Source organism: Planctomyces sp. SH-PL14 (assembly GCF_001610835.1).
Lineage (GTDB): Bacteria > Planctomycetota > Planctomycetia > Planctomycetales > Planctomycetaceae > Planctomyces_A.
Window position 1 is genome coordinate 8383741 of the sequence record NZ_CP011270.1, and the last position, 57671, is coordinate 8441411.

38 protein-coding genes and 1 tRNA gene (2 of these 39 only partly in view) are annotated in these 57671 nt (G+C 66.2%); 22 read left to right on the top strand and 17 right to left on the bottom strand.

Features of this window, described 5'->3' with window-relative positions; all coding sequences use genetic code 11:
- The 3 genes from VT03_RS32320 to VT03_RS32330 form a co-directional block, all read left to right on the top strand.
- Positions 1 to 224, top strand: the 3' portion of a protein-coding gene (locus tag VT03_RS32320) for a class I SAM-dependent methyltransferase (RefSeq protein WP_197489145.1). Its footprint begins 580 nt before the window's first position; only the last 224 of its 804 coding nucleotides appear in the window; its start codon lies off the left edge, out of view; the stop codon is at positions 222 to 224.
- 81 nt (positions 225 to 305) lie between these two features.
- On the top strand, positions 306 to 521 hold the full coding sequence (locus VT03_RS32325; protein WP_075097407.1) for a hypothetical protein: 216 nt from the start codon (positions 306 to 308) through the stop codon (positions 519 to 521).
- Between the two features lie 74 nt (positions 522 to 595).
- Entirely contained in the window at positions 596 to 1453 is an 858-nt protein-coding gene (locus tag VT03_RS32330; RefSeq protein WP_075096824.1) for a phytoene/squalene synthase family protein, read from the top strand.
- A 433-nt stretch (positions 1454 to 1886) separates the two neighbouring features.
- On the opposite strand, the gene VT03_RS32335 is transcribed toward VT03_RS32330, so the two are convergent.
- Both VT03_RS32335 and VT03_RS32340 read right to left on the bottom strand, forming a co-directional pair.
- Positions 1887 to 3077: a M24 family metallopeptidase gene (locus tag VT03_RS32335; protein WP_231870563.1), complete on the bottom strand. Its 1191-nt coding sequence runs from the start codon at positions 3075 to 3077 to the stop codon at positions 1887 to 1889.
- A gap of 148 nt (positions 3078 to 3225) precedes the next feature.
- Entirely contained in the window at positions 3226 to 4803 is a 1578-nt protein-coding gene (locus VT03_RS32340) for an Hsp70 family protein (protein WP_075096826.1), read from the bottom strand.
- Between the two features lie 364 nt (positions 4804 to 5167).
- On the opposite strand from VT03_RS32340, the gene VT03_RS32345 reads away from it, so the two are divergent.
- Positions 5168 to 6520 carry a replication-associated recombination protein A gene (locus tag VT03_RS32345; protein WP_082846695.1) on the top strand — a complete coding sequence of 451 codons (1353 nt, stop codon included), beginning with the start codon at positions 5168 to 5170 and terminating at the stop codon, positions 6518 to 6520.
- Positions 6521 to 6740: 220 nt separating this feature from the next.
- On the opposite strand, the gene VT03_RS32350 is transcribed toward VT03_RS32345, so the two are convergent.
- Together VT03_RS32350 and VT03_RS32355 are read right to left on the bottom strand one after the other, a co-directional pair.
- Positions 6741 to 8696 (bottom strand): vWA domain-containing protein, encoded by a 1956-nt coding sequence (locus tag VT03_RS32350; RefSeq protein WP_075096827.1) that lies wholly within the window; start codon positions 8694 to 8696, stop codon positions 6741 to 6743.
- Positions 8697 to 8915: 219 nt separating this feature from the next.
- Positions 8916 to 10814 carry an ATP-binding cassette domain-containing protein gene (locus VT03_RS32355; protein WP_075097409.1) on the bottom strand — a complete coding sequence of 633 codons (1899 nt, stop codon included), beginning with the start codon at positions 10812 to 10814 and terminating at the stop codon, positions 8916 to 8918.
- Positions 10815 to 11694: 880 nt separating this feature from the next.
- On the opposite strand from VT03_RS32355, the gene VT03_RS32360 reads away from it, so the two are divergent.
- The 3 genes from VT03_RS32360 to rho all read left to right on the top strand — a co-directional run bounded on the left by VT03_RS32360 (position 11695) and on the right by rho (position 19264).
- Complete coding sequence (locus VT03_RS32360; RefSeq protein WP_075096828.1) at positions 11695 to 12894, top strand: hypothetical protein; 1200 nt, start codon at positions 11695 to 11697, stop codon at positions 12892 to 12894.
- Positions 12895 to 13361: 467 nt separating this feature from the next.
- A complete protein-coding gene (locus VT03_RS32365; RefSeq protein ID WP_075096829.1) occupies positions 13362 to 17246 on the top strand; it encodes a serine/threonine-protein kinase in 3885 nt (1294 codons plus the stop codon).
- A 545-nt stretch (positions 17247 to 17791) separates the two neighbouring features.
- Complete coding sequence (gene rho / locus VT03_RS32370; protein ID WP_082846696.1) at positions 17792 to 19264, top strand: transcription termination factor Rho; 1473 nt, start codon at positions 17792 to 17794, stop codon at positions 19262 to 19264.
- A 396-nt stretch (positions 19265 to 19660) separates the two neighbouring features.
- On the opposite strand, the gene VT03_RS32375 is transcribed toward rho, so the two are convergent.
- Positions 19661 to 20893, bottom strand: coding sequence for a hypothetical protein (locus tag VT03_RS32375; protein WP_075096830.1), 1233 nt, complete (start codon positions 20891 to 20893; stop codon positions 19661 to 19663).
- A 311-nt stretch (positions 20894 to 21204) separates the two neighbouring features.
- Here VT03_RS32375 and VT03_RS32380 point away from each other — a divergent pair, with 311 nt between their 5' ends.
- The gene (locus tag VT03_RS32380) at positions 21205 to 21696 is read left to right on the top strand and encodes a hypothetical protein (RefSeq protein ID WP_075096831.1); all 492 of its coding nucleotides are present in this window, start codon (positions 21205 to 21207) and stop codon (positions 21694 to 21696) included.
- Between the two features lie 122 nt (positions 21697 to 21818).
- Here VT03_RS32380 and VT03_RS32385 read toward each other — a convergent pair whose 3' ends face one another.
- On the bottom strand, positions 21819 to 23264 hold the full coding sequence (locus VT03_RS32385; RefSeq protein ID WP_075096832.1) for a hemolysin family protein: 1446 nt from the start codon (positions 23262 to 23264) through the stop codon (positions 21819 to 21821).
- Positions 23265 to 23646: 382 nt separating this feature from the next.
- Positions 23647 to 24393: a glycosyltransferase family 2 protein gene (locus VT03_RS32390; protein WP_075096833.1), complete on the bottom strand. Its 747-nt coding sequence runs from the start codon at positions 24391 to 24393 to the stop codon at positions 23647 to 23649.
- A gap of 236 nt (positions 24394 to 24629) precedes the next feature.
- Here VT03_RS32390 and VT03_RS32395 point away from each other — a divergent pair, with 236 nt between their 5' ends.
- Complete coding sequence (locus VT03_RS32395; RefSeq protein WP_075096834.1) at positions 24630 to 25238, top strand: superoxide dismutase; 609 nt, start codon at positions 24630 to 24632, stop codon at positions 25236 to 25238.
- Between the two features lie 448 nt (positions 25239 to 25686).
- Here VT03_RS32395 and VT03_RS32400 read toward each other — a convergent pair whose 3' ends face one another.
- Both VT03_RS32400 and VT03_RS32405 read right to left on the bottom strand, forming a co-directional pair.
- Positions 25687 to 26940, bottom strand: coding sequence for a L,D-transpeptidase family protein (locus VT03_RS32400; RefSeq protein WP_075096835.1), 1254 nt, complete (start codon positions 26938 to 26940; stop codon positions 25687 to 25689).
- A gap of 22 nt (positions 26941 to 26962) precedes the next feature.
- Positions 26963 to 27181, bottom strand: coding sequence for a hypothetical protein (locus VT03_RS32405; protein ID WP_075096836.1), 219 nt, complete (start codon positions 27179 to 27181; stop codon positions 26963 to 26965).
- A 334-nt stretch (positions 27182 to 27515) separates the two neighbouring features.
- On the opposite strand from VT03_RS32405, the gene VT03_RS32410 reads away from it, so the two are divergent.
- Complete coding sequence (locus VT03_RS32410; RefSeq protein ID WP_156514937.1) at positions 27516 to 29666, top strand: hypothetical protein; 2151 nt, start codon at positions 27516 to 27518, stop codon at positions 29664 to 29666.
- 142 nt (positions 29667 to 29808) lie between these two features.
- Here the strand turns inward: VT03_RS32410 and VT03_RS32415 are convergent, their stop codons facing one another.
- The 3 genes from VT03_RS32415 to VT03_RS32425 all read right to left on the bottom strand — a co-directional run bounded on the left by VT03_RS32415 (position 29809) and on the right by VT03_RS32425 (position 36432).
- Positions 29809 to 33228 carry a PSD1 and planctomycete cytochrome C domain-containing protein gene (locus VT03_RS32415; RefSeq protein ID WP_075096838.1) on the bottom strand — a complete coding sequence of 1140 codons (3420 nt, stop codon included), beginning with the start codon at positions 33226 to 33228 and terminating at the stop codon, positions 29809 to 29811.
- 198 nt (positions 33229 to 33426) lie between these two features.
- A complete protein-coding gene (locus VT03_RS32420) occupies positions 33427 to 34209 on the bottom strand; it encodes an SDR family oxidoreductase (protein WP_075096839.1) in 783 nt (260 codons plus the stop codon).
- A gap of 477 nt (positions 34210 to 34686) precedes the next feature.
- Complete coding sequence (locus VT03_RS32425) at positions 34687 to 36432, bottom strand: DUF1598 domain-containing protein (RefSeq protein ID WP_075096840.1); 1746 nt, start codon at positions 36430 to 36432, stop codon at positions 34687 to 34689.
- 612 nt (positions 36433 to 37044) lie between these two features.
- On the opposite strand from VT03_RS32425, the gene VT03_RS32430 reads away from it, so the two are divergent.
- The 5 genes from VT03_RS32430 to VT03_RS32450 all read left to right on the top strand — a co-directional run bounded on the left by VT03_RS32430 (position 37045) and on the right by VT03_RS32450 (position 43805).
- On the top strand, positions 37045 to 39537 hold the full coding sequence (locus VT03_RS32430) for a DUF11 domain-containing protein (RefSeq protein ID WP_156514938.1): 2493 nt from the start codon (positions 37045 to 37047) through the stop codon (positions 39535 to 39537).
- A 153-nt stretch (positions 39538 to 39690) separates the two neighbouring features.
- Entirely contained in the window at positions 39691 to 40386 is a 696-nt protein-coding gene (locus VT03_RS32435) for a redoxin domain-containing protein (protein WP_075096842.1), read from the top strand.
- A gap of 541 nt (positions 40387 to 40927) precedes the next feature.
- Positions 40928 to 41614, top strand: coding sequence for a queuosine precursor transporter (locus tag VT03_RS32440; protein ID WP_075096843.1), 687 nt, complete (start codon positions 40928 to 40930; stop codon positions 41612 to 41614).
- Positions 41615 to 41762: 148 nt separating this feature from the next.
- Positions 41763 to 42989 carry a DUF1573 domain-containing protein gene (locus tag VT03_RS32445; RefSeq protein ID WP_075096844.1) on the top strand — a complete coding sequence of 409 codons (1227 nt, stop codon included), beginning with the start codon at positions 41763 to 41765 and terminating at the stop codon, positions 42987 to 42989.
- A 153-nt stretch (positions 42990 to 43142) separates the two neighbouring features.
- On the top strand, positions 43143 to 43805 hold the full coding sequence (locus tag VT03_RS32450; RefSeq protein WP_075096845.1) for a DUF1080 domain-containing protein: 663 nt from the start codon (positions 43143 to 43145) through the stop codon (positions 43803 to 43805).
- A 220-nt stretch (positions 43806 to 44025) separates the two neighbouring features.
- Here VT03_RS32450 and VT03_RS32455 read toward each other — a convergent pair whose 3' ends face one another.
- Together VT03_RS32455 and VT03_RS32460 are read right to left on the bottom strand one after the other, a co-directional pair.
- Complete coding sequence (locus tag VT03_RS32455) at positions 44026 to 44250, bottom strand: DNA gyrase inhibitor YacG (protein ID WP_082846700.1); 225 nt, start codon at positions 44248 to 44250, stop codon at positions 44026 to 44028.
- 124 nt (positions 44251 to 44374) lie between these two features.
- A tRNA-Gly gene (locus VT03_RS32460) sits at positions 44375 to 44447 on the bottom strand.
- Positions 44448 to 44685: 238 nt separating this feature from the next.
- On the opposite strand from VT03_RS32460, the gene VT03_RS32465 reads away from it, so the two are divergent.
- Entirely contained in the window at positions 44686 to 45768 is a 1083-nt protein-coding gene (locus tag VT03_RS32465) for a sugar kinase (protein WP_075096847.1), read from the top strand.
- Positions 45769 to 46174: 406 nt separating this feature from the next.
- Here VT03_RS32465 and VT03_RS32470 read toward each other — a convergent pair whose 3' ends face one another.
- The 3 genes from VT03_RS32470 to VT03_RS32480 all read right to left on the bottom strand — a co-directional run bounded on the left by VT03_RS32470 (position 46175) and on the right by VT03_RS32480 (position 50452).
- Complete coding sequence (locus VT03_RS32470; RefSeq protein WP_075096848.1) at positions 46175 to 46594, bottom strand: flagellar protein FliS; 420 nt, start codon at positions 46592 to 46594, stop codon at positions 46175 to 46177.
- Between the two features lie 231 nt (positions 46595 to 46825).
- The gene (fliD, locus tag VT03_RS32475; protein ID WP_075096849.1) at positions 46826 to 48808 is read right to left on the bottom strand and encodes a flagellar filament capping protein FliD; all 1983 of its coding nucleotides are present in this window, start codon (positions 48806 to 48808) and stop codon (positions 46826 to 46828) included.
- Positions 48809 to 49036: 228 nt separating this feature from the next.
- The gene (locus VT03_RS32480; protein WP_075096850.1) at positions 49037 to 50452 is read right to left on the bottom strand and encodes a flagellin; all 1416 of its coding nucleotides are present in this window, start codon (positions 50450 to 50452) and stop codon (positions 49037 to 49039) included.
- A 570-nt stretch (positions 50453 to 51022) separates the two neighbouring features.
- Between VT03_RS32480 and VT03_RS32485 the strand changes: the two genes are divergently transcribed.
- From VT03_RS32485 to VT03_RS32510, 6 genes are all read left to right on the top strand, one after another.
- Positions 51023 to 53245, top strand: coding sequence for a tetratricopeptide repeat protein (locus VT03_RS32485; RefSeq protein ID WP_075096851.1), 2223 nt, complete (start codon positions 51023 to 51025; stop codon positions 53243 to 53245).
- Positions 53242 to 54456 carry a tetratricopeptide repeat protein gene (locus VT03_RS32490; protein ID WP_075096852.1) on the top strand — a complete coding sequence of 405 codons (1215 nt, stop codon included), beginning with the start codon at positions 53242 to 53244 and terminating at the stop codon, positions 54454 to 54456. Before VT03_RS32485 ends, VT03_RS32490 begins: the two co-directional genes overlap by 4 nt.
- Positions 54437 to 54865 carry a hypothetical protein gene (locus VT03_RS32495; RefSeq protein WP_075096853.1) on the top strand — a complete coding sequence of 143 codons (429 nt, stop codon included), beginning with the start codon at positions 54437 to 54439 and terminating at the stop codon, positions 54863 to 54865. Before VT03_RS32490 ends, VT03_RS32495 begins: the two co-directional genes overlap by 20 nt.
- Before the next feature lie 261 nt (positions 54866 to 55126).
- The gene (locus VT03_RS32500; protein ID WP_075096854.1) at positions 55127 to 56770 is read left to right on the top strand and encodes a flagellar hook-length control protein FliK; all 1644 of its coding nucleotides are present in this window, start codon (positions 55127 to 55129) and stop codon (positions 56768 to 56770) included.
- Between the two features lie 12 nt (positions 56771 to 56782).
- A complete protein-coding gene (locus tag VT03_RS32505; RefSeq protein ID WP_075096855.1) occupies positions 56783 to 57160 on the top strand; it encodes a flagellar hook assembly protein FlgD in 378 nt (125 codons plus the stop codon).
- An 85-nt stretch (positions 57161 to 57245) separates the two neighbouring features.
- Positions 57246 to 57671: the 5' end (the start) of a flagellar hook protein FlgE gene (locus VT03_RS32510; protein ID WP_156514939.1), read on the top strand. It continues 1239 nt past the right edge of the window; only the first 426 of its 1665 coding nucleotides appear in the window; the start codon lies at positions 57246 to 57248; the stop codon falls past the right edge of the window.

A 57671-nucleotide genomic window follows, 5' to 3' on the forward strand; every position in this document is an offset into this window, starting at 1 on the left:
TCGCCTTCATCGAGTTCCGCAAGGAGGACCCGCGAGTCCTGATCAAGGAAGTCCACAAGATGTCCGAAGAGCAGGTCAGGAAGGAGGCCCTGCTGCCGGAGATGAATCTGAAATTCCTTAAGAACGATGATCGTCTTCCCCAGCAGCATCTCCTGTTCTTCGAGAAGGTCCGGCCGGGAGAGAAGGCCGCCGCGCCGGCCCCGTCGACCGATCCCAAACCTTGATTGCACGACGCCGGTGCGGGGGATATGCTCGCGCCCATCTTTTCCCCTGATTTTCAGTCGATTCTCTTGCCGGAGGGCCTGATGGCCGATCCCGCTCCGTCCGCGCAGCAGGCCGATATCCAGCGCCGCTACCGCGAGTTCCTCGACCTGCTCCCGCTCACGCTGAGCCTCGCCGGCCTTCCGCCCAGCGAGAAGGGGGCGTACTTCACCGAGGAGCAGATCGAGACGCGGCTCTTCGCCGTGCGGCACGCCTGGAAAGCCTCCCGCGCCTTCGTCCGCGAGATCGTCACCAAGTAGCTTTTCTTGGGCGCGGGGCAGGACCGTCCCGCGTATTGTCCTCCGCGCCGGAGGACGGATCGGAAAGGTGCCTCATGGCGGTGACCCTTGCCGAATCGTACGGGCATTGTCGTCGCGTCGCGCGCAAGACGGGCAAGAACTTCTATTACTCCTTTCTGACCCTCCCCCGGCCGCTCGCCGATGACATGTGCGTCCTGTATGCCTTCCTGCGGCATACGGACGATCTGGGGGATGATCCCGCCGTTCCGCTCCCGGAGCGGCGGCGGAGCCTGGATGCGTGGCGGGCAGAGGTGGCCGACGCTCTCGCGGGCCGGCCGACGCAGCATCCCGTCTTTCCCGCGCTGCGGGAGATTGTCGCCCGGCATGGCCTGACGCCGCGGCATCTGGAAGACGTGATCGACGGCGTCGAGTCGGACCTCGTTGCTCATACGTTTCAGACCTTTGTTGACCTGGAGAAGTACACCTATCAGGTCGCCGGCGCCGTGGGACTCTGCTGTATCCAGATCTGGGGATACACGTCGCCGGACGCTCTCTTGCGGGCTGTCGACTGCGGGACCGCGTTTCAGCTCACGAACATTCTTCGCGACCTGCAGGAGGATGCTCTGGCTGGCCGGATCTATCTGCCGACGGACGACCTGGCCCGATTCGGCTATTCCGCCGATGATCTGAGAGCTGGTGTTCGGGATGAGCGGTTCCGGCGGCTGATGCGGTTTGAGACGGAGCGGGCGCGGCACTTCTACGCGAAGGCGGACGAGCTGATCCCGATGCTCAGCCGCGAGGGGCGGCGGATCCTGGGGGCGATGATCCGTATCTATCGCGGTCTGCTTGACGAGATTGAGCGTCGCGACTTCGATGTCTTCAGCCGCCGCGTGTCGCTTTCGCGGTTCCACAAGCTTCGTATCGCGATTTCGAGTTGCCTCTCCCGCGACTGAGTTTCGAAGGTCTTGCTCCCACATCGGCGGCCCAAGAACCGGGGTCCAGGGGTTGGCCCCTGGTGGGGAGTGCAGAGGGGCAACGCCCCTTTGCCCGCCGGAGGCCTGGCCCGTCGAGGACTATGGCAAGAAGTACGCGCCCAATCGCGGACAACGTGTCGCATGCCCCCTCACCAACCCGCAGGGATTGCAAAGCCAGCGTTATTGGGTGAGGGAGTCCTCAACGCTGGTACCACAAAGCGGTCGCCCGTTGTGTGCCATGGTTCCTCACCGAAGCGCCTCCGGCGGCAAGGGGTGACGCCCTTGACCCCAGGCTGCCGTGGCACGTTGGGTTTGAGCAAGCAAAGCTGTGCCGGCAAAAACGCGGTTCGAGCCAACGGGGCAGCCATGCCACCCCCCGCGCACAACACACTCTGTGGCTCCACAGTCTGAATCAGGACCTCAGCAGCGGACAGATCTCCGTCTGCGGCGTCCCGCCCGTCACATGAACCTTCCGGCTGCCGTCAATGTACACGTTGACCTCGCTCCGGAAGCCGCAGTCGTCGTAGTACAGGCCAGGCTCGATCGAGAAACAGGTCCGCGGAAGCAGCAGGCGGTCCTCGCGGGTCTCCAGGTTGTCGATGTTCGCACTGTTCCCGTGAACCTCCTGCCCGATCCCGTGCCCCGTCCGGTGGACAAAGTGCTCCGCCACACCGTGCTTCTCCATCACGCCGCGGCACGCGTCGTCCACCTCCCAGCCCCGCACGTCCCGCTCCTCCGCAAAGGCGCTCTGGACATAGCCGATCGCGGCGTCACGGGCCTGCGTCACGATTGAGAAGAGCTTGGCGTAACGCTCCGGGACCTCCGCGCCGGCGTACGCCATGCGGGTCAGGTCACTGTAGACCGAGCGGGGCTGGTCCAGCTTGGCCCACAGGTCGATCAGGACCAGGTCCCCTTCGCGGATCGTCGTGTCGTCCCCGGTCCCCGTCTCGTAGTGCGGCATCCCGGCATGGGCGTTTCGGGCCACGATCGGCGGGGAGTAGGTCGTCATCGTGTGGTGGCGGAAGTGGTCCAGGATCACCTGCTGGACCTGCCGCTCCGTCACGCTCGCTTTGTTCCGCAGCCGGTCCGCGATGAAGCCCCACGCCTTGCCATAGGCGGAGTCGGTCACCTTCGCCGCCTCGAAGTGCATCCGCTCCTGCTCGGCGTCCCACACCGCTTCGAAGAGCTGGACGAGGTCCCCGGACGAGACGATCTCCGGCCCCAGAGAGCGGACAAGCTCCACCGTACCGGCGTCGACGCGGGAGACGTAGGGGCTCGAGGCGAGGGGCGAATACTCCATCGCCACCCGCTTGGCCCCCTTCACGCAGGCGTCGATGGCGCGGTGCAGTTCCCCCCAGCGGAGGTAGACCGTCTTGTCGCCGGGCAGGAAGTCGAGGACCGAATCCTCGATCCGGTGGACGATCTTCCGCGGCTTCCCGTCGGCCGGGATCCAGTAGAGGAAACGGCGCGACGTATGGACGTTGTCCGAGAGGCGGAGGACCCGCCGCGCCAGGACGTTGCTCGCACGGAAGTCATACAGGAGCCATCCGTCGAAGCCGAACTGCCGAATGGCGGCCTGCACGGCCCGGAGATCCAGCATCATGCCCTCCCGACTGGAGAACGAATCGTGGCGACCGCCATCGTGGACGACATTCCCGATTCCCTCAAGCCTCAATCGGCCGGGCGGGAAACAAAAAGGCCCCCGGAGGATGTCCGGAGGCCTTTTGCGGGCTCCTGGCAATCGTTGACCGTTATTCCACGACGTACTCGTGAGCGAGGAGTTCGAAGGAGTCGACGTTCTCGGAGGAGAGGCCCGAGTCGCGGACGATCTCGATCTGCGCCTCGGTGTTCCCCTTCAGCTCGCGGGCGTGAGCGCTGATCCGGCCGTTCTTGTCGTACTCGTAGGAGATCTCGACCGGCGAGCCGGCCGGAAGGTTCGGCGGGAGGCCGACGATCCGGAAGTCGCCGATCGTGGTGCAGGCGTCCGGATCGCTCGCGTCCCCTTCCAGCACGCAGACGTGGACCCGCTGCTGGTTGGGAGCGTTCGTCACGAACCGGCTCGTCACCTTGTGCGGGACGGCGGTGTTCCGGGGGATCATGATGTGGTTGATCTTCCGGCTCCGGTCGGACGGGTCGGTGATCTTCACACCCAGCGAGTGGGAGTTGACGTCCACGGCGTTGACGGAGCGGAGCCGGTCGAGGACCGCCTTCCCCATCTTGGATTCCGCGCCGCTGATGCGGGCCTCGAGGATCGCGGCGTGGATGCACGCCCCCTGGGCAACCGCCTCTTCGGGAGTCACTTCGCGGGAGGGCTTGCGGCCCGTGAGCTCGACGAGCATCTTCTCGACGGCGGGCATGTAGGTCGAACCGCCGACGAGGACGATCTCATCGAGCTGGCCGAATCCGACGCCCGCCTGCTGCATGACGAGCTCGGTCGTGTCCCGGGTCCGCTGCAGGAGGTCCGCGGTGAGCTTCTCGAACTCGTTCCGCGTCAGGTTGAGCGTGAGGCTCTTCCCCTGGTAGTAGTGGTTGATCTGGACCGTGGTCTTTTCGCTCAGGACACGCTTGGCGCTCTCGCACTCCTGCGTCATGGCCATCATCGACTCGGGATCTTCCCGCGGGTCGAGGGCATGCTTGCGGTGGAACTGCTCGGCGATGTGGTCGACGACGCGGCGGCTCCAGTCGAGGCCGCCGAGCATCACGTCCCCGTCGGTCGCCAGGACGCGGAACTGCGTCGGCGTGTAGCGGACGACGGTCACGTCGAACGTCCCTCCCCCCAGGTCATAGACCATGATGGTCTTTTCCTTGGAGGCGAGGTCGCGGCGGCCAAGCTCACCCTTCTGCCAGGCGTAGGCCAGGGTGGCGGCGGTCGGCTCGTTGATGATGTCGATGACGTTGAATCCGGCGATCTTGCCGGCGTCCTGCGTCGCCTTGCGGCGGACGTCGTTGAAGTAGTAGGGGACGGTGACGACGGCGTTCACCACCGGTCCCATCTTGGTCTCGGCGTCCTGCTTCAGCTTCTTGATGATCAGGGCCGAGATGAATTCCGGCGTGAGCTTCTTCCCCTGATAGACGACGAAGAAGTCCTTGTTCCCCATCTGCCGCTTGATGGCTTCGACGATGTTCTTGGGGTTCTCGATCGACATCCGCTCCGGCGAGGGGCCGACGATGACCTTTCCGTCTTCCCCCAGGAGCACGACCGACGGCGTGATGGTCCGGCCGTCCGAGTTGGGGATGGCGACCGGGTTTCCCGCATTATCGAGCTGAGCGATCGTGGAGTAGGTCGTTCCGAGGTCGATGCCGACCGTCTGTCCCGGCAAAATTTTCATGCGGAGGGATCTCGAATGCGGAAATATGAACGAGTGATGAAGGCGGGCGCAGAGACGCAGCGCCGACCGCTTGGCTGATGTGGCTGGGCGATTCTGACACGGCGTTCTACGGGAATCAAGGACTGGAAACCGGTGGAAGTTCCGTCAAATCCCGGCACTTTGTGAGCGTGCGGGCCCGAGCGGTGCCACAGGTTCCAGGGGAGAGGGGGCCGCCGATCCGTCTCTCCGCGCGGCGGACGCGCGCGGTCGTTAAGATCGCCGCCGGTCCGGAACGGATCGGCCGACCGGAGATCCGCGTCCCCTGCCCTCCTTTGCCGTTCTCCCCACCCGACGCCGCCCCGCCGCGCGTTCCCAGGTCGCTCCCATGCCTCGACGAGAACTTCCCGGCCTCTTCGGTTCCCCCGAGGAGGAGCCGATCTCTCCCCGGTCCGAAGCGTCCGGTCTGACTGGCCCCGCCGCGTCCCCCGCTCCACTCGCGTCGGCCCCCCTGGCGGAACGGATGCGGCCGCGGACGCTCGATGAAGTCGTCGGACAGCAACACCTTGTCGGACCCGGCCGGATGATCCGCCGGCTCCTGGAGTCCTCCGGCGTCGTCCCGTCGCTCCTTTTCTGGGGGCCGCCCGGGACCGGGAAGACGACGCTGGCGCGGCTTTTCGCCAGCCATGCCAGGGCCCGGTTCGTCGCTCACTCCGCCGTCCTGTCGGGGGTCAAGGAGCTTCGGGAGGCGATCGCCGAGGCCCGAACCGCCCGCCGGTCGGGGCTGCGGACCGTCCTCTTCGTCGACGAGATCCACCGGTTCAACAAGTCGCAGCAGGACGCCCTCCTGCCGGCGGTCGAGGACGGGACGGTCTCCCTCATCGGGGCGACCACCGAAAACCCCTCGTTTGAAGTCAACGCGGCGCTCCTCTCCCGCTGCCGGGTCGTCACTCTTCAGCCGCTCGAGGAACAGGACCTCGTGGCCCTTATCGGCCGGGCGCTGGACGACGAGGAGCGCGGACTGGCGGCCCTCCGTCCCGTCATCAGCGACGAGAACCGGCAGCGGCTGGCGCGGGTCGCGGCGGGGGATGCCCGGGCCGCGCTCACGGCCCTCGACTCGGCCGTCCAGTCGGTCGAACCGGATTCGTCGGGAGAGCGGGCCGTTGCCTGGGAGGCTCTGTCCGAGGCGCTCGGGCGGGCGAGATTCAGCTACGACAAGGGGGGCGAGGACCACTACAACCTCGTCTCGGCCCTCATCAAGTCGCTCCGGAACAGCGACGCCGACGCGGGGCTCTACTGGCTGGCCCGGCTGATCGGAGGGGGAGCGGATCCGATGTTCATTGCCCGCCGCCTCTGCATCCTCGCCTCGGAGGACGTCGGCCTCGCCGATCCGCAGGCGATCGTGCAGGCGTCGGCCGCCGCCCAGATCGTGCACCTCATCGGCTTTCCCGAAGGGCTCTATCCGCTGGCCCAGGCCACGGTCTATCTGGCCCGGGCTCCCAAGTCGAACCTGCTCAAGAACGGCTACTTCGCCGCCGCGGCCGATGCGGAGTCGACCGCCCGCGAGCCGGTGCCGCTTCACCTCCGGAACGCGGTGACGCCGCTGATGAAGTCGGTCGGCTACGGCGAGGGATACCGCTATGTCCACGATGACCCGGCCGCCCGCGAGGAGATGGAGTGCCTCCCCGAGTCCTTGCGAGGCCGTCGCTACCTGCCACCAAACAACTCCGAGCTGGCGTAGCGACAAGGCGGGCCAGCTGCCCCTCACCGGTCATATCTGTGTTCATCTGCGTTCATCCGTGGCTCAATTCAATGCGTTTCAGCCACAGATAAACACGGATGGACACAGATGAGGAGGAGTGCGGCGAGAGGCCCTCGCGGTTGGTCCCCGGGAAAGAAAAAAGACCTCTGCCGCGAAGGGCAGAGGTCTCGTGAGCTTCATCGGCGGACAGAACGAACGACTAAAGTTTCGGCTTCTCGCGGGGCTTTGGCGCCGGGCCGCGGGGCTGGTTCCGCATCTGCCGAGCTTCTTCTTCGGCCAGGAGCAGACGCGGGACGTCCTCGTCGCGGACAGGACCGTTCATCCCGCCCGGCAGGTCGACGTGGTATTCCTCCCACGACCAGCCGAAGTCGTCCGCCAGCTCGCGGGTCGCGATGGCGGCCCACGGCGTTCCGGCGTGCATATCGACGACCCGCTTGAGATACGTCCGGGCCTTCTCGGCCATTTTCTTTACGTCCGGACCGGTCTCGATGTTGGCGGAGGGGACGATCCGCCACATGTTGCTGTCCTTCTTCTCATACGTCTTCGGCGTCGTCTTCATGTTCGCCAGCATGAGCTGATACCCCTTGCTGCGGGCATACATGGCGAAGACCCGTCCGGCGGCGAGATCGAACGAAGCCTGCCACCGCGGCTCCTTGAGCGTCGCGCGGTGCTTCTCGATGTCTTCCATCTTCTTCTTGAGAGGCTCGAGCTCGGCGTTCACGATCGCCATCGGCTTCTGGGCTTCCGTGCACTCGTTCCGGATCAGGTTGTCCGTGTATCCCCGGAAGGTCATCTGCGGCTCGGGGATGTAGAACGGACGGCCCCCGCGGCCGAGCGTCGCTTCCGCGAGCGCCACGAGCCCCGCCTTGGCCGGGCTGGCCTGAACATCGGCGGTGATCTTGTCGATCGGCCGGTAGTCCGGGGTGTAGTTCCGCATGATGAGACGATCGAACGGCTGTCCCTTGGCATCATCCATGATCAGGTAAATGCCCGAGGTCTCCGCACAGAGCCGGGTGAGGGCGTACGGTCCGAAGCTCGAAGAGACCCGGTCAAACAGGCGGTTGCCGCTCCACATCGGGAGCTGGACCAGTTCCGGATAGTAGGTCTCGGGACCCTGGTCGACGGGGAGCGATTCCCGTTCTCCGTCCTCGTAGGTGTACTCGACGTAGCCCTTCTCCTGGCCGAAGACCGCGGCGGTCCCGACGCAGTTGACTCGGAACTGGGACTTCTTGGCTTCCGAGATGGCGAGCTCGAGGCGGCCCATCCCGGCGTTGGGATTGTCTTTCACCCCGGCGTCATCACCCCGCTCGTCGGTGATGATGATGACCATCTTGTTGTACTTGCCCTTCCCCTTGCCGAAGTTCTTGTACTTGCGGACCCCTTCGAGGACGGCGGTGAAAACGTTTTCGTTCCCAGAGACATCGTTGGGGATCTTCTTCACGGAGGTGACGAGTTCGCTGACGTCCGTCACCGGCTCATCGGTCAGGAAGGCGAACTTGTCGCCGTAGGTCATGACGGCGGTGTAAAGGATCCCTTCCTTGGACTGCTTGGCGAGCTGCTCGTAGACGATCTCGAAACGGTCCGCGACCGCCGCCCGCTTCTTCTCGAGCGAGAGCGAAGCGTCGAACATCCACAGGACGAGGGTCGGCCGCTCCTTGCAGGACTGGGCGATCTCGAAGCTCAGGCGGTCCATGACCCCCGGCGTTCCCCCCTTGGCGTCGTCGACCGTTCCCTTGGAAGCGACGGCGACAAGGCTCGTGGCGACTTCGCCCGTGGGAGCGACCAGGATGTCCGAGACGTTGAGCTGCAGGTTGACCGGCTGGGCATCGAAGCCGCCGGACATCTCGCTGGCGACCTTCGACTTCATGGCGGCATTGCCGGAGACCATCGCGGCCATCCCTTCGGTGCCGCCTCCGCCGCCGGCCCCCATCTGAGAGGCGTCGCCACCGCGCTGCCCCTGGATGTCAGCGATGTTGATGAGGGAATAGTCCTCGTCGACCGCCCCCTCTTCCGTATCGACGTTGCTGTCGATGATCGTCTCACTCACCGTGGCCGGCTTGTAGAGAACGATGAAGTGCAGCGCGCCGAGAGCCGTCAGGTTGATGACGAGACTCATCAGCCACGCCGGTGCATCACGCAGGAGGGTGCGATTCATGGTCGACCTAGCCCCGATCCGGAACTTCCACCGCCCGAATGCCCAAAGAGCCCAAGCGGTGAACGCGGTGTCATGGAAACTGGAAACCTACAGCTCACCATACTTTAAGTCGGCTTCGGCAGAAGAGCAATTGAAATCGGATTCGACCGATGGATCGATTCCTCCCGGAACGCTCTTTCCGAACGGGCTCGGGCGACTCGCGAGCCGCCACCGGCCCGCTCACCGCCCCTCCAGTTCCTCCCAGCGGGTGTAGGCGGTCTGGAGTTCCGCCTCCATTTTGGCCAGCCGCGACGAGGCCGCCGCAAGCTCCGGCCCAGCCTTGAGATAGAACTCGGGGCTCGACATCTCTGCATGGAGCGCCGCCTGGTCCGATTCCAGCCGCTCGATGCGGCCGGGGAGCCCGTCGAGCTCCTTCTGCTCCTTATAGGAGAGCTTCGCCTTGCGGGGGGCCGCCGCCGGGGTGGCCGGTGCGGCGGGAGCCGACGCCGTTTTCGATTCCGTGGTGGCGGGCGCCACCGCGGCGGCGGCCACAGGGGCGGCAGACCGCTGGCGGATCCAGTCGTCGTAGCCGCCGGCGTACTCCTTGACGCTCCCGCCCCCTTCGAAGACGAGGGTGCTCGTCACGACGTTGTTGAGGAACTCCCGGTCGTGGCTGACGAGGAGGATCGTCCCGGAAAAATCGACCAGGAGCTGTTCGAGGAGTTCCAACGTCTCGGCATCGAGGTCGTTTGTCGGTTCGTCGAGGACGAACACGTTCGCCGGCCGCGTGAACAGTTTCGCCAGGAGCAGCCGGTTCCGCTCTCCACCGGAGAGGTAACGGACGAGGGTCCGTCCCCGCTCGGGAGAGAACAGGAAGTCCTGGAGGTAACCGACGACGTGCTTTCCCTGGCCGTTGACGATGACGGTGTCCCGTCCCTCGCCGACGTTCTCGACCGCGGTCTTCTCCTCGTCGAGCTGGGCCCGAAGCTGGTCGAAGTAGGCGATCTGGAGATTCGAGCCGAGCCGGACCGTCCCCGACTGCGGCTTGAGGTCTCCCAGCAGGGTCCGGAGCAGCGTTGTCTTCCCCGCCCCGTTCGGGCCGACGATCCCCACCTTGTCTCCGCGGGTGATCGTCGTCGAGACGTTCCGCAGGACCGTCTTGTCGCCGAAGGCGTGCATGACGTTGTCGAGCGACGCCACGAGGGTTCCCGACCGCTCCGCGTCCTGAACCTGCACACGGACGTTGCCGACCTGAGTCCGGCGTTTCTGCCGTTCCTCCCGCATCCGCTCCAGGGCCCGCACCCGTCCTTCGTTCCGCGTCCGGCGGGCCTTGATTCCGGTGCGGACCCAGACCTCTTCGGCGGCGAGCTTCTTGTCGAAGAGCGCCTGCTGCTGGGCTTCCGCTTCAAGGAGCGCCTCGCGGCGGACAAGGAAGGTCTTGTAGTCGCAGGTCCAGTCGAACAGCCGGCCCCGCTCGACTTCGATGATCCGGTTGGCGATCCGCTGCAGGAAGGCCCGGTCGTGGGTGACGAACACGAGAGTCAGGCCGGACCGGACGAGGAACTCTTCGAGCCATTCGACCGCCGCGATATCGAGGTGGTTCGTCGGCTCGTCCAGCAGCAGGACGGTCGGATCCGCGGCGAGGGCCTTACCCAGGAGGACGCGGCGTTTCATTCCCGACGAGAGCGATTCGAATCGCGCGGTCTCGTCGAGCCCCATCTGGTCGATGATCTCTTCAACGCGGTGTTCGAGCTGCCAGCCCGTTTCGGAATCGAGTTCCGAGTGAAGCCGGTCCAGTTCCCCGGGATCGGCATTCCCCGTGCGGTGCAGCTCGCGGAGCCGCGCAACGACCGTTCCGACGGCGCCGAGGCCGCCGCAGATCTCCTCAAAGACCGTGTGGTCGCCGCCGTCGGGGACATCCTGCGTGAGCCGGGCCACGCGGACGCCGCGGGCGAGCTGGATCGTCCCGGCGTCGGGGCGCAGGTCCCCGGAGAGGAGCTTCATGAACGTGCTCTTCCCCGCCCCGTTGCGGCCGACGAGGCCGATCCGCTCGCCGGGCTCGATCGAGCAGGAAATCCCGTCCAGAAGGGGGATTCCGCCGTAGGTAAAACTGAGATCCCTGACTTCGATGCTCGCCATGGCCTGCGTGGTCGCTCCTTCGGCCTTTCCCCGCGACCTCCGCGACATTCGGCCAAGACCGTCGATGTATCCGCTCGGCGCGGGGGTGACAAGCCACTCCGAACGGCTCTGACAAGAGAGCCGTCGCCTTTGATACCACCCCAGTGAACTCGCTGACGTCGCGGATGGCGACTTGAGGCACGGAGTGTCACCAAGCCCGAGACGTGGAACCACAGAGGCAGAGAACGGGGATCTTCTCCTTCCGGAAGAGATTTGAAACACAGAGGCACAGAGGACACAGAGAGGGACGGCAGCAGAAGAGACGTTTGTGAAGCGGCTCCGGGAGAGGAAGAGGAGCCACAGATGAACACGGATGGACACAGATCAAGGCCGGGAACGCGGTCCCACAGCCCCCGTCGTGCCTCTGGATTCGTCACTCTCCGTGGTCTCTGTGCCTCTGTGTTTCAAAATCCGAAGGCTTATGACATGCGGCGATGCCGGCGGAGACCGAGCTGCGGATGGGCCCCCTGGGAAACGCTGGACGCCATTTCCGGACCGCGTACGGCTCAATCCTCGACTCGGTCGTGTCCAGGCGAATCGCAAATCTGTGTTCATCCGTGTTCATCGGTGGCTCATTTTTTCTTGCCCCCGATTCGAAGGGCGCCGCCGCGAGGGGGACCGATTCGGCAGTTCCCGCCGCACCGGTCCGTCAAACTGTGCAGGCTGGCGACTTTTCTCTGGACACTCTGACCGAATTCCGCCTCCCACCCCGAGTCGCCATTGAGCAGGCCGGCCAGGGGTGCCGAAACCGAATAGGCGTGGTTTTCTGCTTGGGGCATGGAACGTCGTGAACGCAACCTCGACCACTGCTGCTCTGACGTCTGCGTTCGTTCGCGGGCGAATGGTCCTTGGCGTCCTCGGCCTCCTGGTCGTGACCGCTGCGGTCCCCGCGTCGGCCCAGGACGTTCCTGTCCTGCTTGAAGACGTGCTGAGCGCGCCGGCAGACGAAGATCCGCCGATGCCGCTCCTCTCCGGCAGCCTCTTCGAGGAAGAGATTCCGCAGTTCGACCTCTTTGAAACCGAGCCGGTCTCGGCCGAGTTCGCGGAGGAGATCCCGGCGATCGGTCCCGAAGCCGGACCGGTGATGTCCGGCCCGCTCGTTCCGATGGCTCCGTCGGTCTGTCCGCCGACCGGTGGCGGCCCCGCATGCTGCCTCCGCGGGCGGGACCATGTCGGCGACCTGCTGTTCCACTCGGCGATGGGCCAGTGGCTCGCCAGCCGGGAACCGATTCTCGAGTGGCACAATCCGTTCTTCACCTGGAGCGACTGCTGGGTCATTCCGGCCTGCCGCTACCGGGACTACTGCCGCTGCCAGAGGAGTCTGCAGTTCGATGCGCCCGTCGGAGGGACGGGATACGGCGACCGCTCGTTCGGCGATCATCTGCGGGCGATGCACTGTGCCATGCAGTGCAAGTGGGTGAACTTCCGTCCGGGGAGCCAGTACCTCCGCGGCTGCATGCCGGAGGGGTATTACCTGCTGCCGTTCATCCGGTCCGCGCCGAACATCGACTTCCATTCGGCTCCGCTGAATCCGGACATGGCTTCCGAATCGGCCGAGACGAATACGCTGGAGGCCCGGGCCGCGGACGGCGACGCCTACAAGCCGATCACGATGGTTTCGGTCGACATTTCGCTCCCTGAAGGTTCGCTTCCGACGGACACGGCGAAGGAGAGCTTCAGCAAGGTGACGCCGCGGATGCATGTTCCGGGGACAGGGCGGAACTGGTGTGCCGTAACCTTCCAGTGGAACGCGTCGCTGCTGAATCACCAGCCGCTCTACTTTGAGGACGTGAACCTGGAACGGCACGGATACTCGTGGGGCCTCGCGCAGCCGGCGGTGTCGGGGGCGAAGTTCATGGGGACGGTGCTGGCGTTGCCGTACCTGATGACGGCGTATCCGCCGCACCTCAACCGGTATGATCTGGGGAATGCCCGGCCGGGAAGTCCGACGCCGTACGTTCATCAGCGGGTGCCGCTGCACCTGGATGCGGTGCTGGTGGAGGCGGGTGTGATCGCCGGCTTGTATCTGCTGATTCCGTGATGGGCTGGACCGACAGGGACCGGGCATCGGAAGTGCCCCCCATCGTCAGGTTGCCCGTCCACCAATGTCTTGCGGCGCGGTCATCCCGCCCCCGTCGATCAGCGCGCGGGATCGCCTTCCCTGTCTCTGTGATCTCTGTCCCTCTGTGTTTTCTTCTTCCGGAAGGTTTTGAAACACGGAGACGCGGAGGACACGGAGAAGAAGAGCAGAGAGAAGGGGCCGGCGCAGCCGTTCCCGGCACTGGGTTAAGTGTTGATCGGCCGCGGGGGCCGACGCCGCGGCTCGGCCGGAGCCTCGCTCTCCGCGGGGCTGCTCGCCACCGGCGGTCGCCCTGTTTTCTCCCTCCCGCGACGGCAAACTTTGACGCCGCGCAGAGACGAGAGGTATAGTCCAATGGTGTCTCGTGGGGTTCGGTCGCGCCGCTCGGTCCTCTGTCGCCCCGTCCCCGATCCTGTCCGGGGGTCTGCATGTCCGATATCGACGTCGACGATCTGCCGAGCTTGAACGAACATGACTCGCTCAAGCGCGTCGGAAAGTACGTCATCCAGAAGAAGCTGGGTGCCGGTGGGATGGGGACCGTGTTCCTCGCCCTCGACGAAGACTTGAACCGCCCCGTGGCCCTCAAAGTGCTTCCCCGCGAGAAGGCGGAGAACCCGGTCCTCGTCAAACGCTTCAAGGCCGAGGCGCAGTCCGCGGCCCAGCTCCACCACCGGAACATCGTCGGCGTCTACGAGGCGGGACAGGCGGACGGGCTGCTCTACATCGCCCTCGAATACATCAACGGGACCGACGCGCTCGAACTCCTCCGCAGCCGCGGCGTCATTCCGGTGAAGCGGTCGATCGAGATCGTCCGCGGCGTGGCCCAGGCGCTGCAACATGCGGCGGAACGGAACATCGTCCACCGCGACATCAAGCCGTCCAACGTGATGATCTCCAAGGACGGGGACATCAAGCTGGCCGACATGGGGCTGGCCCGCTCCATCGACGCCGAGGCGGACACCGGCATCACCCGCGCCGGCACGACGGTCGGGACGGTCGACTACATGGCCCCCGAGCAGGCCCGCAACAGCAAGGCGGCGGACGTCCGCAGCGACCTCTATTCGCTCGGCTGCACCTGGTACCACCTGATCACCGGTCAGCCCCCGTTCGGTGACGGCGACATGGTCGCCAAGGTCCACGCCCACGCCGTCAAGCCGCCGCCGGATCCGCGGCGGCTGAACGACCGGATTCCCGAGGCGATCGTGGCCGTCATCCAGCGGCTCATGTCGAAAAAGCCATTGGAGCGCTACCAAACCGCGCAGGAGCTGATCGACGATCTGGCGAACCCGAACCTACACCGCCAGGGGGTGACGAACGACGTCCTTGCCTCACTGCGGCATGAGCATGTTCCGAGCGCGATCGAAGACGAAGAGGAGGACGAACCGCCGCCGTCCGCTGCGACCTCCCGGTCCGGAAAGTCCCGCTCAGGACCAGCCGCCCGCGCCGCCGAACCGGAATCGAACTCGGGTAGGAACAAATCGTCCTCGGCGAAGTCGCGGCCCAAAAGCACGTCGGCTTCGCGCCCCGCGGCGGGGGCGGGGGTGGGGGCGGCCTTCGAAGACATCGATGAGGATGAAGACGTCGGGGCCAAGAAGGCGAACCGACGCAAGACGGGGGGCGACCGGAGCCTTCCGGAGCGGATGGACGCCCCCAAGGAGACCGGCGGCGGGTTCTCGCAGATCTCGATCGACCCGGTCTTCTTCCAAATCGGCCTCGTTGCCCTGCTGATCGTGGCGGTCGTCGGGACCGTGACGTGGTATGTCCGCTCGATGAAGACGGACAACATTGACGACCAGGGGAATCTGGCGGCCGCGCTGCAGCGGAAGGAGCTGAACGCCGCCCCCGAAGTCCCCACGGTCCAGCCGAACACGGCTCCAGCGCCGATGCCGGAACCGGAAAAGGTGGTGGAGCCCCCGAAGGCTCCGGAACTCAAGCTGACCGGCCCCAAGGACGACACCCCGTTCCCCGGAGTGCCGGAGGTACAGCTCAGCAACAAGTCGATCTATCCGGCCTGGATCCCCTACACCCGCGGCTCCGCTCCGGAGGACGTCCCGGTTGTCAAGGTGCGACGGTTCCGGACCGGGTCCGGCGAGATCGCTTCGCTGGCGGCGCCCGGCAACAGGGACCGCGTCGTCTTCGAGTTTCAGGACGAAGGGCCGCACCGGATTCCGGTCGGGAGCCTGTCCTCGCTCAAGTGGGTCGGACTGCGGGGGAAGGACATCCGTCCGATCCTGGTGCTGGTGGGGAGCGTTGCCGAAGGAAAGGGGGCGCTCGGCTCCAACCGCGGGGTCGTCAAACTCGAAGGGGTCGACCTGTTCTGGAACGCCCCCGAGGGGACAGCCGGAGCGGCGATCGCGATGCAGGGGGGAGAACTCCTCCTTCGCAACTCGACCCTGACGGTCTCGGGGAACCCGACGGCGCTCCTGGGTCTCAAGGGGCAGGCCGGCATCACGAGCCGCGCGGTCCTCGAAAACGTCGTCCTGCGGGGCGACGCCGGGGACGCGATCCGCATCGACGGTCCGGGTGTGGAACTGGTCGGCGGCAACGTCGCCTGCCTCACGCCGGGCGATTCGCTGACGGTCAATGCCGCGGAACGGGTCCCGCCGCCGCAGCCGCCGGGCGACCGGGTCATCCGGCTGTTCAACTCGACGTTCGTGACCGCCGGCCGCTTCCTCTCGGCGCGACATGACGGGACGAAGCCCCCCGCGGCGCTCGATGTCCGTCTCGGGCACACCGTCGCCGCGCTCGCCGGAGATCCGAAGTCGCCCGCCGGGGCGATCCGCGTCTCCAACTGGCCAGACAGCCCCGCCGATGCGGCGGACGATCCGCGCCCCCTGGCGTTCAAGCTGACGGGAGACACCTTCCGCCTCACCGGCTGGAAAGTCCTTACGGAACCCGCCTCCGGCAACGCGGTGACCGACGCCACGAGCTGGCGCCTCTACTGGATGCAGGCTCCTCCCTCGGAAACGTTCCTCCCGAGCCCGCCCGAGTCGTTCCAGAAGCTGCTGCCGCGGCACTCCGCAGAGTCGCAGGCGACCCTCGCGGCGGCGATCCAGTGGGCGGAGCGGGACGTGGCGGATCAGGTGATCGGCGCGAAGTTCGCCACCTTGCCGCATCCGACCGAAGGGCTGGCCGAGCATGTCGAGGCGTTCGCGAACCGCCCGACGATCGCGGCGCTTCCCGCCGGAGGACCGGAGACGCGGTTCGACCTCAAGAAGTCGCAGACCCTCGCACGGTTCCTCAGCAGTGAAGTCCCCGACGGAGCCCGCGTCGTGCTGTTCGGCGCCGGGGTCAAGTTCCTGGAGCCGGTCGCGCTGAAGAAGAAGACGCTCACGATCGTCTTCGAGCAGACCGAGGGGGCGCCGCTCGAACTCCAGCCGCAGTCGAAGAGCGGCAACGAGAAAGAAGGCCCCGAGGCCTGGATCACGCTGTCCGAGGGGGCCAGGGTCGAGATCATCGGAGGACGGTTCAATCTCCTGCACTCCCGTGGGAAGCAGCACCCCAAGAGCTTCGCGCGGGTCAGCGGCGGCACGCTCATCCTGACGCGGTGCGACATCGAAGGATCGCAGTCGGCCGAGGCTCCGGCACTGCCGCTCGTCGGGGCCGCGGATTCCGGCGACTCGCGGATTCTCGTCCGGGAAAGCCTCGTCCGGGGGAAGGGACCGACTGTCCTCCTGGGCGCGCCCAAGAGCACGGTCATCGTCCATCAGTCGGTGCTGCTGACTCCCGGCAACGCGATCGAAGTCGCCCAGGACGTGACGGGAAGCGTACTCTCGCTCGACGCGGCCACCATCTCGGCGGGAACCAATGCCATTCGGCTGGCGGCCGACCTCAAGGGGGACGCCCGGATCTTCAGCGCGGACTCCCTGTTCATCCCGCCGACTGCGGATGGGGGGATGCTCGTTCAGGATGACGCCAGCGCGGCCGGGAAGTCGATCCTCTGGTGGGGACGGGCCAACGCCTACTCCGGCCGCCTCAAAGGGTTCCTTTCGTCGACGCAGATTCCGGCCAGCCCGGACTTCGAGGAGACCTGGACCAAGGTCTGGGGAGCGGGGCGCGATCTCCGTCCCGCCACCGGCCTGGAGGCGGTCGTCCTGGCGAGTCCGCTCGGCAAGCTGTCGGATCTCCAGCCCGAAGACTTTCAACTGAATCCGACCTGCCTGGCAGCGGGATGGAGCGAATCGGGCGACGCCGCAGGCGCGGATCCGAAGAAGGTCGGAGTTCCGGCCTCGGCCGTGGCGGCCACGCCGACCGGGTCGTCCAAGACGTCTCCTGCCAATCCGCCGGGGAAGAAACCGACGTCGGGTTTCTGAAGGTCCGGCGGATGGCGGCAAGTGCCGGCGGGTTGTTAAACACCAAGGCACCAAGGGGAGCACCAAGAGCACGAAGTTGTCCTCTCACGGAGGAGATTCTTTGTGGCTTGGTGTTTCGCTTTTTGATCCGTTCCCGGACGGTTCTTCGCGGGCAGCCGGACGCAATTGAGGTCCCGCGCTTCCCTGGCGTACGCACTCGGGTGGGCGGTTTGGCCGTCGTAGCCCGCGGCCTGATCTCCGGCGCGGGTGTTGCCTGTCCAGCGGACGGGCGAGTCTTCCGGGGGCCTCAACCGGCAGAGAATTGCCTCGCCGTTTCCGGAGGGCCCCGCCCCGAGTCCTTGCATTTTGTGGACGTCAAGGGCAACATTCCTTGTGTGGCCACCTGCCGCATCCCTTCAAGTTCGACCGACTCGGCCTGCCCCACCTGACGCCGTCTTCCTCTCCGGTACGACGGCCACTTCGCTCCCCATCGTCTTCCGCCCTCCCGCCTACCTCCCGCTATGCCACGTCCCGCCAATTCCGGATCGCGCACGCCCCGTCCCGAAATGGGCTCCTTCGACCGCAACACGCCTCCCATTCGCCGCCGCGCGGGTGAAGGTGGCGGCGGCGCCGACCCGAACGACTTTGGCGGAGACATCGCGGACGATCCCCGCTCCCAGACGATCGACCGCTCAGAGCTTCCACAGGACGATGAAGAGGACCTGTCCGACATCTACAACCCGTCGGACGTCCGGTACGAGGAGGTCAAGAAGAGCGAAATCAACATCGCCAACCTTCAACGGATGACGATGAAGGAGCTGCTCGACCTCGCCCGCAACGAGAAGGTCAGCGAATACACGGGGCTCAAGAAGCAGGACCTCATCTTCCGCATCCTGAAGGAGCGGACCAAGATGAACGGCCTGATGTTCGGCGAGGGGACGCTCGAGATCCTGCCCGACGGCTTCGGGTTCCTCCGCAGCCCGGACTATCACTACCTCCCCTGTCCGGACGACATCTACGTCTCGCCGAGCCAGATCCGCCGATTCGGCCTCCGCAAGGGGGCGACCGTCGCCGGCCAGATCCGGCCTCCCAAGGAGAACGAGCGGTATTTCGCCCTCCTGCGGGTCGAGGCGATCAACGGCGAGGACCCGAACGTCCTGCCGGACAAGGTCCCGTTCGACGACCTGACCCCGTTCCATCCGAAGGAGCGGCTGACGCTCGCTTCGGAATCGGCGGACATGAGCACCCGCGTGGTCGATATGGTCGCACCGATCGGGTTCGGCCAGCGGGGGCTGATCGTTTCGCCTCCGAAGGCGGGCAAGACGATCCTGCTGCAGCAGCTGGCGAAGGCGGTCCTCAAGAACCATCCGGACGTGTACGTCATCGTACTGCTCATCGACGAGCGGCCCGAAGAAGTAACCGACATGGAGCGGCAGGTCAAAGCGCCCAACTGCGAAGTCATTTCCAGCACGTTCGACGAGCCCGCCAGCCGGCACATCCAGGTCTCGGAGATGGTGTCCGAGAAGGCCAAGCGGATGGTCGAGTACGGCCACAACGTGGTGATCTTCCTCGACTCGATCACGCGGCTGGCCCGGGCCTACAACACCGAATGTCCGAACTCCGGGAAGATCCTCTCCGGGGGGATCGACGCGAGTGCGCTGCAGCATCCGAAGCGGTTCTTCGGCGCGGCCCGCGCGGTGGAAGAAGGGGGCTCGCTGACGATCATCGCGACGGCCCTCGTCGACACCGGCTCGAAGATGGACGACGTCATCTTTGAAGAGTTCAAGGGGACGGGGAACACCGAGCTGCATCTGGACCGGCGGATGGTCGAGAAGCGGGTGTGGCCGGCGGTGGATGTGAACCGTTCCGGGACCCGTCGTGAAGAGTTGCTGATGGGTGAGGAGGAGCTCAAGCGGGTCTGGATTCTTCGTCGTGTTTTGAACGACATGAATCCGGTGGAGGCGATGGAACTGTTGACGAGCCGGATGCGGCGGACGAAGTCGAACGATGAGTTTCTGATGACGATGAATCTGACCTGAGCGCCGAAGCGGCGGCGGCTCAGCACCTCACCGGGTCCAGGGGCACCCTGGTGGGGGATGCAAGGGGGCAACGCCCCTTTGCCCGCCGGAGGCTTGGCCGTCGGGGGATATCTGAAGGAGTGAGTGTCCAAACGCGGACACCATGTCGTATGCCCCCTCACCAACCCGCGGGGATCCCAAAGCGAGCGGTGAGTCCTCAACGCCGCTTCCACAAAAGGGTGTCCTTTACATACCACGGTTCCTCATTGAAGCGCCTCCGGCGGCAAGGGGTTGCCCCCTTGACCCCAGCCGCCGTGGCATATTGGGTTTGAGCTATGGAAGCCGTGCCGGCTGGGACACGGTTTGACCCAAAACGAACGAGGCCCGCCAGAAGCGGGCCTCGTCTCATTTTCTGATTCACTCGGCCGGTGGAGCCGGCGGCGGCATCTCCATCCGCCGATAGTCACCCAGCTCCGGTGCCCAGGTCTTCTGAGCGACTTCCGGCTGGTTGATTTGCTCGTACAGGAAGACGTGGACGATCTCCAGATCCCCCGAAGGCCCCACGAACTTCGTCGCCTTCGTCAGGTGCGTCTGCGGATCGATGATCACCATCATCTCCGAGAGCTGCCGGCGAGCCGACGGCTCGGCGGGGAGGCACTGCAGGACAACATGCTGCTCGTCCGCCCGCAGGACGCTGAGCTGGAACCGCTCCTTGAGGTCCTTCACATTGACGTCGACGACGCACGGCAGAGCCACCTGCGGCTGGGTAATCCCGGCCCACACATTGTCCCACGAGCCGACGACCCGCTGGATCCCCGCGTCCTGACGCGGCACTTCCAGCGTCTGGAGCGTCCGGTACTTGTCATCGGCAACCGTCACCGACATCCCGTCCCACACGAGCGATTCCGGGGCGTCCGTGCGGAGCGTGAACCGCTGGCCGTCCGTCCCGATGATCTTGCTCTCCGTCCCGACAGGGATCGGAGCCGGCTGGATGCGGTACATCCCGGTGTTCGGAGCGACGAAGACGAACCGGCCGACCGCGCGGGTTTCGAGGTTGAACGCCCGGTCGTAACGATACCGCTCGAACGAGAGCTTCAGGTTCTGAATGGAGGCGGTGCTCTTCTGCCACTTCTCGAGGACCTGATTGAGCTCGGGGCTGATCCCCGACTCAGCCGCCACCTGGTCGACACGGACGTTCGACACGAGGCGGATCGGGCTGTGCTGCTCCTTCCGGTCCGCCACCGTGACGGGGAGGTCGCAGAACCGCAGGTCGTCGATGTCTCCCGTGGCGCGGGAGAGGGTGAGCTCGATCGGACCGACGAACAGGGCCTCCGCCTTGTCGCGGGGCATGGCCCGCAGGACAACGAACTGCGGCGACTCGGACGCAATCGTCCACTCGAAGCGGTGCTCGAGGGCGTCGCGGGAGACGGGGCCGAGGAGGTCCGCGGCCACGGTCAGCCGGGAGTCGGTCAGGTCGCTCCCGTATGCCTTGCGGACTTCGGCGTGCGTCGGACGCCACAAGGGAGCGGAAACTTTTTCGAGCGCCCGCAGGACGGTCGAAGACGTGAGCTTGGAATCGGCCCGGAGAGCGGTGAGCGTGCAGCTCAGAACCGCCAGCGTGACAACGGGCAACAGACGTCGGCCTTCCATGGCAATACTCCCGGCTCCGCAGCCGAAACAGGAGCCGCTCTCAACAAAGCAGGCTCCAACATCGATCCAGTCGGATTGAGGCGGGGATTCTAGGAGGACTTCCGGAGTTTCGTGAAGGCGAAATGGCGCCTGGGACGACCTCCCCTGTTTTTTGACTTCGACTCCGGCTCGATCCCGTGGAGACTTTCTTCGTCCGAACATGTTAACTTTGAGGAGACGGGGGACACCGGCCTGGTGAAACCGGTTGAAGTCGCCCAAGTCTGCCTGGGCGAAACAGATTGCCCGTCCTACCTGCCCTTCCAGAGCCGCCGATGTCGCTTCAGCCGTTCCTTGCCAGCGAGCTCGCCCGTCTGAACGGACTGCAGAACGGGCTCCAGACCGTCCGGACCTCGGGCGCCGGCGGCGAGGTGCTGGAAATCGATTTCACGGCGGTCGACTCCATGAGCTGCGCCTTCGAGGAACTCCGGCTCGAGATTCCGCGGCTGAAAACCCAGGGGTTCCCTGCCCTGCAGAAGTGGGCCCAGACGCTCTCGCAGCGGATCAGCTACCTGCTTGAGAACCTGGGGCCGCTGGAATTCGATCCGACGCTGGGGCAGGTCCTGATCCGCTCGGTCAAGCCGGACCAGCTCCCTGACGGAACCCGGTACTACGAGATCATGCTCTCGGCCTCCGGAGCGGGATGCTTTTCCCTGAAGCGGTTCCGGACGGTTAAAGGGACGCCGGGACGCGATCCCGTGCCAATCCAGGTGACGCACGAGGTGCTCTACAAGCTCTGCGACGATCTGCTGGCGAGTGCTCCGTGACGCCTTGAGTTAAACACAAAGACACCAAGAAGGCACAAAGTGCACGAAGGATTCCAGCCCTTGAGCCATCCCGTTGTGCTCTTGGTGCCTCCTTCGCGCCTTGGTGTTTAGCAACCCGCGGCCTATTGCGGAGGCGGCTCCGAACCGGCATCGGCCTCGACCGGCGGAGGAGGAGTCGGCTCGGGGATGCGGCTGAGCTGGACCTCCTGCACGAGGTTGCGGCGGACTTTTCGGACCAGGATCGAAATACCCCGGGACGAAAAGACCTCCCCCCCGTCGGCGGGGCGCTCCAGGTGGGCCCGGATCCAGTCGTTCAGCGTCGTCGTGGGCCGCGATCCCGCCGGCGGAGCGACGGGGTCGGTCAGGTCGATGCCGGTCGCCTCCCGCAGATGCCGCAGCGTCGTTCCGCCACCGACAACCCAAGAGTTGCCGGCCGGGATGACGTGCCCCGGGAGACGGTCGAACTCGTCGTGGATCTCCCCGAGCAGCTCCTCGAGGATATCTTCCATGGTGATCATCCCCACGACTTCCCCGCGGGGATTGCGGACGAGGGCGATGTGCTGATGCTCGTGGATCAGCCGCTCCAGCACCGCCGCCATCGAGACGTCGGACTGGATGCTCGAGATCGGACGGAGAATCCCTTTGAGGGAGACCTCATGCGGCGACAGCCGGAGCGTCGCCACGATGTCCTTGAAGTTGGCGTAGCCGATGATCCCCTGCGGATCGTCCTTCCGCTCCGTCACCGGGAAGCGGGTATGCATATCGTGATGCGCGGCGATCAGGCAGTTGGCGATCGAATCATTGATCGACAGCATGCTGATGTAGTCCGCCGGGAGCATGGCGGTCCGGACCGGCGTCTTGGAGAGCCGGACGGCATTCAGGATGATCCCTTCCTCGCGGACGCCGATCAGCCGCGACGTTCGGGCCAGCGAGGCGATCGCCCGCAGTTCCTGGAGGGCGACGTCGACCGGCTCGTCCGAGCTGCCGGCCCCTTTCCTCTTCCAGAGTTTCTCCCCCAGCTTGAGCAGCCCGGAAACGGAATTCTCGAAGGCCCACACGGCCGGCCAGGAGATGAGCGCGAACCACTCCATGAACGGCGAGAGGATCAGGCAGACCAGTTCCTTGTTGCGGAGCGCGAAGACCTTGGGGACGAGTTCGCCGAAGATGATGGTCACCACCGTCAGCGGGAGAACGATGACCGCCATGGAGGTAACCTGAGCCCAGCCATCGGAGAAGCCCAGGCTCCGAAAATAGGGTTCGAGGCTCTCTTCCGCCCCGGCGCCGCCGGTTGCAGCGGCGATCGTTCCGACCAGCGTGATGCCGAGCTGAACGACGGCGAGGCTTCCCTCGATATTCCCCTTCATCCGCTGGGCCGCGGCGGCTCCTCGGCGATGTTCCTGGACGAGGGCTTCGAGGCGGGCGATGGAGATCGACGCAAGCGCGATCTCAAACGCGGCGAAGATGCTGTTGGCGCCGATCATCAGCGCCATGATCATCAACTCGAAACCCAGCACTGGCGGCTCCCGGAATCCGACCCCGTTCACGGGAATGCGGATCGCGGCGGGCACGGCCCCAGTCCTGTGAAACCCGGCGACGAATTCGCGGGTGCAGTCGTGCCGCAACGGTCGGGGATGCGGTACGCGAAGTCAAGCGGAAATCCGTCTGGTGGCTAGGATTCCGTTCGACAGCCATCTGCGCAGAGCCCCGCTTCCGGGAACCAGCGGTGAGCGTGCCTTCACCCCGCCCAGCTTGCTTTGGAATCCCCCCGGATTGGTGAGGGGGGCATCCGGCACGATGTCTGTGTTTGGACACGCACTTCTTCAGAGATCTCTCGACGGCCGGGCCTCCGGCGGGCAAGGGGCCAAAAGAACAACACAGGCCCCTTGCATCCCGCACCAGGGGTGGCCCCTTGGACCCCGGTGCAGACCACTCGTCAACAAATGCTCTCTCTCAGAGAGAACTTCCCGGACAACCGCAATCGACGTGCTGCAGGGCCATTTCACGCCGGATGATCTCCAGGTAGTGCGCGAGACGACGGGCCGAGTCGTCGAGAGCCCCGCCGAATGACCGCGCCTCGTCCAGATAGATCCGCGGCACCGGAAACTCCTCGATCACCATCCCGTGCCGAACGGCCTGGATCCACAGCTGCAGCGGCATCGCATAGCCCAGCTCCGTGATCTCAAACTTCCGCAGCGCCTCGACGCGGTACGCCTTAAAGCCGCAGAACGTGTCGGTCAGGTGCAGATCGAAGCAACGGTTGAGCTGCTTCGTGATCTCCATATTGATCCGGCGGCGGTCCTCCGGCGCGGCGTTGTCGCCGGCGAACTCCTGCAGGTACCGGCTTCCGGAGACAATGTCGACCGGCGCCTCCCGGTCGGCCGGGAAGATTCGGGCCGCCATCTCCGGAATCAGCTTCGGCTGGTGCTGGCCGTCACAGTCGATGGTGACGAGCACGTCATAGTCGTTGGCGATCGCGTAGTCAAAAGCGGTCCGCAGCGCGCCGCCGTAACCCTGGTTCGGCTCGTGCCGGATGACCTGAATCCCGTCCATCTCGGCCAGCAGAAGCGGCGTCCGGTCGGACGAACCGTCGTCCACCACCAGCACGTCCTGACTGTATTGCCGGACCTGGCCGAGGACCTCGATGAGGTGGGCCTCTTCGTTATAGACCGGGAGGGCTGTCAGAACTCGATAGGACATCGTGACTCGTCCTTGGGAGAGCAGAGCGCGATCGGGTGAGGCCATTCTAGGAGGGGCCTCCCGCGAATCAATTGGCGAGTTTTGACCGGCTTCGGAGATCGTGGGAACTGTCCGGTCGAGCCTGTCCGGTGGGTTGTGACGCGCGGCGCGGCATCTAAAATGGCAAACGTCACGGAACGTATTGAGATTGCGGGGTCGATCAGCCGCCGCGACTCACCAGAACAGGAGCAGTCCAAATGGCTTACACGCTTCCCGCCCTGCCGTACGCCTACAACGCGCTCGAGCCGCACATCGACGCGCGCACGATGGAAATCCATCACACCAAGCACCATCAGGCCTACATCAACAACGTCAACAAGGCCCTTGAAGGGCACGCCGATCTGGCGGCCCTGCCGGTCGACGACCTGATGAAGAAGCTCTCCTCGGTTCCGGAAGCCATCCGGACCGTGGTCCGCAACAACGGCGGCGGGCACTCGAACCACACGCTGTTCTGGACCGTTCTGGCTCCGAACGCGGGCGGGGCTCCGAACGGCGCGGTCGCTTCGGCGATCGACGGAGCCTTCGGCAACTTCGACACGTTCAAGACCCAGTTCAACGACGCCGCCACGAAGCGGTTCGGGAGCGGCTGGGCCTGGCTGTCGGTCGACAAGGGGAAGCTGGTGGTCGAGAGCACGGCCAACCAGGACACGCCGCTGTCGGAAGGCCGGACTCCGATCCTCGGCCTCGACGTGTGGGAGCACGCGTACTACTTGAACTACCAGAACCGTCGTCCGGATTACATTACGGCGTTCTGGAACGTGGTGAACTGGGCCGAGGTCAACAAGCGCCTCGCCGCCGCCAAGTAATCACGGATGAGGACGGTGTTCGAGCAAAGAGTCGAGACTCGCGTCTCCTTTTTGCTCGAACAGCTGGCCCGGCTGATCGGCTTCCGATGCTGAATCGAGCGACGCTGGCCCACCGGGTCCAGGGTCACCCTGGTGGGAAGTGCAGAGGGGCCTGTGTCGTTTTTTGGGGCCCTTTGCCCGCCGGAGGCCTGACCGTCGAGAGATGCCTGAAGGAGAACGTGTCCAAGCGCGGAGACCGTGCCGGATGCAGCCTCACCCACCCGCGGGGATTGCAAAGCAAGCGTCCTTGAGCGAGCGAGTCCTCAACGCTGGTACCACAAAGGGGACATCCGTTGTGTCCCACGGTTCCTCAGGGAAGTGCCTCTGGCGGCAAGGGGGTGAGACCCCCTTGACCCCAGCTGGCGAATGACCTCCTGGTGCGCATCGCACACCCGTCCGCCGGGACCGCTTATGGACGGATCACGACTTCCGAGCCGATGCCGAGGAGATCGTACACCGCGGCGACGTCCGCTTCGCGAAGACGAATCCCTCCGTGTCCCTCGCTCTTCCCAACCAGCGACGCATCGGGCGTTCCATGAATCCCGAAGCCGTCCCCCAGGTCGAGCCAGTGCTCGCCAAGCGGGTTCTTCGGATCATCGTGCTCGACGACACTGTCGCGGCCGTAGTACGTCGGGTCGACCAGCTTCTCTTTGACCGTCCGCTTGCCGCTCGGCGAGGGTCCATCCTGACCCAGACCGATCGGGAACACGGCGACAAAGTGCCCGTGAGCGTGGACCGTCAGCTCCAGGTCGCTGAGGTCGACGACGGCACAGAACGGCCCTTGAATCACCTTCAGCGTCTGACCGGGACGAATCCGTTCCGGCTGCGTGCGGTTGAGCTTGGCCAGGTATTGCCAGGGGACGTGATACCCCTTGGCGATCGTCTGCAGGACGTCCCCGGGCTGGACCTCGTAGGCGTCCATGTAGTGCTGGTCGCCGAGGAAGTAGATCCGGTGTGAGAGCGGCTTGAGCCGCGAGACCAGCTGCGGACGCAGCTCGGGACGCTTCCAGTAGAGCTTCGACAGCTCAGAGTTGGCATCGACGTCGCGCCCGTCGCGGAGCAGAGCGTCGATCTCGGAGAAGTCGAAAGCCGGCTGTTCGGCGTTCTCGACCGTCTCGATCGAGGCGAGCGTCAGACCGTCCTGCTTGCGGCCCATCGCGGCGGCGGGCGTGACGATTTCGCTCGTGTCATCGAGCGGGTCGACGTTGGCGGTTTGAATGGCGCGGGGCGGGTGAGCTTCGTCCGTCGCGACGAATCCGATTCCGGACGACTGGAAGCTCGGAGCGGCGGTTGAGAACGGGTTTGAAGGGTCGGCAGCGGCGGGAGCGGGGAGCGGGCCGTGGACGAGGTCCTTTGTCAGGCTGACGACAGCGGCCGGGGCGTCGGCCGGCGGGGGAAGAATGGGATGCTCGGTCGCCGAGGAAGCCGGCTCCGACTGCCCGGCGAAGATTCCCTCGTCGGCCGGAAGGTCCAGCGTCGCGACCGCGGCGCTCGCGCCGAGATCGACTTCGTCCGCCTTATCGACGCGGGCGGTCGAGACTCCCTTCGGCGACATGCCGGGAAGCACCTCGAGCTGCCAGGCGATCGTCAGGCCGACGCCGGAGAAGATGAAGAACCAGAATGGAAACGTGTGCCAGGGCTGCTTGACGGGGGCTCTGCGCATGGGACACCTTTGGGCCGGTGAGTTATCCGGCGGGCCGGGAATCGGCGGGAGAAGAGTCGGAAGGGGGCGGGGGTTCAGCCAGGAACGGGTCGGCCGGAATCGAGTAGTACGCTTCTTCGTTCATCGATTCCGTGCCGCGGTTCAGCTTCCAGAGGTTCTCAGGCTTCAACGCCGTGCAGCCGCCGCTCACAAGGAACAGGGGGGCGATCGCGGCGGCAACGAAGAGGCGGGAAAGAGCCATAGGACGTTCTCGGCAGAACCAGTCGCTTCGCCGGGAGAGCGAAGTGGCGCCGGACCCTACTCACGCTGGAACGGGCGGAACAAGAGGAATCGCTCGATTGGCTGAGGAGAGTCCCCTGGGGCGACCCCGGAGCGGCAGATTCTGCGGGCAGGCCGCCGCCGGCTCCTCTTGTCACGCCTCTGGGCAATCTGAGCCGATGGCGCGGTCTGGCCGGTTCTTTCGAAAATCATTGAAGTTTTCAATCCGCAGTGCGCGCGGTGCCGATAGAGGTCGGAAGCAGGAGCATTGTCTCCCCGGTCGTCCCGCGGCCGGTTCCTGTTCCGGGACCCGTGCCGTGACGTCACCCCACAATCCCTTTCGCCCCGCTGCCCGCGTGATGCTCTTCAGCGCGGTCGTTTCGTTCGCGGCCGCCGGCGCCGCGGCGTTCCTGTGGATGTCGCCCGGTCACGTCCCCGCCGGGGTCGCGGCCGGCAGCGTGAGCGAGCGAGTCCCGCCCCCGGCATTCGCTTTCGTCCCGCCATCCGCCAACGCCGGGAACCGCCCGGCGATCGACGGCCGCCGCCTCGCCGCCAACGACCCGCAGCCCGGGGTGTTCGGCGACGCCGCGGGAGGAGTTCACCCGCCGACGTTCCAGCGTCCGCTGCACTCTGCCGGACATCTCGACGATCACCCGACGGCCCACACGGACCACGCCCGCCCCGTTCCCGATCCGCAGCTCGCATTCGTCGAAGAACCGACGGCGGCGGCCGGACGCACAGCAGACGTGGAGACTCGTCCGTTTCCGGGTCGGGAGAATGGGCCGGCTCCCGCAGAGCAATCCGCTTCCGCAACGCCTGCCTCCCGCGCGAAGCCGCCGGCGGTGGAAGACCGTTCCCATCCGCTCGTTCAGGTGATCGGTCTCGACTCCGACGGGTTGAAGACCGAGCTTCGCGACCTGCGGCGGGCCTTCGACGACCTGAGCCGGGTCGAGGTGTCTGAACAGACCCGCGAGCTGAAGCGGATCCGCCGCCGCCTCGCCGAGCTCGAGACGGCTCCCGCCGTCGAGGGGCTTCGCGACTCGATTCGCGATCTTCAAACGGCCATGGCCGCGCAGCACGCCGAAACCGTGGCCCGGATCGAGGAACTCAAAGAACAAGCCAGCCTTCAGGCGGCGGTCTTGGAACAGCAACCGGCCGGACCGATCTCGGTCACACCCGGGTCGGCCTCCGAGACCTGGACGATTCACCTGGTCGACGCCCGTTTGCCGACGGCGCTGCAGACGATCGCCACGCGGGCCGGGCTCAATGTCGTTTCTCCGCCCGACCTCGACGTTCCGGTCAACGCAACGCTGTCCGACGTCACGGCGCAGGACGCGATCGCGTCTCTCGTGTCGGCGTACGGAAAGACGATCCGCCAGGAGGGACGATTCGTCCGGATCGAACCGGCGCCAGCTTTTCCGGTGGAACCGATGGACCTTCCGGCCCCCGCCGTTCCCCTCCCGGTGGAGCCTGCGGCCGTCCCTGAAGTCGTCGCCGCGCCGCTCTCGCTCATCACTCCGCCGGCCGCCGGAACGCCGGAACTTCGAACCCAGGTCTTCCGCCTGCGGCACTTCTCCCGCGCCGTGGCCGAGCCGATCGTCCGCACGATGCTCTCGCCGGACGGAGCGATCCTCGATTCGAGCGACGAGCTGAGCCTCGATCCCGCGATCCTGCGGACCTCCCTGATCGTCCGCGACGCGGAACCGACTCTCTCAGCCGTCGCGAAGTACCTCGCCGTCACCGATGTTCCGCGGACCGCCGTGGAGATCGAAGTCAAGGTTCTCAGCGTCGAGCTGCGGGACCGGGCCGAGCGCGGCGTGCGGCAGTCGCTGAACGATCTCATGGCCCAGACCAGTCCCAAGGCCCCTGTCTGCCCGAAGTGCGGACGGCGGCACACGCGAACGGAAATCCTCGGGCCGGAGTGCATCCTGGCCGAGCCGACCTGGTCGACGCGGGGCGAAGGTTGGGACCTCGCGCAGTTCCGCGGCCGGCCTTCCGACTTCGTGACCGCCTTCCAGACGACGCTGCCGATCGCCGAGCTCGCCGCCCCACGGATGCGGGTCGCCTCAGACTCCCAGGCCGTGCTACGGCTGCGGGACCTGATCCTCGAATCGCCGCGGAGCGACGTCGCGACGGTCGCCTTCGAGAACGCCGGAGACAGCGTCGACATCATTGCCAAGCCCCTGGACGACGAGCGGGTTGAGCTGGTGCTGAACTCCTCTGCAGTCCAGCAGGGAGGCGCGGCCTCTCACGCCGATGAATCGTCTCTCGCCCGCAAGGCGTCCGTCACCGTTCAGTCAGGATGCACCGTCGTCCTGGCGGGGGTCCGGATGGAATCGGCGTCCGCTCAGGTCGTCGCCGGCCATCCTGCTGCTCGAGCCTCGGCGAACAACGCCTCGCGCTCCCGCAAGGAAGTCGTGATCCTCGTCTGCCCGCGAATCGTCGAAGACCAGCCGGCGGCGAACTAGCGCCTTACCGCGTTGAGAAATGCGTTAAACACCAAGACACAAAGGTTGCCCCAAGAGCACCAAGGTCGCCTCGCTGGTCGGGCTCCTTTGTGGTCTTTGTGCCTTCTTGGTGTCTTGGTGTTTAACTCTTCTGGGCGACGCCCTACCGGAGATAGACGAACTCTTTGGCGTTGATCAGGGCGTGGCAGAGTTCGGCCCAGACCGCTTCGGAGTCGGGCGATGTGTTGAGATCCGCCGCGGCTGCGGTCAGGAAGTCGCGGGCGAGGGAGATCTCGGCGTCCGTTGGCAGGCGGGCGTAGGTGGACTCGTACATCGCCTGAATCCGCGACTCGATGGACGCGGAGCCATTGTCCCGCGACAGGTTCGTGGCCCAGCGACGGGTCTGCTCCTGGATGAGCGGGTTGTTGAGGAGCGCGAGGGCTTGGGCCGGGACGTTGGAGACGCTGCGGCGGCCGATGCTCGTGTGCGGCGTCGGGAAATCGAACGCCACGAGGAAGGGCTCCTGGAAGTTCCGGCGGATCGAGAGGTACAGCGATCGCCGGCCTTCGCCATCGACGGGGCCGGATGTGCCGGGACGCCCCCGCCCTTCCAGGAACGACGTCAGGTGAATCGGAGTGCTGGCGCCGTACAGCCGCTCGTCGAGCCGGCCAGAAATCGCCAGGACGGCGTCGCGGATCGACTCTCCCTCAATCCGCAGGACGTTCATCCGGTGCAGAAGGAGGTTCTGGGGATCGACCTGCTCGATGTGTGACGCGGTGGCGGGGTTGTTGATGGTCTGCATCCGGAACGTCGCGGAGAGCAGGATCATCCGGTGCAGCTCCTTGAGGGACCAGTTGCGGCGGACGAGCTCCGTGGCGAGCCAGTCGAGCAGCTCCGGATGGGAAGGCGGCTGCCCCATGTGGCCGAAGTCGTCGACGGTTGGGACGAGACCGCGGCCGAAGGCATGGTGCCACAGGCGGTTCACGATGACACGAGCCAGGATCGGCGTCTGAGCCGGGTCGACCATCTGCAGGGCCAGCGGCAGCCGACCGCTTCCCGCCTCGGCTGCATCGAGGCCGCGGCCGGCAAAGACTTCGAGGAACCGCCGCGGCACGACGTCTCCCGGTTTGCCGGGATTGCCGCGGACGTGGAGCGGTTCGTCTTCGGCGGAACCATCGAGGAGGCAGGGAGCGAGTTGCGACTCCCGGCGGATCTGGCTGACGAGACGCTGCCGCTCGGCCAGGAACGGCTCGGCGGCTTCCGCGATACGTGGGCGATCGTCGGTCCACACGAGGCCAAAGAGGGCCGGATGACGGAGCATCCAGTCTGCCAGCCGGAGGTCCGTCTGTTGGCTCCACAGCGACTTGGCGACTCGGGCCGCCGCCTCAAGCGTTGCCGGGCGTTCGTTCCGCAGGGCGGTCTTGAGTCGGACCTCGGGCTGCTCGGCTCCCGGCGGGAATGGAGCGGCCGGTTTGTTCGTTGTCTGCGTCACGCGGCGGACGCCGAAGTCCGCGCCGGCGGGAATGAGGAACTCAAGATGGGCCTTGTGGCCGCGGTACCGAGAAGTGTCAACGTCGATCCAGTGCCACTTCACGTCCGCGGCGTGTTCCTGGATGAGCCGTCCATGCAGGGGGCCGTTGATCGTGATGTGGGAGTCGACCGACAGATAGGTGCTGCACCCGCCACGGATCCAGCAGGCGATCCGGTCGGTCTCGATCAGGAAGGACTCCGTCCGGAGCGTCCGTCCGCCGCGCGGCGTTCGTCCGACAGCTCCTGGCTCGTTCATCACTCCCGGCGCCGTCCGCGTGTCCGCGAAGTCCGGGTCGATGCACGATTCGTCGCGGGCGGGGATCAGCCGCAGGAAGGAAGTCGCGTCTGTTCCGAGCCAAGTACGGTCTGCATCCCGCGACGGTCCGGCGATCGAGAAGGCGGCGCCGTCGGCGGCGAGGACGCGGATTCCGGGGCCGTCGTCGGCTGGAGCCGGAGCGAGCGACTTGAGACGCATTGCCAGCGTCGACTCGCGTTCGGCCCCTGCCGCCGGGAGGTCGTCCCATGGGGTCGCTGCACTCAGCCAAGAGAAGGGACCATTCGCTTCGGCGGGGAGTGACGCCAGATGCTGGCTCCAGGCCCGCACCACCCGCGGGTCAAGCAAACGGGTCTTGGCCTCGGCTTCGATCCGGGCGTCGTCGAGCGGTGCTCCCTCGGCGCGGCCCTCCTGCTTCAGGATCGCTCGCGCGGCCAGGAGGTACTCATCGAGACGCGCGGTGACTGGCTCCGCAGCCTCCCGAATCGCGGTTGCAATCGCGGCTCCGCCCCGGCGATCGAGATCCGCCAGCCGGGCCTGGATCGCGAGGTTGTCCCCGAGCGTGTTGTAGGGGCGCTGGGCGTAGGAGCAGCTCTGGAGGTAGCCGGAGAGAGCGTAGTAGTCCCGCTGGGAGATCGGGTCGAATTTGTGGTCGTGGCACCGCGCGCACGCGATCGTCAGCCCGAGGAATGTCTTGCCGTAGACGTCGAGCATGTTGTCGAACCGCTCCGCCTCTTCCTTGCGGATGTCGACGGGCGAATGGACCCACTCGCCGAAGAGCCAGAAGCCGGTCGCGACCAGCGACTCGTTCGAACCGCTCATTCGATCGAACCGGGCGGGGTAGCGTTCGTTTGCCGGATTCGCCGCAGCCGGGACCGGCAGCAGGTCGCCGGCAACCTGCTCGACGACGAAGCGGTCGTAGGGGACATCCTCGTTCATGGCCCGGATCACGAAGTCGCGATAGGGCCAGGGGTTCGCCACGTCATAGTCGAACTCGTGACCGCGGGACTCGGCGTAGCGGGCGAGGTCAAGCCAGTGACGTCCCCACCGCTCGCCGAAGTGCGGCGAGGCGAGAAGCCGGTCGACCACCCGCTCATAGGCATCCGCAGACTGGTCCGACAGGAACGCGTCGATCTCGGCCGGCTTCGGTGGGAGGCCGGTCGCGTAGTAGCTTGCGCGCCGCAGCCAGGTGCGGCGGTCGGTCTCCGCCGCCGGACGGAGTTCCGCACGGTCGAGTCCCTGGAGAACGAAGCGGTCGATGGGCGTCCGGGACCACTCCGGATTCGAGACCGTCGGCGGAACGGGACGGGTCAGCGGTTGAAACGCCCAGTATTGGGACCGCTTGGCAAAGAGCTCGGGCCACGCGGCGCCGCCGGCCTGTGCCACGTTTCGGTCCTTCGGCCACGGCGCTCCCATCTGGACCCAGGTGGTGAACTTCGCCACCAGTTCATCAGGAAGCTTTCCCGACGGTGGCATCTGGTAGCCGGCGGGGTCGTAGTTGAGGGCCTTGAGGAGTTCGCTCTCGTCCGGCTTTCCGGGCACGATGGCGGGACCGGAGTCGCCCCCTTTGAGGAGCGCGTCCCGCGAGGTGAGGCTCAGGCCCCCCTTCTGCTGGTCTCCGGTGTGGCACTTCCCACAGTGTTCGATCAGCGCGGGACGGATCTCTTTCTCGAAGAACTCGACCTGCTCCGGAGCGAAGGTCGCCGCTTCGTCTGCGGCTGGCAGGGAACCGCCGCCCAGAAGCGAGGCGAGGGCCAGCAGTCTGAAACACCACTTCATGCACGATCTCCGGAAGAGACCACACATGTTACCCGCCTGATGCGTCGGCTGCGATAGGGCCGGATCGCCATCTCACTCCGCGTGATGAGCCCACGATCCGCGTCTTCAACGGGGAGCGGCGACTCCGTTCCTGCGAGAGTGAATCGCGGTGGCGTGTTGAGGGCGCCGCCTGGGAGCTCATCTCGCGGAGCGAGACGGCTACATTTTCTGTCGCTTCTTTTCGATCTTCTCGTGGACGCGGGCGAAGTTTTTGAGCCAGCGATCGTAGTCCTGCGTCTTGAACGCGAAGAACTCCGCCACTTCAGGATGCGGCAGGATCAGGAACTTTTCGTCCTTCACCCCCTGGATGATGCACTCGGCGACGTGCTCCGGGGTGACGGCGCTCATTTGCAGGAACTGGTGGATCGGGTCGGAGAGGTCGAGGAACGGTGTTGCCACGCCGGCGGGGCAGACGCAGGAGACCTTGATCCCCTTTTTCTGGTAGTGGACTGAGAGCCACTCGGCGAGGGCGACGGCGCCGTGCTTGGTGACCGAGTAGGGAGCGGAGCCGATCTCGGTGAGGACTCCCGCGGCGGAGGCGACGTTGATGAGGTAGCCGGAGCCGCGCTGGACCATGGCGGGAAGGAGGGCCCGGCTGGCGTAGACGTGGGCCATCACGTTGACGTTCCAGAGCCGGGTCCAGTCGGGATCGAGGACGTCGACTCCCCCTTTGACGGTGATCCCAGCGTTGGAGATGAAGATGTCGACGGGGCCGAGCGCGTCTTCAGCCTGGCGGATGAGGGACTGGATGTCCGATTCGTTGCTGACATCGGCGGGGACGGCGAGGCCTCCGACGTCGGTAGCGCAGGCTTCAGTGGCGGAGGGGTCGAGGTCGGAGACGACGATTCCGCGGACCTGTTCGGCGTGGATGCGGCGGCAGAGGGCGCGTCCGATTCCGCCTGCTGCGCCGGTGACGACGACGACCTTGTCTTTCCAGTCCATTTGGTTTGCTCGCTTCCCAGTCCGTTGCCAGAAGTCGGACTCTACAGCGGTGCATACCACGTTGGAACCGCAAGCGCCACTTCACCGGGTCCAGGGGCACCCTGGTGGGGGATGCAAGGGGGCAACGCCCTCTTGCCCGCCGGAGGCCTCTCGTCGAGAGATATCTGAAGGAGTGAGTATCCAGGCGCGGACGGCGTGCCGGATGCCCCCTTACCTAAGAGGCGAGGAGTCCAAAGCGAGCGGTCTGGGGTGAGGGAGTTCTCAACGCCTGTCCCACAAAGGGGATGTCCGTTGCGTGCCACGGTTCCTCATGGAAGTGCCTCCGACGGCAAGGGGGTGAGACCCCCTTGACCCCAGCGGCCGTCGCACAATGGGCTTGAGCTAACGAGTCGTGCCGGCAAGGACGTGGTTTGAAAACGAAAACGGGGAAGGCCGGCATCGGCCATCCCCGTCGAATGTTCTCTTCTGAGAGCGAACTTACTTCGCGTCCCACCACCAGCGACCTTCCGGCAGCTCGGACGGACGAGCCGTCGTCGCCACACCGCTCAGAGCCGCGCTCTCCTTCTGGCCGGCCGCTTCCATCGCCGAGGCGACATCAACCCGGACCCCGCCGGCGACCTGGACGACCACGTCCTTGCCGTTCATGACCCGGTGATTCACGACGGTGTCGACTTCTTTCGGCGTGCCGAAGCGAGCGGTCTGGTACGCCCCGCCAGGAGCGAACACACCACGGTCCCAGCCGATCCGGCCGTCAACGTCTTCCCGCTCAATGAGAGCGGCCGTCAGGGCCAGATCGAAAACACCTTCCAGGTCCGCGAAAACATGCTCACGCTGAGCCAGGTCGGCGAAGTGTTCCGTGAAGTTCTTGGCGAACTGCTGGTTGACCGGTTCGGCCTTGCCGGTCTGGACCCGCTTGCCGGTCTCGGTCAGGAACTGATTCTCCGACTGGCAGCGGACCGATGTCCCACGGATCTCGAACGCGCTGTGGTCCGGGCTGTGGAGGACTTCGTCCGACTTGATCGAGAGCCACCACCGGAGAGCGTCGAGGCTCCCGGCCGCAGCGGCCGGGTTCTTGCGGAGCAGCTCGAAGTAGTCGGGAACGTTCGAGCCCCCTTCCACCTTGCCGATTCCGATCAGCTTCATTTCATAGTCGGCTTCCAGGATCACGCGGGCGACGCGGGAGTCCTGCGGGACACCGTAGATCGAGATGTCCTGGCGGCCGAGGGTCTGGCCGATCTTCTGCGCCCAGCCCCGGACCTGCGACGGCTCGAGCGGTCCCTTGGCCTGCGAGGCTTCGACGAACGATTTGACTTCCTTGAGCTTGTCCGCCTTGGGGTCGATCGAGCATCCGAAGATGTTCTGGCCCCCTTCGGAGAACGTCCGCAGGACGGTCACGAGGTCGTCGAGCTGGAGGGTCGGCTTGCCACTTCCGGTCCCGACCGGCATTCCGCTTTCGTTGTACCGCCAGCCTTCGGCCGGACCGGCGAGGACGACTTCACCCGCTTCCGGGTAGACGAAGACGTACTGAATTTCGGAGAGACCGGCGAGCTGCCGCATCGATTCGACGACCGGCTCACCCGCTTCGATCGACCGGGCGACTTCCTTCTCGAGACGGGTCAGCGAGACCATCCGCAGCTTCGAGACGGCGGCGATGTCCGGATTGAGGTCCGCTTCACGGGCGCGGATGCCGAGGGCTTCGAGACGGCCGCTCTTCTCTTCGCGGCTGACGCGGCTCAGGATCCCCTGGGGATCGACCCGCACCCCGCTTTCGAACGACGAGATCGTGCCGGTGCCGGGCTCATCCGCGTCCCAGGGGCCGGTCACGCCGCCGGTTTCCTGCTGAATCAGGTCCATCAGGGGCTGGAAGTTCGCGCCGAAGCCCCCCTTGAGCGAGTCCTGCTGGGCGGCCTGTCCTTCGGTGGCGACGCGGGCCGGTCCCGACGTGTAGCGGCTGGCACTCCGGACGGCGCCGAACGTGTCGCCGAGGGCGAGCTGCGTTTCAGCGACTTCGCGGATCAGGGCGTTCCGCTGGGCCGGATCCTTGGCGGACTCGGCCGCATTCAGGGCCGACCCGAACTCGCCGGCGGCGATGAAACCGCGGACGCGGGCCGCCAGGTTCATTTCCGCTCCGGAAGCCGGCGTGAGTCCCGCACAAAGGACCATGGAGAGCGACGTTCCCACAAACGCACGCTGCAGCAGGCGGCTCCAGGGATTCTTCGGCATGGGGATCTCCGGCGAAGGGCGCAACAGGGACAACAGTCAAGAATGGCAGGACAGGCAATGCGCGCAGACCACGGAACGGAGGCGCACAGCATAAGCATCGTCGGGTCGACTCCCCGTTTGCAAGCACTTTCTCTCAATTCACCCGGTGGGGCCGACGTTTCGGGGTCCGCGTCGTAAGAACGTGCATACCCCTCAAATGCGACGAGGGGAGAGTCGCGCGGATCGTCCGGAATCGAGCGGATGCACGCGACACGCGGGCCGTAATCCGCAACCGCCCCGAGGCCGTTCGGGGTCAAGAGGCCGGCCCCTCGTCGCTCGTGGGACACGCTCCGGCGGATTCAGCGGCCTGCCTGGAGAAATTCCGGCGAAACCGACGGCTCCCGTTGCCGCGAAGATGGAAAAACCGAAATAAACGGCAAAGTTTCCCCCGTTTGCCCGATTCGCATCAACTCTGCAGTCGGAGCAACCGATACCGAGAAACGGTGAGTTCTCTTTCGACGGTCGCAGCCGTGCCGCGGTTCGCCTGACCTGAGTTCGTTCGCCCGAAGGTCCGCCTTCTCCCTGCCCGCACCTGAAGTTGGCAGCGGACCCACGTATTGACAGGAGTCAGCCATGCGAAGGATTGCCTGGGTTGTTGCAGTGTTTGGAGCGGCGGGCGCGGCGGGGCTGGCAGCTCGCACCGGAGTCGCCGCCGAACCGGCCGGCCGGACCCGGCTGACCCAGGCCCCGAAGACGGCGGCCCCCACCGACACAACGGACCGCGCCAAGACCCGCGGCCTGAAGAACTACGCCGACGAACTCTTCGGAGAAGAAGAGGAAGAAGCGGCTGTCTCCACGAAGCCGGCCGCCCCGGCCTCGACCGCCGCCGCCAAAACGCCGGCCAGCAAGTCCCCTCTTGCCAGCCCGAACGGCCCCTCGAAGGGAATGGTCACCAAGACCGCGCCTCCCGCCGCCGCGCCGAAGACCGCCGCCTCCAAAGAGGAGTCGAAGGACGCCTTCGACCGCAAGGATGACCTCGACGCCGAGTTCGTCCGGATGCTGAACGCCTCCGCCGGCTCGGAAGCGAAACTCTCCTCCAAGGCCACCTCCCGCCCGAGCGACGCGGCGCTCAGGTCCATGGGCTCGAAAGTGGAGCCCGCCGTCGCGGACTCCGCCGAAAAGAACCTCTCGCTCGATACGGATGTCGAAGCCTTCGCAGGGGGCAAGGGGATCCAGCAGGTTGCCGGTGAGTCGGCCGCCTACCCGGCCCGCACCGCTGCTCCGGCTTCGCCGCCTTCGGCCGCTCCGTGGGCCCGTAACCGGCCGGTGGAAACCGAAACGGTTGCCGCTCCGGCTGCCCCGCCGGCCCGTGCCGCTTCGAAGTACACCCGTCTGAGCCCCGCCGCGGCGGAAGAGTCGAGCCAGCCGGAGACCACGGCCGCCGCGACGCCGACCGCACCGGGTCCCCGCTCCTCGTTCATCCCTTCGCGGAAGCCCATCGCCGCCACGCCGGCCACGACCGCCGCCGCCACCTCGTCGAAGCTGACGACGCCGATCGACATCGATCCGCCGGCCGCCACCGCTTCGCCGACAACGCCGAGCGGCTTCCCGCAGAAGAAGTCGACGGTCTCGTTCAGCAAGTCCGGCGGACTCCCGGAAACGACCCGCCCCGCGGCGGAATCGCGTCCGGCCTTCGCCCCGCGGACGGTGGCGGAACACCGTCCCTCGGAGCCGGCCCTTCGTCCGGCGACCTCGCATTCGACCGCGGCCCAGGGCGCCCCCAACGTCACCACAACCTGGCGGGCGACCGGCGCGATCAACATCGGCCAGGAGTGCACGTGTGAGCTCGTCGTCAAGAACGACGGGACCGCCGCCGCCTCGGGCCTTGAGATCGAAGCGACCTTCCCCAAGAACGTCCGCCTCGTCAGCGCCGAGCCGAAGCCGAGCTCGCAGACCGGCTTCCTTGGCTGGAAGATGGACTCCCTCGCCGCCGGCGAAGAGCGGATCATCGCCGTCAAGCTGGTCCCCCTCCAGCGGGGCCAGATCGAGACCGACGCCCGCGTCCGGTTCTCCGGCACCGCCAAGAACGCCTTTACGGTCGCCGAGCCGCTCCTTGCGATCAAGGTCGAAGGACCGAAGCAGGTCATGATCGGCGAGCCCGCCCCGCACACGGTCCTCGTCACCAACCCGGGGACCGGCATCGCGACGAACGTCAAGATTGAAGCGGTCATCCCCGAAGGCCTCGAGCACGTCCGCGGCGGACGGCTGGTGATGGACCTCGGTTCGCTCAACCCGGGCGAAACCCGCAACGTCCGGCTCGCCTGTGCGGCGATCGCCGGCGGCCAGCACAAGCTGCAGGTCCGGGCCATCGCGGACGCCGACCTGGCGGAGTCCGCCTCGTCGGAAGTCGCCGTCATCGCCCCGCAGCTCAAAACCGCCATCGACGGCCCCGGCCTGCGGTACCTCGGCCGCCAGGGGGCGTTCTCGGTCTCCGTCCAGAACAGCGGTTCAGTGGCGACGGACAACGTCCGCGTCATGCACAAGATTCCCGAAGGGTTCGACTTCGTCTCCGCCGGCCGCGGGGCGACCTACGATCCGAACAACCGCCTCGTGAACTGGTTCGTCGGCCATCTCGACCAGGGACAGAAGTCCGACCTGGAAGTGACGCTCGTCGCCAGCAAGGCGGGTGAGCACACGCACTTCGTCCGGGCGACGTCCGACGCCGGGGCGGTGAGCGATGCCCAGTTCCGGGCCCGTGTCGAAGGCTCTCCGGCCCTCGTCCTCAGCATCCGCGACCTCGACGATCCGGTCGAAGTCGGTGTGGAAGCGGCCTACGAGATCAAGATCAAGAACGAAGGCTCCGCCGGTGCGACGAACGTCGGCCTTTCGCTGGAACTGCCGGAGGGGCTTACCCTCCTCAGTGCCAACGGACCGACCAAGCACGCCACCGAGAAGCACTCGATCGTCTTCGCCCCCGTGGGCGACGTCGGCCCGGGCCAGACCTGTACCTTCCTGGTGAAGGTCAAGGGGCAGGGATCCGGCAGCGTCCGGGTCCGGTCCCGCCTGACGAGCGACTCGATCTCGGAACCGATCGTCGCCGACGAGCTGACGAAGTTCTACGAGTGATCGCGGATCTCCGCACAGCTCACCGAACCGCAGGGTTTTCACCCTGCGGTTTTTTTGTTGGCGGGGCAAGAGTTGCGGGCCGTTCCTCTTCGGTCCTGCGATCCGGTTATACTCGGCGGTTGTTCCAAACCGCTGTCGCCGCGCCCGCCGCTCATGTCTTCGTCTTCGCCCGCTCCGCCTCCCCCTTCGGTTTCCCCGAAGGAAAACCCGTCTTCGGCCTCCGACCTGTTTCGGAAGTACGTCCTTCCCGTTGCGGGGATCCTGATCGCGGTGCTCGTGATCTGGCGGATCCGGATCGACTCCGGGCTCCCCGGTCCCGGCGCCATCCCGGAGCGGGGAGCGATGATGGCTGCTCCCCGGTCGATCCTGACCGACCAGCACCGGCACATGGTGAAGCTGGAGGCGTATCTGGGGCGGACGAAGCTCCTGATTGTCTTCTTTGACGGGACGAAGCCGGCCCACACCGATCCGATCGTGGCCCGGCTGCTCAAGGACCATGCGGCCCTGCTGGGACAGGGGGTGCAGCCGATCGCCATCAGCGCCGCGTCGCCGTTTGCGATTACGAAGTCGGAGGAGATCTCGGGGAAGCGGTTTCCGTTCCCGGTGTTGATGGATGTCGATCCGAACGGTCACACGACCTATCCGGCGCATCGCGCGTGGGGGCTGGCGGACAACCGTTCCGAGGAGCTCAAGACCGGGGTGTTCGTTGTCGACCGGGCGGGGCTCGTTCCGGCTCGCGGGCTGCTGCCGCGTCCGGTGGTCGATCCTGAGGCGACGATCGACGCGATTCTGCGTGGGAACTGGCCGGATGCCGCTGAGGGAGCTGCCGGGCCGGGGGAGTCGAAATAGCCTTTCGCTGGCTTGAACCGCGTCCTTGCCGGCACGGCTCGCTAGCTCAAACCCAACGTGCCACGGCAGCCGGGGTCAAGGGGGCAACCCCTTGCCGCCGGAGGCGCTTCGATGAGGAACCGTGGGACACAACGGACGTCCGCTTTGTGGAACCAGCTATGAGGACTCCACACACTACATCGCGGGCCTTGCAATCCCCGCAGGTTAGGTGAGGGGGCATACGGCACGGTGTCCGCGCTTGGACCCGTACTCCTTCAGACAGTTCTCGACGAGAGGGCCTCCGGCGGGCAAGGGGGCCAAGAAAACAACACAGGCCCCCTTGCATCCCTCACCAGGGGCGAGCCCCTGGACCCCGGTTGACCGGCCGAGTAGGCCGCTCCCGTAGACCCCGGCATCCCTTCACCTTACGATCCCGACGCGCCCCATCCCCCCACCCGCAAACGCCCCCCTGCCGGAACCAACCGTGAGCCATTCCGCAGCCCCCGCTACCGACCGCTCGCCCCACGACCGCAACCGATCCTACAAATACTACGACCTCGTGATGGCGGCCTTCGTCACCGTCCTGCTCTGCTCCAATCTGATCGGGCCGGGAAAACAGTGCCTCATCGCACTCCCCTTCTCCCTCCCGTTCTTCGGCTCGTCCCTCGTCTTCCCCGCCGGAAACCTGTTCTTTCCGATCGGCTACATCTTCGGCGACATCCTGACCGAGGTGTACGGATACGCCCGCTCCCGGAAAGTGATCTGGGCCGGCTTCGGCGCCCTGCTCTTCGCCTCCATCATGTCGACGATCATCGTCGAGCTCCCCGCCCGGACGAGCGACCCCTACGTCGCCGCGCTCCAACCGGCACTCGAAATGGTCTTCGGCAACACCGTGCGGATCATGATCGCCTCGCCCCTGGCGTTCTGGTGCGGCGACTTCGCCAATTCCTACGTCATGGCGAAGATGAAGATCTGGACGAGAGGCAAGTTCCTGTGGATGCGGACGATCGGCTCGACGATCGTCGGGCAGGCGGTCGACAGCATCATCTTCTATCCCCTGGCGTTCGGCGGGCTGTGGCAGACGAACACCCTCATCGAGATCATCCTCATCAACTGGGGAGTCAAGGTCCTGGTGGAGGTCCTCTGCACCCCCGCGACGTACGTCGTGGTCGATTTCCTCAAGCGGGCCGAAGCCGAGGATTTCTACGACACCGACACGAACTTCACGCCGTTCTCGCTGAAGAACTGACCGCAGATCCGGAACGACCCCGCGCTGTTCCGGCCCGGTTCCCGCCCCGTCGCCACCCGCCGGGGTGACAATTGCCCCGCGCGGCTCAATAATTGAGCCTGGGCGTTTTCTCTTCATTCCGCCCGATTCGTTCCGTGGAGGACCATTCATGAAAACGACGAGCGTTCTGGCGATGTTCGCCGCCCTGGTCGCGGCGATCGCCGGCCTGGCCTACTTCACAGGGAACCCCGGCCGTACGCCGGCTCCCGCCGCGGCCCCCCCGGTCGCCAATGCCGACGGCAAGACCCCGGCCGACGGGAAGGAAGCTCCCCCCGCCGACGCGGGCCCGGACTTTCACCTCGAAAACCCGTTCAAGCTGGACCTGACCGCCGCCGCGAAGCCGCAGGCGTCGACCGAGGCGGTCGAGTTCGATTTCGGGGCGATGGCTCCCGACGAAGAGCGGACCCACAAGTTCTCCGTCCGAAACACCGGCAAGGCGCCCCTGACCCTGGCCAAGGGCCGTTACCAGTGCAAGTGCACGATGCCGACCCTCAAGAAGGGGGAGGTCCTCACCGTCCAGCCTGGCGAAGAGACCTTCGTCGAGATGACCTGGAAGCCGATCGCGCCGGAGGAGATGTTCCAGAAGAGCGTCAACATCTGGTCGAACGATCCGGACCACCCGCAGCTCACGTTCAACGTCCGGGGGAAGGTGGTCCCGCACATCATCGCCGAGCCCGCCTCCTACACCCTGGGGCTGATCCGAAACGAAACCGGAGGCGACTTCAAGGGCCTGGTCGGGTCGCAGACGGACGTGTTCGAGATTGTCGAAGCGACTTCGGACAATCCGCAGATTTCTGTGACGACGACGAAGCTCGAGGGGGCCGATCGTCCGGCCGAGTTCACCGATGCCAAGGCGCTCTTCCGCGTCGAAGGGAAGATCGCTCCGTCGGACAAGGTCGGGACCGTGCGGGGAATCCTGACGCTCAAGACCAACCTCGAGACGCATCCTGTGGTGGAGATCAATGTCGGCGGGCACCTGACGGGGCCCTTCACGGTCGTCGGCACCGGTTGGGACCAGGTGAATTCGGGCTTTGACCTGGGCCGCGTCGACACGTCGAAGGGGAAGGCGGTCAAGTACTCGATCTTCCTTCCGAAGACCGGCGAGGAGATCAAGTTCGAAACGATCGAGTCCAAGCCGAACATCGCCCGGATCACGGCCAAGAAGGACGAGTCCTTCACGGCTGCCGACCGGGAGCGGCACGAGCTGACGGTCGAGATCCTTCCCGGCGCCCCGAAGGCGGAGTTCAGCAACGCCCGCCCGGTGGTCGTGAAGGTGAAGTCCAACCACCCGAACGTCGCCGAAGCGACCTTCCGCGTGATGTATCGCGGGTACTAGGACGTTTTCCGTCGTCGGTTTCCCGTAGGTTCAGGTTTGGCCTGGCCTGTCGACGGAAGCCGACGACTGCGTCTCGATTCGATGAACCACTCTTGCGGCGCCGCGGCATCGCTCGGCCGGTCCCGACGCGAGACCAGACGGGAGACTGATCGAATGACGGTTTTGGCTCTCCGCTCGACCTTCTGGGGAATGCTCTGCGGCTGCCTGATCGCGCTGCCGGCGGGACTTCGCGCCGCGGAAGAAGACGGGTTCGTTCCACTGTTCGACGGGCGGACGCTGCAGGGCTGGATGGGGTCGACCGATGGTTACGAAGTCGCCGATGGGGCGATCACCTGCATTCCGGAGAAGGGGGGAAACCTCCTGACCGAGCGGGAGTACGGGGACTTCGTCCTGCGGCTCGACTTCCTGGTCCCGCCCGGGGGCAACAACGGCGTCGGGATCCGGGCTCCGCGGACGGGGCACATTGCCACGCTGGGGATGGAGATCCAGATCCTCGACAACCCGGATCCCAAGTACGCCAAGCTCGCCCCCTACCAGTACCACGGTTCGGTCTACGGGCTGATTCCGGCGAAGCGGGGGTATCTGCGTCCTGCCGGTGAGTGGAACACGCAGGAGATCCGCTGCGTCGGCTCGCGGGTCACAGTCGTCCTCAATGGAGAGACGATCGTGGACGGGGATGTGCAGCAGGCGGCCACCCCCAAGGCGCTGGACGGGAAGGATCACCCCGGGGTCCTGCGGACGTCGGGGCACGTCGGCTTCCTCGGGCACGGCGATCGGGTCCAGTTCCGTAATATCCGGATCAAGGAACTGAAGTAGCGGGCCGGCGTTCGGGAGACGTTTGCGGCAGAGAGAAGGAGCCACAGATGAAGGCGGGCGCTATTCCACCGGCCTGTCTTTCTCTCGTGTCGCCGTCTCTGTGCTCTCCGTATCTCTGTGTTTCAAGAATCCAACGGGATTCAAGACAGAGGGCCGGACTGCGACTGGCGGGCTCAACGCGTCGGCGACGCCATCTCGCCATCGCTTCAACGCGCACGATCTAGAGCTCGGGAGTTTCGTCTCCCTCGTCACCGCCCGCCTCGGCCTGCAGCCGGTCCAAGTCGTTCGGCGTCAGCGGTTCGACGATCGCGTACTGGCCTTCGGTCCAGCGGTAGAGGTCGATCTGCTTGCAGCGGACGGAGCAGAACGGAAAGCAGGGAGAATCGTCAGCGGCCGAGGGGGTCATCGACTGTCCACAGATGGGACAGGTACAGGGGGAGATCATCGTCGTCCCTCCAAAGAGAATCCTTGAAGCCGCTGATCGGATTGCGGCTCCGTTCCCGCTCAACGGCTCCGACGCGGCGTATTCCGCAAAAGGCCTGGAAACAAACGAGCGGACGGGAACGAAAAGCGGGTGAAGGGATTCGAACCCTCGACATACAGCTTGGGAAGCTGTCACTCTACCAACTGAGTTACACCCGCGGTTGGTACGGCGATTCTACAGGGACCGCGCCGGCAGACAAGCGGGACGCGATGCAGATCTCCGGAGGTCGCTGGAACCTCCGCCCCAAGGCCGCCAAAATCGGCGTCCCCCGCAATTGCCCTTGAATTTCCGCGGGCTCGCCGCCAACTTCCGCGTTTTCGAATGGCCATTTCCCCCGCGGAGCCCGGCCGACCGATCGTCGCCCCTCCGCCGCCCCGCATCGCCCGAGAGAGAACGATGAGCAGCCTCAACATCCGCAAAGACGCCTGTGAGCTCGACCTCCTGTCGCTGGGAGCCCTGGTCCACCGGCTCGACCCCGGCATCCTCCCGTTCCGCAAGGCCCGCTCGCTCGACATCCACGTCTCCGGCGGGGAATACAACGTTGCGGCCAACCTGGCCGACTGCTTCGGTCTCAAGACCGGCGTGGCGACCGCGATGGTCAAGTACGGCATTGGCGAGCTGGTCCAGGGCCGCGTCCAGGAGATGGGCGTGAAGCCGTTCTACAAGTGGTTCGACCACGACGGTGTCCGCGGGCCGAACATTGCCACCGTCTACAGCGACCGGGGTCTGGGCGCCCGTCCGCCGGTCGTGTTCTACAACCGTGCCAATGAGGCCGGCGCGCTCCTCAAGCCGGGCGACTTCAACTGGTCCGAGATCTTCGGCAAGGGTGTCCGCTGGTTCCACTCGGGCGGGATCTTTGCCGCCCTGTCGGAGACGACTTCGCAGGTCATCATCGAGGGGATGAAGGCGGCCAAGGCGGCCGGCGCCGTCACCTCGTTCGACCTGAACTACCGCGCCAAGCTGTGGGCGTCGGTCGGCGGCGACAAGAAGGGTCAGGAGACGATCCAGAAGATCGTTGAGCATGTCGACGTGCTGGTCGGCAATGAAGAGGACCTTCAGAAGGGTCTGGGGCTGAAGGGCCAGGACGTCGAGTCCTCGTCGAAGCTCGACCCGAAGGCGTTCTTCGGCATGATCAAGCAGGCGACGGCGAAGTTCCCGAACGTGAAGGCGGTGGCCACGACGTTGCGGGAAGTCCATTCGACGAACCGTCACGACTGGGCGGCCGTGCTGTGGCTTGAAGGGAAGGAATACGTCAGCCCGACGATGCAGCTGGACGTGGTTGACCGGATCGGCGGCGGCGACGGGTTCGCGGCCGGGATGATCTATGGTCTGCTGAGCGGCAAGGATCCGGAGCAGGCGCTGCGTCTGGGCTGGGCGCACGGTGCACTGCTGACGACGTTCCCTGGCGACACCACGATGGCCCGGCTGCCGGAAGTGGAGCAGTTGGCGAAGGGTGGGTCGGCCCGCGTTCAGCGGTAGTCGTCTGGCGCAGAGCGAATGAGAGAAGCCGTCGCGGCGTGAGCTGCGACGGCTTTTTTGTTGAGATGCGGTCTGTCATCCGGGGTCCAGGGGGTACCCCTGGTGGGGAGTGCAGAGGGGCAACGCCCCTTTGCCCGCCGGAGGCCTGGCCGTCGAGTGATGTCTGAAGGAGGGCGTGTCCAGACGCGGACACAGTGTCGGATGCCCCCTCATCTATTCCGCGGGGATGGCAAAGCGAGCGGTGTGGTTTGGGGGGGACCTCAACGCTGGTCCCACAAAGCGGGCATCCGTCGCGTACCACGGTTCCTCATGGAAGCGCCTCCGGCGGCAAGGGGTTGCCCCCTTGACCCCGACTGCCGTCGCACGTTGGGTTTGAGCTATTGAACCGTGTCGGCAAGGAAGTGGATTACGCCGAGCACGCGACCGGCTTCCGCCAATCCAGCGGCGGAATCGTCCCCTGCTGCTCGCCCCGGATCGCTTCCTCGCGGATCCCCGCAAAACCCTCACGCAGCGGAACAATCACCCGCCGGGCATCGCTCCAGCTGAGTTCCGTCGAGTCCGCCATCCGCTGCATCGCAAAGACCAGAACGCGGGCCATCTGACGGCTCGTCTCGTCCCCCGCAATGTCCATCCCCTCGATCAGCCCCAGCAGCAACCGCTGCACGCGGGCCCGAATCGGGGACAGGGCCTCCGGCTGGCCGAGGCGGATCCGTTCCAGCCCCTCATCGATCGAGGCGATCGTTCGGTCGTAGAGAGCCAGGACCATGTCGACCCGGCTCCATCCCTGGGCCTTGACCTGACGATATGCCTGAACTTGCCGGTTCATTCGCACCTGTGCCTTCGCGGCGATTGTTAACGCTGGCTCCCCATTCCTTCGTCGGACCACCCGGAAACTCTTGTCGGAATCCGGCTCCCCGGGCCCCGGGGCCGGAAGACTCACCCTCGTTCCCCGCTCCCCTCCTCCGCTTCCCTGCCTTCGACACCTCCGGAAGGGATCGGACGACGCGAACAACCCTCCCCCGCGTCACTCTCGTCCCGAACATCACGCCGCCGCGGGCTACTTGTCGGTCAGGGCCGCCAGCTGGGACCCCACGAGCGAGGCGGTGCTCTGCAGCTGCTGGACCGCCTGCTCCATCGCCGTGAACTGCGTCCGGATCCGCGCCTCCTGGGCATCGAACAGCGCCTGCTGACGATCGATCGACTTCTGCATCTGGTCGATCCGGTCCTGGAACTGCTTGTCGACCCCGACAAAGTCGCCGGTCACCGGGTCGAGCATCTGCCCGAGGAGCTGGTCCAGCCTCGCCGCCAGCCCCCGCGTGAGCGTCATCTCTCCTTCAACGCCGCCGGTGACCTGCCCGGGTGGGAGCGTGACTCGGACCTGCAGGTCCGCGGAGTTCTTGTTCGTCGCCTTCCCGGACAGGAGCTGGCCGGAACCGATCGCCTCCTCCTCGACGCCATCGACCACGAACGTCCCGGCGACGTTCTTCCCGACCGAGTTCTCGGTCCCGAGGAACCCGAGCGTCGTATTGGCCGTGCCCGCCGCCAGTCGGACTTCCGACGAAGTACCGTAGGCTGCCGAGGTAATCTGAAGCTGCCCGGCGATGGCGGCCACGCGGACGGTTCGCCCACTCAGGCCGGGCGCGGCGTTGATCACCCGCTCCAGCTCCGCCGCCATCTGGTCCTGCGTGTAGGAGCCTTCCGACAGGGTCAGCGGTCCCGTCGACTGGCCGTCGATCGTCGCCGAGAAGGTGTTGTTGGCGGAGGTCAGGACGGTCGTTCCCGACAACGGATTCGCCGCCGTCACCTGTGCCTGCTCGGCCGCCTGCGTGATGTTGACCTGATAGGGGACGCTCAGATCGCGGGTACGGTTGCTCCCGCTGACGAACCGGATCCCGCTGTTCGTGCTCGTTCCATCGAGGGCGAACAGGCGGCGGACGTCGTCACCGGTCACCCCTTCGGTCCCCCCGTTGAGGATCGAAGTCAGTTTGGAACTGTTGAAGGCGAGCTGGCCGCCGTCCCCGACGGAGACGCCGATCGCGGCCAGGCGGTTCGCCTTCCCCGATACGCCCGCCACGGCGCCCAGGATCCCGTTCTGGATCTGCTGCTGGATCCGGCGGACTTCGGAGTCCCCCAGGAGCGGGCTGGCCTTGTCGCTCCCGGCGTCGTAGGCGGTCTGCTTGGAGATGAAGGAGGCCAGCGCGTTATACGAGTCGACGAAGTCCTGGACCGCCTTCACCCCCGCCTGGGAGTCGCGGGCGACCGTGACCGTCAGCGTCTTGCTCGGATCGGCGTCAAGAAGATTGAGCTCCACCCCGCCGATGAGATTCGACACGCGGTTGGTCTGACTGGTGACCGTCACCGCTCCTGGCCCCGAGCCGAGCGTTACGGAGGCATCCTGCGCCTCCTGGACCGGGTTGTCGAAATCGAACTCCGGCTTCGTCGCCCCCCCGGCGGAAGCGGCGAGGTTGTTCGTGATCTGGATCGCGTTCTCGGTGCCGGTCTTCTCCGAGCTGACGACGAGCCGGGCGCCGGAGGCGTCCTGGACGACGCTGGCCGACACACCGGCCCCCGCGGCGTTGATGGCCGAAGCGAGCCCGGACAGGGTGTTGTTCGTTCCGTCGATCGTGATCGTGACGGGGGAGCGCGATCCGGCGCGGAGGGTGAGCGTCCCCTGGGTGATCTCGCTGTCGGCGTCCGCGACCCCCTGGGTGGCGATCTGCTGCGCCTGCGCCAGCGTCTGCACCTTGAGGCGGTAGACACCGCTGGCCGCCGTGCTGGAGGCGGTCGCGGTGGCGAGTGTCTCGTCGCTGAGCGAGACGGTCCGGTTCGAGAAGACGTTGTTCTGGACCTTGCCGAGCGTCGCCGCCTGCGCGCGGAGGTTGCCGATCTGGTCCTTGATGGAGGAGTAGATCGTCTGCTTCGTCCGGATCTCCGTCTGCCGGGCGGTGATCAGGTCCTTCTGCGTCTTACGGACCTCGAGCAACCCATCGATGATGGCCTGCGTGTCGATGCCGGTGACGAGTCCGTCGATCGTAGGCATGGCGGCGGAGGCTGGGTTCTGTTCGGAAGCTCACACTCGCCCGAAGCGCCAGCAAGGGACGATGCGTCCATTCCCTCGCTGGCGCTTCGGGCTAGTGTGGGGTCACACATGTTGTCCCACCGTCGCCGGTCTTCATCGATCGCAGACGGCTGACAGCTCCACACGGAAAAAGGGGAGTTGCCCGCGGTGGACAACTCCCCTTCAAGTTTTATCGACCGTTTCCGGCGACTACTGGAGCAGCGACAGGACGAGCTGCGGCTGCTGGTTGGCGTTCTTCAGGACCGAGGTGCCGGCCTGGACGAGCACCTGGTTCTTGGTGAAGTTCGCGATTTCTTCGGCGAAGTCCGTATCGCGGATCGTCGACTCGGCGTTGACCGTGTTCTCGAGCGTCGTCTGGAGGTTGTTGATCGTCGAGTTCAGGGTGTTCTGCTGGAAGGCACCCAGGTCACCGCGGAGGTTCGTGATGTCGTCGATCGCGGCGTCGATGACGCCGATCGCGTCCTGGGCCTTGCCGGCCGAGGTCACGTCGATCTGCGACAGGTTCGAGAACTGGTTGCCCGTGGCCGCGAGGCCGAGTCCCAGGCCGGACGGACCGACCGCGTTGATCGCGATCGAGGCGGTCTGGTTCTGGTTGGCACCGATCTGGAACACCAGCGAGTTGTCGGTGACGGTGACGGTCCCCTGAGCGCCGGTGACGCTGGTCGTCGGCGTGGCGGAGGTGGCGAACTGGACCGTGAGCCCGTTGGCGTTGCCCGAGGTCGCGGTCAGGACGTTGCCGACCCCGTTGAAGGAGCTGCCGTCGATCGTGCCGACGACGTCCACCCCGGTGTCGGTCACGAGCGTCGTGCCGAATCCGCTGCTGGTCGTTCCCGCGGCGACGTTCGAGATGACCGACAGGTCGGCCGCCGAGCCGTACTGGTTCGTGTACAGCCGCGTCGCACCGGAAGCCGTGTCCGCGGTGACGCCGGTCTGCGTAGTGAACTCGTTGATCCGGCTGACGACCTGGGCCTGGGACAGGCCGGAGGCGAGGGTGATCGAGACGCCGTTGACCGTCAGGGTCTCATCCGCCGCCAGGTTGCCCGACTGAGCCGTGCCGGCGGTCGCGGTCGCCCGCTGGGCGGCGGTCGTGACGGCGACGGCGTAGTTGCCGGCCTTCGTCGCGGTGCTCGTCTTGAGGACGGTCGTGTCGGCGTCGTTCGAGATCCCCTTGATGCCCGAGGAGCCATCCAGGAGCTTCTTCTGGCCGAACTGCGTGTTGTTTGCGATCCGGTTGATCGTATCGAGGGCGTTCGTGATTTCGGCCTGGTTGGCCGCCTGGGCGTCGGCGTCGTTCACCCCGGCGTTGGCCGAGTCGATCGCCAGGCTGCGGATCTTGACGAGCAGCGAGTTGATTTCGTTCAGGGCCCCTTCGGCCGTCTGGACGAGCGAGACCGCCTTGTCGGCGTTGTCGATCGCCTGCTTCAGGCCGGCGATCTGGGCCCGCTGCTTCTCGGAGATCACGAGGGCGGCCGGACCGTCAGCCCCGCGGTTCACTTTCAGTCCCGACGACAACCGCTCGACCGACTGGGCGAGGGAGTTGTTGGCACGCGTCAGGTTGTTCTGCGCGTTGAGGGACGACACGTTGTTGGTGATGGAAAGAGCCACGGGTTTGTTCCTTCGATACGACGTGCCGCGACACTCCGGATCGGGTGACGAGGGGATGTCTGACGAACGCGACCCTCAGGGGGGAGAACCCGCCTCAGGGGCGCCTTCGCGCCGGGCACAGGCTGATTAATGACGCTCCATGCTGACACCTGCCGTAGTGGTGACGACCACGGCACTCCAGACCAGTTCATGCCTCCGAAACACCGCAACCGGTGTCACGGAGGCATGCGCTGGCGCACCTCGCGGGGGCTCCCGCACTGCAGACCAGATCGGCAGAAGATGCCGGACCCCTTCACGGCAAAGGGCCATTTTCCGGGTTTGATCGTTCGCGGAGAGCGATCCTGCAGGAGGCGGGGTTCTGGGGGCCAAGCGAACCTGATATGCCGTTGCGGCCGGAAGACAGGTCCGTCAGTCCCGGTGATCCCGTGACAGAAGAAAGATCGACCTTTGAAAGAGTTTCTTGCGGCAAAAAAATGCGTGTCACCCAACTCGCCTGAACGCCGATGAGAGTGTAGCGGTCCCGTAGACCTGAACGGTTATGACGGCCGAACGACACCCGACTTGCGGAGCATGAGCCACGAAGACGCAGCCGCTGCCACGCCGCCGGCTCCCCAACGGGGAGTCCTGGCGAAGCTGCGTGCCGTGCTCGGCCTGCTGTTCGTCCTGGGAGTCGGGTTCGGCGGATTCCTGGCGAGCCGCCATCTGCTCACGAAGCGGCCCACGGCCCCGGAGGCTCCCCCCGTCGCGGCGGTCGAGCCGGCTCCCGGGCCGGATTCCGACGCGGTGGTCGATCTGACACAGGACATTCCGACCGTCCCTCCCGCAGCGGACGGCGAGGCGACCCCGGAGATCGAGCCGGCGCAGCAGAAGATCGGCATCGTCCTCATGCAGGGGGACAGCCGCCTCGCCGAAGCGAACCCGTCCGCCGCGCTGCGGAAATACGCTGCCATCCTCCCCGAAGCAAAGGGGGCGGCCCGGATCCCGATCGAGTTCCGCATGGCCCTGGCGGAAGAGGGGATCGGAGAACGGAGTTCAGCCCTCAAGCGCTATCGCGGTCTGGCCGGAGCCAGTGACGCGACGCTGGCCGCCGCGGCCCGCCTGGGCCAGGCGCGGCTCTGGCAGGCTCAGGAACGATCCGACCTGGCGGAGTCGATCCTCGTCGAACTGCTCCTCAATGAGGCGGCCGCCGGCATGAACCCGGGGCTGCGGAGCGACGTCGTCCACCTGCTGGGGACCGTCGCGGCGTCGATCGCCATCCCCTCGGCCCCGGACCGGATCCTGGACGACCGGGAACTCGTTCTCCCGAGCCTCTCCCGGCCGCTGATGCACCTGCTCGAGGACGCACAGTCCCCCGAGATCGTGCCGAGCGTGTCCGCTCCGGAAGGGATCGAGCTGAGGATCGGCGACGCGGGAGCCCCGCCGGAAGAGATCGAGCTCTCGGTCCGGATGCCCCGCCGCCCCGTGATCGAGATCCTGGCGGAGATGGCCCGCACATGCGGTTACCGGGTCCGCGGAACGCGGGAGATGCAGCAGCGGCTGGCTTCGCGGTCGATGCCCGTTCATGCCCCCCGGCTGTCGGCGGCGGTCCTTCTCGACGGCATCCTGGCGGGGGACGGACTGCAGTGGGAATGCCACGACCGCGAGCTGCGGATCGTGACCCCGGAGCACGATTCCCCGGCGGAGACCGAATACGCGAAGAGGCGAGCGAAGCGCTACCTGGAGCACGCCCTGACCGCGGCTCCGGACCACCCGTGGGCTCCGGCCGCCTATATCGCTCTCGCGAGGATCGCGTCCGCCTCCGGAGAAGAGGCGACGGCGGAGCGGCACCTGGAACAGGTCATGCGGGTCTATCCCCGGTCGGACTTTGACGGGTACGCCGCGTTCAACCTCGGAAAGATCCGGATGGGCCAGGGGGAACTCGACGAGGCCCGTTCGGCCTTCCTGCACTGCGTGGACGGGAGCCACGGTCAGCGACTGGAGCCGGCCGGCTACCTCTATGCAGGGCGGATCGCGCTGGAACTGGGACAGCCCCGGCGGGCCATTCCCCCGCTGACTCGCGCCATCGCCCTGCGGGGGGAACCGCGGGTCACTCGAGAAGGGAGCCTGCTCCTTTCGGCGGCCTATCTCCTCGGCGGGAACCCGGTCAGCGCCAACACGACGCTCCTCGATCGGAAGGGGGACCTGTCGGATTCATCCGCCCGCGACGTGGCCGCCTTCCTCTCCTGTTTCTCGCAGTTCCGGCTGGCCGAGCACGACGACGCGCGGCGGACCCGGGACGGGCGGGCCCTGCTGAACTCGCTCGAACACGCCACCAAGGGGCCGCACTTCGGCCTCGCCGTCCCGCTCCTCCTGGCGCAGGCGGCGGCGGAGCTGAACCTGGACGAGGAGGCGCGGCGGCACTACGAGTCGATCGCCGATTCCGCCTATCCGGCCCCCGTGCGGTCCGCCTCCCTCTATGCCCTGGCCAGTCTCCATTGGTCCGCCGGGGAGCGAGACAAAGCGCTGGCGCTCCTCGACGGGCTGATCGAGAGTTCGTCCGACGACTGGAAGCGCCATGGCAGCATCCTCCGCTGCGGCTACTGGCTCGATGAATCCGTGGGACAGCAGAGCCGCGTCATCGATGAGGCCCAGAAGCTCCTTGGCGAGCCACTGACGCCCGAGGAACGGAATGCGGTCCTCCGCCTGATGGGCCGCGCCCTGCAGAACGCCGGCCGAAACGATCTGGCCGCCTACTGCTTCGCCGGGGTCTCCCCGGTCGACCTGTTGAAATCCTCTCGGGAGGCCCATCCATGAGTCGCCTCCACCTCGGGAAAATCGCCGCCACGATCCTGATCGCGACCGCCGCTGTCTCCCCATCGGCGTCGCACGGGCAGTCGTCCCGCGCGGAGCCCCCCTGCCTCCCCTTCGTCCCTCCGTTGCCGGTCGACCACCGCCCGCCGGCCGTGGCGCCCCATACCGCGGAGACGACACCTCCACAGGAGCCGGTAGCCGGGGACGTCGCGCCCCCCGCCGCCGCCACGCCGATTCCCTCCCCCGCCCCTGCGGCGTTCCTGCCTCCGCGGGAGCTTCCCGCGCTGCCGGAGTTCTCGTCCAACCGATACGACGCCATCGACGCCCGGATCCGCGACCTGCGGTCCCGCATCCGTCACAGCGAGGCCCCCGCCGAACCGGCCCCACAGGCGGGGCCGGCCTTCGCCGCGTCCGTTCCCCGGTCCGCGCCCCCGCCGCCTCCGACGCCGATGCCCCCCGTGGTCCCGTCGCCCGAGCAGACGGGGACCGGCGCGGCGAGCCCGACGGTCCCGCAGGACGCCTCGTCGCCGGCGGTCGCGTCCGCTCCGGCGATGTCCGCTGCGGAGTCCAGCTCCGTGCCGGGAAGCGCGACGCCCGGAGCCTCCATCGCGACCCTTCCGTCCGCCGAGACGCCGACCGCTCAACAATCGATTCCACCCCAGAGCTTCACTCCGCCCGAGCACACGACGCCGGCGCCGGCCCTGAGCCCCGCACCGGATCATGCGCCCCGCGCGATTCCGTCGATGCCGGACACGGCGACAAGGCCTTCGCACCGAAGCGTGCCGCGTGTGAGATCCGCTCCCGACGCCTCCGCCCTGGCGAAGACCGAAGAGCACACCCCACTGATCCCGATCGAGGTGCTTCGCGCCCCGGTCGACCAGCTGGCTCTGGCGGACAACCTCTACGCGGCCAGGAGCTACGCCATGGCGCTGGAGGCCTATCGCGGCGTCGAAGCCTCCGCCGCGACCACGCGGACGAAGAGCTGGAGCAGCTTTCAGGCGGCGAACTGCCTGCGGCAGCTTGGTCAGATCGCCGAGGCAGAGAAGCAGTACCGCCGCGTCGCCGGGGACTCGGCTTCGGGCGAATTCGGAGAACTCTCGAAGTGGTGGCTCGGCTCGCTGGAACAGAAGCGACAGCTTCAGTCGCGGCTCGACGCCATTACGCAAACTCTGGCAGGGATGACGGAGGCGGGACGTGACAACGCAGGAAATTGAACAGCCGCTCCTGATCGCGATGGACCAGGTTCACTTCCAGTATCAGGAAGTCGACCGTCTGCTCGCGGATCTCCGTCCCGCCTTTCATCAGGGGGCGGATCCGACACCCGAGCTGTCGAAGCTGGCACTTCTCATGGGCCGGATCGGCGTCATCGAGGCGAATGCCGCGGCGGTCCGCGAAACGTGGAAGAGACGAAAAGTCTCTCCCTCGCCGCAGCTGCGGCAGGTGCTCGACCGGCAGAAGACGCAGCTCGAGGGGGTGCTCCGCCTCGTGCAGGAACTGGAGGGGATGGCTCGCGAGTCGCAGCGGCGGCTCGCTCCGCAGCTTGATGCCTCCGTGACCGCCTCCAGCGGTCACGCCGCTTACGGCCGGACGATGCAGCGCGCCGAACGGGCGCGGGCCTCCTGAGCCGGCGCCGGAGCGCCTTCGCCGCTTGTCTCCCAGGTAAGGACCGTCCGTCCGGGGAGCGGCGCGTCCCGTGGCTGAGGGGTGCCGGGAAGAGGAATCCGTGAGTTGGGGCGAATTGCGTAAGGCGTAAGGGGGCACGCCGCGCGGGACTTTCCGTTCTGTCCCGCATTTTCAGGTTTGTCAGTCCGCGCGGGGGACCGGATGGCGATGAGATCTGCGGCGCTCCGAGTCGGATGGCGTCGTCTGCGCAGAGGAGGCGCGGTGGAGATTTCGTCGTTCCTGTCGACCAATCCGCAAGGGACGGAATGCTGCGTCGCTCCGGCGAACGCATGGGTCCGGGACACCCTCGATGAAGAGGGGACCGAAGAGCTCGCGGCGGGCTTTGCGGCGCTGTTCCAACTGATGATGGCGCCCGCCTCCCAGGTCAGCGATAAGGCCGCCGCCGACTCCACGCCGACCTCCGCTGTCGAGGCTCCTTCTTCGGGGACTCCCGGAGTTCAGCCCTCCGGAGCGGCTCCCGCGCAATCGCTTCCGGTCGGAGCCGCTCCCGCCGGACCGCTTGGCGATTCGTTCCCCACCCTGTCTGCGGCGGCTCCGGTCGACGCCGGCGCGCCCGCCGCTCCGTTCGTCGCGACTCAGGGCACCGAGGAAACGCCCGCCACCGAAGCAGTCATGAATCCGACGACGCCAGCCGTCACGGAATCCGACCCCGGGACGCCGTCTCCGCCGCTGCGAGCCGACCTCTTCCTCAGCGAGCGCCAGGGTGAGCCGACGGCCGCCCTCTCCGTCCTGCCGGAATCGGCCACCATGGCCGTTTCGACCAACCCGGCGAATCCTGACCAGGACGCCATCTCGTCCTCGACCCCGGACGTCGTGACGCCGGTCACCGCTCGCACAGCCGACGTCGTCCGTGGCGCCGCCCCGAAATCCGACACCGCAGCTCCCAGCGTCGCCGCGTCCGATTCCGCACCGCCCGCACCGTCTCTCGCGACACCCCGGCAGGACGTGGGAGCCTCTCGATCCGCAGCAGCAGCACGACCGTCGGCCGGCCGGCCGGTGGTCAACGACTCCCCGGCGACGGCATCGCAGCCAACCGGCCCGGAAGCGAAGGCGACACCGCAAACTGACTCCCCCTCCTTCGACGCCGCGGCCGAATGGACCCCGGAAACCACTGCCGAGGGAATCGAGGTCGAACCTCCCCGCGAAGACCGCCCCTTCGATGAGCGGGAACCCGACTCGTGGCTCGACAGCCTGACGGGAGCCGGCTCGGATGGGACGTTGACGATTCAGGAGCTCGCCGCCTGGCAGGCCTTCGGCCGCGAGCAGGGCTTCGAGCAGTCCCGCCAGGAGACCTCGAACGACACTCCTCAGGCCGGCCCGATCCGGAAGACGACGGACGGCGCGTCCCGCGTCAGCGACGGTCTGGCCGCCGCCGTGCCACAGACCGCCGCGCGCGAAGCGGCCGCTGCCGTTCCGGCCGTGATCGCGCATGAGGCCCTCCCGTCGTTTGCCGTCGAGGAGATCGTCTCTCACGTCCGGACGGACGAGTCCGACGGCGTGAGCCGCGTCGAGGCCCAGATCGATCCGCCGGAGCTCGGACGGATGTGGATCGAGATCACGAAGTCCGCCGAGGGGATCAAGGCCCACCTGACGGTCGAGGATCCCGCGGTCTGGAATCTCCTCGAGACCGCCGCCACTGAGATGCGGCAGTCCTTGCAGGACTCCGGAGTTCCCATGACCGGCCTGACCCTCTCGCTCGGACGCGACGGGGGGAGCTCCCCTTCGGGGGGGCACGCCGGCGACCCGAACGGCGAATCGCGCCGTGACGAAGATTCCTATGCCACGGTGACGGGGGCGGCCCAGCGGCGCGCCCGTCCGAAGCGCCAAGTCGACACGATCGTTTGAAAGGGAATGCCCATGGCGGACGCCGCCAACTTCAACGCGCAGATTGGGCAGCAGGAATACCTGCAGCTGCTGACGACGCAGCTCCGCTACCAGGACCCGCTCTCGCCGGTCGAGCAGCAGGACTTCCTGTCGCAGCTGTCGCAGTTCTCGATGCTCTCGGGGATCGAGACACTGAATGCGAACTTCACCAACATGCTCGCTCTTCAGCAGCTGACGAACGGGGCCAGCCTCGTCGGCAAGCAGGTCCAGTACCTCTCGGATGACGAGGGGAACACCGCCACGGGAAAGGTGACGGGTGTACTGGTCGAGAAGGGGGTCCTGTACCTGAACATCGACAACAAGGCGGTCGCCCTGGAGAACGTCCTGCAGATCAAGGAAGCGTCGGCGTAGCCGGCCTTGTCGGGCCCCGTTTCATCACGTTGCCATCGAAGTCAAGCGGCGCCGGAAGACGGTGTCCGTCCTCGGAGAAGTCGAGATGTCAAGCGCCATCACCACCGCCGTATCCGGTCTGAACGCACACCAGCGGATGCTGGACGTCGTCGGAAACAACATCGCCAACGTGAACACCATCGCGTTCAAGTCGCGGCGGGTGCTGTTCGCCGACATGCTCTACAACGACCTCCGGAGCGCATCCGGCGGAGCGATCGGCTCCCAGGGGAGCGTGAACCCCGCGCAGATCGGGACCGGGGTCAAGATCGGGCAGATCGACGTCGACTTCTCGCAGGGAACGATCGAAGGGACGGGCAACTCGCTCGACGCCGCGATCGACGGCAACGGCTTCTTCGTCCTGCGGAACTCCGGCGGGACCTACTTCACACGCGCGGGCTCGTTCTCGATCGACGACACGGGACGGCTGTTCGACCCCTCGACGGGCTACCGCGTCCAGCGGTTCGGCAGCCTG

Bases quoted from the DNA above. Each gene is read 5' to 3' on its own strand.
- VT03_RS32440 (WP_075096843.1), top strand. From the start codon at position 40,928: ATGGCGGCCTTCGTCACCGTCCTGCTCTGCTCCAATCTGATCGGGCCG.
- VT03_RS32465 (WP_075096847.1), top strand. From the start codon at position 44,686: ATGAGCAGCCTCAACATCCGCAAAGACGCCTGTGAGCTCGACCTCCTG.
- VT03_RS32430 (WP_156514938.1), top strand. From the start codon at position 37,045: ATGCGAAGGATTGCCTGGGTTGTTGCAGTGTTTGGAGCGGCGGGCGCG.
- VT03_RS32395 (WP_075096834.1), top strand. From the start codon at position 24,630: ATGGCTTACACGCTTCCCGCCCTGCCGTACGCCTACAACGCGCTCGAG.
- VT03_RS32380 (WP_075096831.1), top strand. From the start codon at position 21,205: ATGTCGCTTCAGCCGTTCCTTGCCAGCGAGCTCGCCCGTCTGAACGGA.
- VT03_RS32470 (WP_075096848.1), bottom strand. From the start codon at position 46,594: ATGAACCGGCAAGTTCAGGCATATCGTCAGGTCAAGGCCCAGGGATGG.
- VT03_RS32375 (WP_075096830.1), bottom strand. From the start codon at position 20,893: ATGGAAGGCCGACGTCTGTTGCCCGTTGTCACGCTGGCGGTTCTGAGC.
- VT03_RS32365 (WP_075096829.1), top strand. From the start codon at position 13,362: ATGTCCGATATCGACGTCGACGATCTGCCGAGCTTGAACGAACATGAC.
- VT03_RS32405 (WP_075096836.1), bottom strand. From the start codon at position 27,181: ATGGCTCTTTCCCGCCTCTTCGTTGCCGCCGCGATCGCCCCCCTGTTC.
- VT03_RS32390 (WP_075096833.1), bottom strand. From the start codon at position 24,393: ATGTCCTATCGAGTTCTGACAGCCCTCCCGGTCTATAACGAAGAGGCC.
- VT03_RS32420 (WP_075096839.1), bottom strand. From the start codon at position 34,209: ATGGACTGGAAAGACAAGGTCGTCGTCGTCACCGGCGCAGCAGGCGGA.
- VT03_RS32490 (WP_075096852.1), top strand. From the start codon at position 53,242: ATGAGTCGCCTCCACCTCGGGAAAATCGCCGCCACGATCCTGATCGCG.
- VT03_RS32455 (WP_082846700.1), bottom strand. From the start codon at position 44,250: ATGATCTCCCCCTGTACCTGTCCCATCTGTGGACAGTCGATGACCCCC.
- VT03_RS32400 (WP_075096835.1), bottom strand. From the start codon at position 26,940: ATGCGCAGAGCCCCCGTCAAGCAGCCCTGGCACACGTTTCCATTCTGG.
- VT03_RS32505 (WP_075096855.1), top strand. From the start codon at position 56,783: ATGGCGGACGCCGCCAACTTCAACGCGCAGATTGGGCAGCAGGAATAC.
- VT03_RS32445 (WP_075096844.1), top strand. From the start codon at position 41,763: ATGAAAACGACGAGCGTTCTGGCGATGTTCGCCGCCCTGGTCGCGGCG.
- VT03_RS32355 (WP_075097409.1), bottom strand. From the start codon at position 10,814: ATGGCGAGCATCGAAGTCAGGGATCTCAGTTTTACCTACGGCGGAATC.
- VT03_RS32335 (WP_231870563.1), bottom strand. From the start codon at position 3,077: ATGATGCTGGATCTCCGGGCCGTGCAGGCCGCCATTCGGCAGTTCGGC.
- VT03_RS32340 (WP_075096826.1), bottom strand. From the start codon at position 4,803: ATGAAAATTTTGCCGGGACAGACGGTCGGCATCGACCTCGGAACGACC.
- VT03_RS32425 (WP_075096840.1), bottom strand. From the start codon at position 36,432: ATGCCGAAGAATCCCTGGAGCCGCCTGCTGCAGCGTGCGTTTGTGGGA.
- VT03_RS32415 (WP_075096838.1), bottom strand. From the start codon at position 33,228: ATGAAGTGGTGTTTCAGACTGCTGGCCCTCGCCTCGCTTCTGGGCGGC.
- rho (WP_082846696.1), top strand. From the start codon at position 17,792: ATGGGCTCCTTCGACCGCAACACGCCTCCCATTCGCCGCCGCGCGGGT.
- VT03_RS32485 (WP_075096851.1), top strand. From the start codon at position 51,023: ATGAGCCACGAAGACGCAGCCGCTGCCACGCCGCCGGCTCCCCAACGG.
- VT03_RS32345 (WP_082846695.1), top strand. From the start codon at position 5,168: ATGCCTCGACGAGAACTTCCCGGCCTCTTCGGTTCCCCCGAGGAGGAG.
- VT03_RS32325 (WP_075097407.1), top strand. From the start codon at position 306: ATGGCCGATCCCGCTCCGTCCGCGCAGCAGGCCGATATCCAGCGCCGC.
- fliD (WP_075096849.1), bottom strand. From the start codon at position 48,808: ATGCCTACGATCGACGGACTCGTCACCGGCATCGACACGCAGGCCATC.
- VT03_RS32435 (WP_075096842.1), top strand. From the start codon at position 39,691: ATGTCTTCGTCTTCGCCCGCTCCGCCTCCCCCTTCGGTTTCCCCGAAG.
- VT03_RS32450 (WP_075096845.1), top strand. From the start codon at position 43,143: ATGACGGTTTTGGCTCTCCGCTCGACCTTCTGGGGAATGCTCTGCGGC.
- VT03_RS32350 (WP_075096827.1), bottom strand. From the start codon at position 8,696: ATGAATCGCACCCTCCTGCGTGATGCACCGGCGTGGCTGATGAGTCTC.
- VT03_RS32360 (WP_075096828.1), top strand. From the start codon at position 11,695: ATGGTCCTTGGCGTCCTCGGCCTCCTGGTCGTGACCGCTGCGGTCCCC.
- VT03_RS32330 (WP_075096824.1), top strand. From the start codon at position 596: ATGGCGGTGACCCTTGCCGAATCGTACGGGCATTGTCGTCGCGTCGCG.